The organism is Psychrobacillus sp. NEAU-3TGS (assembly GCF_029955155.1).
In the GTDB taxonomy this organism is placed as follows: domain Bacteria; phylum Bacillota; class Bacilli; order Bacillales_A; family Planococcaceae; genus Psychrobacillus.
Window position 1 is genome coordinate 63,270 of the sequence record NZ_JAPNOZ010000004.1, and the last position, 57,671, is coordinate 120,940.

Below are 57,671 nucleotides of genomic sequence, written 5' to 3' on the forward strand. Positions count from 1 at the left end.
GACTGCACTTAAACTAAAATAGCTGATTCCTTCCCCACTTCTGCTGGGCGGGATAACTTGTGACACAATTGTACCAGTTGCGGTAGTAGCAAGACCCACACCAATACCATGCAGCAGGCGAATAAGTATTAATACATAAAGATTAGTCGGGACAAAATAAAATACCGTTACAATACTGAATATAATAATCCCGGTTATAAGCATTTTCTTGCTACCAACTTTTGCAATCTGTTTACCACCAAATAATCGCCCTATTAATGAACCGATGATAAAAATACTTGCAACCAAACCTGCCGTACTTGCCGAAGCATTATATGTTTCCGTTGTATATGTCGCCATCGTTACTAATAACAAGTACATCGATAGCATTAAGACAAAATTGACTACCGTTATAGAAATGAAATCCTTCGTCCATAATCTTTCCTTTTCCATTTATCTTTCCCCTTCTTATTTATAATTTGCTAGAAATCTCTTTTAAAACTCGGGCTACGACCAGTCTTTCTTCTTCAGATATACCCTCTGATAAGCCCTTTTGAAAATGGTCAATTTTTTCGCGCACTTGACCATATACTTTTGCTCCTTCTTCCGACAATTGAACAATTTTGACTCTTTTATCATTTCCAACATGAATTTCTACGTATCCGAGATCTATGAGTTTTTGAACCAGTTTTGTCGTCGTTGGCTTCTCTACATTTTGATAAAGCGATATGTCGCCAATTGTTTTTGCGCCTTCTCGAAAAATCAAAAACATAATAGACCATTGGGCAGTCGTTAGATTATATGACGCCAGTAATGCATTCAACTTGTTTATATATGGTCGATACATAGCTATATATTCATTAAAAAGCTGTTTATATGATTCCATGAAATCACCTTCCTCATTAGTTAGTTAGGGAAACTAATTATTATTATACAATATATAAGTTAAATTTGTCTACCCTATACAGAAGGTGAACAAGCTTTTACTTCTTTCGATAAAATTATTTCCCACGGAATAATTTACTCCTTAATATGACAAAAAGTTAATTAATTCGTGAGTGTATAAGCACCATAAAGTGACCCATTCTTTTTTTTAAAGAATACAAAAAGCCCGACAAGATAATCGTTCATCTTGCCGGGCTAACATATTAGTTTTCTTCTATTTCTTTACGATTTTTCTTAAATAGTTTGGATAGCATCTCATACACAATCGGTACAACGATTAATGTTAATAAAGTAGAACTTACTAATCCACCAATTACAGTAATACCTAACCCTTTCGAGATGAGACCGCCGCCTCCGCCACCAGATCCAAGTGCTAACGGGATTAATGCACCGATTGTTGCAATTGCCGTCATTAAGATTGGACGTAGACGAGTGCCACCTGCTTCTAAAATCGCTTCACGCATTGTCATTCCATCACGTTCCATATGCACAATACGATCCACTAGAACAATCGCATTCGTTACAACGATACCTATCAACATTAATAGACCCATCATAACAGATACAGAAATAGTTTCGCCTGCGATTAATAAACCTACAAATGAACCAATTACCGCAAATGGTAACGAGAATAGAATCGCAAACGGTGCGACACCTTCACGGAATGTCACAACAAGGATAAAGTAAACAATCGCAATTGCCGCAAGCATTGCAACAATTAATTGTGTAAATGTCTCCTCCATATCAGCAGCTGCTCCTGCAGTACCAATTGTAACTCCTTTAGGTAAATCTAATTTATCAATTGCCTTATCAACCTCTGATGTAGCTTTAGAGATATCCGCACCTAGAATCGTACCTGAAACTGTTGCGTAATACTCCCCTTTACTACGTGCAAGTGTATTTAAGGTTGTGCCTTCCTGGACAGTTACAAGCTCGGAAAGTTTCATCGTTGTACCAAGTGCTGTCGGTACTTCCGTTGCTAAAATATCATCGACAGATTTAGGTTGCGCAGCTTGTTCTTGCTGAACAATTACTTGTAATGTATCTCCGTCTTTTTCAACAGTCGTTAAAACATCCTGTGTTTTGTTTGGGTTTAACATCATGACAATTTGACCCGTCGTTAAGCCATATTGCAGAAGTTCATCTTGCTCTACATTGAATGTATACTCTACATATGCATCCTCTGCACTTGATGAAACATCTTCTAAGCCGTCGTTTTCATTCATAACTCCTTCAACCATTTCTACCGCTTCATTTAGTTTATCTAAATCTTCACTGTAGAATGTATAGCTAAGTTCGTTTGTAGACATCGACATAGAAGTGAAGTTTTGGCTCTTCCATTCGCCAGTTTGACCAATGTTAAACACATAATCTTCAATTTCTGAACTAACTTCTGGGAAGTCTTTCATGTCAGGGTCAAAGATTAGGTACATTAATGCACCGCCTGCTCCTCCACCCATCATCGCTGTCATCTCATCTGCACTTTCTGTTACAGATAATTGGACGATATCAATATCATCGCGTTTCAGCAGTTCTTCCTCTACCACACTAACATTTTCTAATGTATCTTCTTTCAACTCGCCTGCTTCTGGCGTATATGTTAAGTACATTACTTTTTCTTCTTCACTACCCATGAAACTAAATCCGATTAATGGTGTTAGTGCAACACTTCCAGCTAATAGAACAATGGCTATGAGTGAAGTAATAACTTTGTGATTTAAGCTCCAGTTAAGAATACCTTTGTAGCCATTCGCCATTTTACCTGCTTCTTTATGGCTGCTTTCTGTTTTTTCTCCATATAACTTTTTCTTAAATAAGAAATGAGATAAAGCAGGAACGATCGTAATCGCAACAACTAATGATGCCGCAAGCGCGAACGTCATCGTTAACGCGAAAGGCATGAACAACTCACCGACCATACCACCAACAAAAATAAGTGGTGCGAAAACCGCCACTGTTACTAATGTAGAGGACATGATTGGTTTGAACATTTCAATCGTTGCTTCTCGTACAAGCGCACGACCCGTTAACTTCTCTGACTTCAAATGCAGACGACGATAAATGTTCTCTACTACTACGATAGAGTCATCGATTACACGTCCGATTGCAACTGTAATTGCACCTAATGTCATCATATTTAATGTAATATCCATCCAGTTTAATAGCAGTAATGCCATGAAAATAGAAACTGGAATGGAAACAATCGAAATAATAGTAGATTTGAAATCACGTAGGAATAAAAGAATGATCAATACTGCGATTAATCCACCAAATAATGCTTTTTCAATCATCGTTTTAATCGAAGCTTCAATTGGCGCACCCTGGTCTAGTGATATATCAATGATGATTCCATCGATAGCCGCCTTTTCTTCTTTTACTAAATCTTTCACAGCGTTTACAACATCTACTGTATTAGCTTGTTGTCCTTTGACTATTTGAATAGCAATCGCATTTTCACCATTTGTACGTGAAACAGATTGTACTTTACCTACTACTTCAATCGTCGCAATGTCACTAAGTTTTACAAATGGAGATGGACTTTCAGCTGTTGGTGTAACAGGGATAAGCATTTCTTTCAGCTCATCGGCTGTCATAAACTTACCATCTACAGCGACTGCTTGTTCACCTTCTTCAAACTCATATAAACCTAATGAAACAGCTAGATCGCTCGCTTGAATCATTTGTTTTACATCATCTTCTGTTATTGCGAGTTCAGCCATTTTTTCTTTATCATAAGTAAGCTGGACTTCTTCGATATGCTGACCTGTAATCGTAGCAGATGCTACCCCGTCAATTTTTTCGATTTTCGGAAGTAATAGTTCTTCTACTGTGGATGTCAATTCTACGATATCCTCTGTCGAACTACTTACACTTAATGCAACAACCGGCATCATGTTCATGCTGATAGCAGTAATTGTTGGTGCTTGGGCCCCTTCTGGTAAATCCAATGTATCTAATGCAGATTGCAAAGCACGCTTCGCTTCGTCCATATCTATCCCATACTCGTACTCTACTTGAACATTTGCCATATTCGAGTAGGAATTAGAATAAACAGATTTTACATCTTCTAAATTCTCCACCGCTTTTTCGAGCGGCATCGATATATCTTCCATTACTTGCTCAGGAGTTGCTCCTGGATATACTCCCATAACCATTAAGTATGGAATCGAAATATCTGGAATCGTCTCCGTTTTCATTTGTGTACCCGAATAAATACCGGATACTGTAATAATAATCGTAAGTAACCAAACTGCTAACTTATTTTTTAATACAAAGTTAACTAAACCTTTCACCTTTACACCTACCCTAAATTGACTTATCTTGCTCCGTTAATTATAATAATGACTAATCGGTCAATTGTCAACGAAATCACCTAGGAGCGATACAAAAAATATGAGTAAAAAACAATTAATAATGGAAAAAGCATTAGAGCTTTTTGCGAAACAAGGTTTTGAAGCAACTTCCGTTCAACAAATAACTGATCATTGCGGTATTTCAAAAGGGGCATTTTACTTGTCCTTCAAGTCAAAAGATGAACTGATCTTTTCATTAATCGACTATTTTATGACACAACTTATTTCAGACATTGACTACAAGGTCAAAAATACACAAAATAATGAACTTTTGTTCACATATTTCTATACTACTTTTCAAACCTTTTCTCAACACTCGGACTTTGCCAAAGTTCTTATGAAAGAACAAGCCCAAACATTTCATAATCAAGAACTAATTGAAAAGATGTATATGTACGATAGATTAGTGGATAAAGCTACTTTATCTATGGTTGAGCGTTTATATGGAGAAGAAATAATCAACACAAAATATGATTTAGTTTATTGTATTAAAGGATTAATGGGCAATTATTCAAAGCTTATGTTATTCTCTAATGTTCCTCTTGATTTGAAATTGCTATCTGAATCACTTGTCGAAAAAATAAACTTACTTGCCGAGCATGCTACTATTGCATTCATATCAGAAGATTTTATTCGATCGATGGAACAACCCGCTCTGAAAGAAGTAACAAACGAACAGTTATTAGAGATGCTTACACAAAAAATTGAGGAGATGGAGGAGTCCATCGAAAAAGAATCATTGATCCTACTAAAACAGCATTTGCTTGATCCATCATTAAATCTTGCAATCGTAAAGGGATTAATCGAAAATATTCGCAATCATCCTCATTGCAAATGGATTTCTTATTTACTTCTTAGTTACTTTAATTTTTAAATAGTGAAAGGCAGAATGCGTATTGCATTCTGCCTTTTTTGTAAGTATATTACGCTTCAGTTTCTGGAAAAAACGCCTGCTCTGTATAAATATCAACTAAGACCGGACCTGTAGTATGGATAGCTTCTTCTAGAATAGATTCCAATTCACTATCCGTTTCAGCACGGAACCCTGTCCATCCACAAGCTTTGGCCACCTGAACAAAATCCGGGTTAGTCAATTGAGTTCCTAGTTCCCTATCACCTGCTGCTTGGATTTTATCACTTTCCATTTGTAGCGCTCCATTATTAAAAACTAGGACTGTAATATCTAGGTTATAGCGAGTTGCAGTTAATAAATCGGCAAGTGTCATCTGAAGGCCTCCATCTCCCACTATGGCGATGACTTGTTTTTCAGGTTGCACAAGTTTTGCCGTGATAGCCGCGGGAAGACCGAAACCCATCGAACGCCAATAACCAGAAAAGAGTACGGACTGCTGACTTTGGCGAAAATTACGATTCATCCATACGGTAATATCTCCTGTATCCAGTGTAATTACCGCATCTTCTGCGACTGTTCGTTCAATTGCTCGCACAATACGAGATGGATGGATAGGAGATCCGGTAATCTGACCTTCCTCTTCATTTTGGTCAGCCCATTTAGCTTTTGCTTCCTCCACTTGCGTCTTCCATGCAGAATTTTTTTGATAGCCTGCTAAGTCTTGAAGTAACAGTGGGACTACTTGCTCTGCTTTACCATTGACCCCAAGCTCCGTCGGAACCCCTTTATGGGCGGTTGCAAAGTTGGTATCAATCTGAATAATACGCGCATTTTGAGGCACATATCCCTCCGGCCACCAAGTTACCCCTACAAGAAGGACAACATCAGCTTCTTTAAAAACCTCGGCTGCATGAGGATTTCCACCTTCTCCAATTCCTTGAAGAAGACATGGCGTAGATTCTTTAAACAATCCTTTACCACCTAAACTAGTGAGGATACCCGCTCCCCAAGTTTCGGCTAGTTCTTCAATAGCAGAAGTTGCTTTTTTCGCTCCTGCTCCAGCAAGTATAATTGGCTTACTTGCTGTCTTCATCAATGTCGTCACTTCTGTTAAATCTTCTATTTGAAAAGATGCTGTCCCTTCCAATACCGTTGGCAGTCCACGAGCTTCCACAGCTGTTTTTACTTGAAACAAGTCTTTAGGTATAGACAGATGTGTAACAGCTCGCTGCTGAAGCGATGTTTGAGCAGCTTTTTGAAGTAAATCCACTATAGCATCTTCACTTGCGAGATTCGCTGAGTAGGCCACAAATGGCTTAAACAGTTCCTGTTGATCCACATATTGTTGAAAGTCTGTACCGATTTTGTTGCGGGGTGCCTGGCCAGTTATCACAAGGACAGGAGCTTTATCCGAATAGGCATCGCCAAGACCGTTTAGCAAATTGGTTGCTCCTGGTCCCATCGTAGCTGTACACACTGCAAGCTTTCCCGTCAACTTTGCCTCAGCCGAAGCCATGAATGCAGCAACAGATTCATGCTTTACCGGAATAAATTCAATCTTATCCTGCGTTGCCATTGCATCTAATAATCCAATAATGGCATCTCCTACGACACCATAAATACGCTTGACTCCTAATAATGACAGTTGATCCAGCGTTACTTCAGCAACCGTTTTATTCATAAACATTAACCTCTCCTTTTGTGCATTTACTTATCAAGTAATTTCCCTTAAATGATTGAGCTAAACATCACGCTACAGTTATACCTAAATTGGGGATATGTTGTGTATAAGTTATATGAAATTTTTGACAACTGAGTGGATAACTAGTCCACAATCATAAATTGTGAATATGTTGGGGAAAAGTTTTAAGAAAGGAAGAGAATAATGGAAACTTCTATGCCATTAAAATTATCTGTACAAAACCATTATATGACCTGTTTCTATCTTTTTCGAAGGATTTTGGACAATCTTGATACTGTATCATTACCTAGTAAATATGAAGAAAGGCTAGTCATGACCAGCCTCTCTTTTTCGGTAATCTTACGGTATCTGTCTGTCCTTTATCCACTTTCAACTGTAAGAATTAGGTTAAGATTTTCATGTTGGTTCCATTTTTGTTTTTGTCTTACCACTCCCATCACATAGACGGATGTATCGTTATTAGCTTGCTGTCGAGACCTGCGACGCCTCATAAACTTCACTATACAACTCCTCTTGCTTCTATTGCTATAGCATATTCTACAGACAAAAAAGCTGCTAAACCCATCTAGGTTTAACAACTTTCATTTTCGCAGGAAGTGCTTATTTCAAAACGTATGCAGCTAGTACACTTTGTACTTTATATATATTCAAAGATTTATTGAATTTCTTTTGAATTGGCATAGCACTTCCCGATATCCAAATTTTCAATTCAGCATCCAAATCTAGTGTTCCTGCTGTTTCCACAGAAAAATGAACAACACTTTTATACGGAATGGAATGGTATTCCACCTTTTTCCCAGTCATTCCTTGCTTGTCGATAAGCAATAGTCGTTTATCTGTGAAAACAAATAGATCTCGAATTAGCTTGTATGCATGTTCTACTTTTTCAGAAGGTATTAGTAAATCCTTTAGCTCTTTTTCCACTTTATCCAGTTCTACTTCGGAGGCATTTCCCATCAAACCATCTAATAAGCCCATTTTTATCCATCCTTTTCGTTAATTTTCTTAAAGACAATCTTTTTCTTGGCATGGTGATTATTTTTCATCAATATTCGTTTTTACTTGTTTAATATATCATACAGAAAATTCTATACAATCACAATTAAGCATTATCATGTATGATCGTTGCTCATTATAGCTAACTTCCAAGTCTGCCTTTTAATCATTCGACATACTTAAAAGGCATACTATCCGTCATCGGTTAATATGCCTTTTGTTTAGTACTATCTACTTTGAATTGCCACTTTCAAACCAAGTCCAATATAAATTACTCCTACGATTTTGCCACTCCAGTTCCCGATCCATGATATTCGCTTGAGCATGTCCAAGACTAATCGTACGCTCATTGCAATAATGGTAGTATAGATTACAGTTAGCAATACTAAAATTATCCCCAAAACTAAAAATTGAAAAAGGATGATCCATTCGCTGGATAAACGAATTGTGGTAAAAACGCTAAAAAGAAAAGAGCAGTTTTGGGATTTAGAACTTCTACCATGATTGCCTGACTATAGGAACGGAAAGTTGTCGCCTGCGATACTTTTGGCAACTCAGGATCCGCTGGTTTTTCCAAAATTGCACGAATTCCTAAGTAGAGTAAGTATGCTGCGCCTACAAACTTCACAATATTGAAAGCAAGTGCCGAAGTCATTAAAATAGCAGACAGTCCCAAAGCCGCAAATAACGTGTGTATCAAGTCACCGGTGGCAATCCCAAAACCAGCCATAATGCCGGCTTTGCGACCTCCTTGAACTGTACGTGTAACGACTAAAAGAACAGCTGGTCCTGGTATTAAAAATAAACCAATTACAATCAGCACAAACGCGCTTAATGTTGAAAAAGAGATCATTATAATTTCTTCTTCATTTCTTCAGCCATTTGTCTAGAATTTAATTCTTCTTCCTCCTGTAACTTGTTAACAATATTAAGATAGTCTTTTTCATTACGATTCTGACTCATTTTATAGGCAGCTTGAACTTCGTGTAATTTTATTTTAAATCCTACAATTCCTTTTAGTTCTCTTTCTAAAACCTGTGGAGAAAGCTTTTCCCACAAAACTGGATTTTCTCGATGTTTTTCATATTTTAACAGCATTTCGGAGAGTTCCTGTTTTAACTCTTCTTCATTCAAAATATCCGCTTTTCCGTATATATGCACAGCCTGATAATTCCATGTCGGAACATTTTCATGTTCATACCAGGAAGAAGAAATATATGCATGTGGCCCTTGGAACATAACGAGTATATCCTCACTCCCCTCGAATGTTCTCCATTGTGGATTACCATAAGCCATATGCCCGGTTACATAGTAGTCGCCATCTTTTTCACTGAACCTTAAAGGTAAATGAGTGGCAATCGGCTTCCCCTTTTTAGTTGTAACAATTGTCCCAAATGAGTTTTTTTGAATAAATTCTCTAATTTCCTCAAAGTCTGTTACCTTATAGTATTTAGGTATATACATAAATGACTCCCCTCTCCTTTAATTATTTATATATTCTGAGTTAATAATATTATACAAACTGACATTTAAAAAGGTACAATTACAAACAATCGAACATGTCAAAGGAGATCTTTATGAGGAATATCATTTTCGCTTTGAACGATGACTCTCCCAAATACAAGCAAATCTACGAACAGTTTAAACTGCTTATTGAACGGGGCGACATACAACCGGACAAGCAGCTCCCTTCTATCAGACAGCTTGCTGAATCCCTTCATGTAAGTCGTAATACAACATTAACAGCTTATGATCTTCTTGTAGCGGAAGGCTATGTCCGTGGAGAAGGAAGAAGAGGTTATTTTGTCAATGAAATAGATCCGATTTCATTTACAGAAGCATTAATCGCTCCCAATAAAAAGCAGACAAAGCCAGTGACGCCTGTTCACATAGACTTTCGAGCAGGTGCTGTAGACCAAGCGCACTTCCCCTTAAAAATTTGGAGAAGAATCTCTAATCAAATACTAACCTTTCAGGAAAGCTTCCTATACGGGGACCCCTTTGGCGAATTGTGCTTACGTGAGCAAATTGCTATATACTTGCTTCACTCTCGTGGGGTGAAAACAGATGCTAACGCCATCATTATTGGTAGCAGTACTCAACAAATGCTCATCCAGCTTGGACATATACTAAAGGATGATTACTCAAGTGTTATCGTAGAGGACCCTGGCTACGATGGTGCTAGAGAAGCTTTTCATTTTCACCGTCTTACGCTGGAAACTTTATCCGTGTATGAAACAGGAGCTGATTTTTCACAATTAGAACAGATGAAATCTCAAGTTATTTATGTAACTCCTTCGCATCACAGTCCAATAGGTGTGAGCATGTCCATTCAACAACGGCAAATGCTTATCCAATGGGCGAACAAAAGGGATGGATATATTATTGAAGATGATTATGACAGTGAGTTTCGCTATACACAGCAACCATTTCCTGCTCTTGCTTCTATTGATTCCTCAAGAGTCATTTATTTAGGAAACTTCTCCAAATCCTTTCTTCCAGGAATCCGCTTAAGTTACATGGTGTTGCCCCAAACACTTTTAAGCAGATATAAACAGCAGTTTCTTCATTTTGAGAGTACCTCTTCCCTGCTGAGCCAACTCACCATGGCAAAATTTATAGAAGAAGGAGAATGGAATCGCCACATTAAGCGAATGCGTCTTGTGTATAAACGAAAAATGCAGCATATAGTATCAGCATTGAATGAACATTTCGAGCAGCATATATCTATTATTGGTGAGCAATCAGGTTTGTACGTGTTAGTAAAGGTTCATCTGAAGTATTCAGAAGAAGAGCTAATTGAGCGTGCTTCTTTGGCCGGAGTGAAAGTGTATCCTACTTCACTTTACTTCATTAATAACAATACTTCCGAACCAATGATCAAACTTGGTCTTAGTAATCTTTCTAATGATGAAATAGGTCGCGGTGTAGAACTTTTAAAGAAGGCCTGGTTATAAAGTGAAACTTCAATCAGTGGGGGTTTTCGACGCACAGGACGTGCTAGTGGGGACGTTGCGACATGGACGTCGCGCTTTAAGTCCCCGTCATCCCCCACTGATTGTTAGTTGAGGCCCACACGATGTGGATCACACAGACGTTGCAAACGCTCTTTTATTTTGCGACGAGCTTTGCGCAGGAGCAACACGATGGTGCGTACTTAGTCTGCGATCATTCAATCGGGCGCATGCCAGCAGTTGATCTCCCACTTATCTTTTCGCTTTTCTTACATCATGAAGTAGGAGTCTTACTGCCCGTTAATGCGGGATAAAATAGTGCCAGTCACCCACACTATTTTTGAATAGCTTGAACGACTGGCAACTACATTTTTTTCACTTTGTGAAGAGCATGCGCAGCTCCCCATTCATGCATGGCTACTAAAATGGGTTCTAACCCTCTTCCGTAATCTGTAATAGAATATTCAACTTTCGGAGGTACTTGTGGATATACTTTACGCTCAATAATGTCCTCTTCTTCTAATTCGCGCAGTTGTTTTGTTAACATTTTCTGGGTGATTCCTGGTACTCTTCGTTTCAGTTCGCTAAATCTTTGAGTACCAGCTTGTAATAAAATTAATAATATAATTGGTTTCCATTTTCCTACAATTATTCCTAGCGCGTCTTCCACACGGCATAATTCTGGCTGCATATCCATCTACTTTCACTCCTATAGTATCTTTTTGTATACTATACCACTTATAAGTGCGTACTTAAGTAATAAACACTTTAGAATTATACTAGCATTAATGAAAGGTAGGGATAGAAATATGGAAAAATATCATATAGATGAAAGTAAAGGTCTGGAATTTGGGCTTTATACACTTGGAGATCATATTCCTAGCCCACTTACCGGAGAGCGGATTTCTGCTGGGCAGAGGATTCACGAAATTATTGAGTTGGCCAAGCTTGCAGAGCAAGCAGGCCTAGACTTTTTTAGTGTAGGAGAAAGTCATCAGGAATATTTCACAACGCAAGCTCATTCTGTCGTGTTAGCTGCAATAGCACAGGCAACTAGCAAGATTAAAATTGCAAGTTCTTCTACGATTATTAGTACATCAGATCCTGTCCGTGTCTATGAAGATTTTGCGACGATAGATTTAATATCTAAAGGGCGTGCAGAAATTATCGCTGGTCGTGCTTCACGCATTGGTCTCTTTGAATTACTCGGCTATGATGTTCGAAATTACGAAGCGCTATTTGAAGAGAAGTTTGCGTTATTATGTAAGATTAATGAGGAAGAAGTAGTCAATTGGAGTGGGGAATTCCGCGCTCCTTTAAATAATGCACAAGTTATCCCCCGTCCCCAAAAAGGCTCATTGCCTATTTGGCGTGCGGTTGGTGGGCCACCAGCAAGTGCCATTAAGGCTAGCAATGCGGGGGTTCCAATGATGCTTGCCACATTGGGCGGACCTGCTACTAGTTTTAAAATATCCATTAATGCATACCGAGAAGCTGCAAAGCAGAGTGGCTTTGACCCAAAGAAACTTCCAGTAGCAACAGCCGGATTTTTCTATGTAGCTGAAACAACACAACAATCTCAAAGAGAGACATATCCTTATGTAAACCAAGGTATGCAACTAATTAATGGTCGGGGTTATCCGGAGCAGCACTTTGTACAAGGGGCAAATCCACATGACGTCATGAATATAGGAAGTCCACAGCAGATCATTGAAAAAATACTCTATCAGCATGAGCTATTTGGCCATCAACGTTATATTGCACAACTTGATTTTGGCGGTATTCCATTTGATAAATTAATGAAAAATATAGAACTAATCGGGACAGAGATTTTACCTGCGATAAAAAAATACACAGCAAAAAAATAAATACATTTATAAAGACCGCTTAATGCTAGCGCATCAAACGGTCTTTATAATGTATATTCTACTCAGAAACTTCTTGCGCTACCGGTTTTCCCGCCTCCAGTAAAACTTTACTTCGGCCTAAGAAAACACCGACTATTAAGATTAGTATCCCCGTTCCTACAAGTAACCATTCGATTTTTACGACATCCGAGATTGGACCAAAAATAAGCATTCCAATTGGCATCATAGAAGTCGAAATCATTCCAAACACACCAAATACCCTGCCAAGATAATTGCTTTCCACTTTCTCTTGGACTAACACCATTGTCGGTGTATTGAAAATCGGCATCGCTACTCCGAATATCCCCATAAAGGCTAAGTAAATCCAAAACATAGGAATGATTCCAAGTGCAAACGTACAAATACCCATTAATATACTCGCGAATGTCATCGTGTGTACCCTGTTATTAAAGCCTCCCCAAGAAGCTATAATACCTCCTCCGACCATCATTCCAACCGAAAAAGCTAATTCAATTGCTGTTAAGCGCCATACATCATCCCCAAAGCTACGCGCCACTTGGAGTGGAGTTAAAAACGCTGCTGGTGCCATCAAAACAAAGAAAAAAGCGAAAAATAGAAAGAACTTCTTCAAAAAAGCATGCTGATTAATATATACTAGCCCTTCCTTAAAATCACTGAAATAGCTCGTTGTTTGTTTTTCAGATGCCTTTTCATGCACCGCAATTTTTAAGAATGCCAATAGCGTAAAAATCGCTATTGCTGCTGTAATGACATCGACGAAGAAAATCATTTCAAGAGAAGCCATCGTAAGCAATGCCGCACTGATCATGGGTGATACGAACATAATGATCGCTTGAATACTTCCATTCACACCATTTACTTTTGTCAGTTTGTCTTCCGGAACAATTTGGGGCAAAATAGCTCCAACCGCCGGGGTTTGAATACCCGTTCCAACTGCCCGAATCGCAGCCATAGCAAACAGTAACCAAATGGCATCATACCCCATTAAAAATACAATTGCGAGTACGAGGGTTGCTGTCGCGATCAAACCATCCGATACTATGATAAGTAGCTTGCGATTGTAGCGGTCAGCCCATACCCCTGCTACTGGCGATAGTATAAAAGTGGGGATAAAGCCACAAAGGATAAACAACGTCATCATCATACCAGACTGTGTAGTAAGCGTAATATGCCACATAATCGCATATTGCACTAAAGAAGAGCCAAAGAGTGAGATAGTTTGGCTACTTAAAAAGATAATAATATCCCTTTTCCAATTTTCATATACGGAATTCATCTTATTCACGACCTTTTCTATTTTCTATTTAAATAGTTTTTACTTAAAAGTAAATGGTATAGGTCTCTTTTTTCGTGGAAAGTAGCTACTACATTTTTATGTCTAAAGACAGCAAAAAAGAGGGCAGACTCGTCCCCCTCTTTTTTAATCATAAAATAAAGGTTTCCTAAAATAGACAGACCAATCCCATTTACTCTGCATTTAAGCAGAGCATCTGAACGTATTCAATTAACGGTTCAAAAATTGGATTCTTAGTCTCATTGATGCTGTCAAAAGGAAAACCTCCATTTCCATATAGTGAACTCGATTTTACCATACAGTTTTCGATTATTTCAACTATCAAAGGAAATAATCATTATTATTGCATTTCTTTTGTTGGCCCCATAACACCAGGAACTGTTAAACCTGCTTGACGTAGTAATACAGTCATTTGACCACGGTGATGAGTTTGATGGTCTATTAAGCCGCGTAAAAGTTTTCCGCGCGCTGTCGGTCCAACGAAACCATTCACTTCCTCTGATAACATTTCATCCGTTAGTTTAGCTGCTTCCGTTTTAAATGCTTCAGTTGCTCTCTCATAAGCTTGCACAATTTCTGAAACATCTGTTGGTACTGGCTCGTTTTGTCCCGGTCCCGGAACCTGTAGACCTGCAAAATGACCAAATGCCCCTGCTGCACCTACTAAGTGCCAAGCAAGCCAACCAAGTGTGCTATGTCCTTCTACAATTGCTTGATCTAGTGTGTCGTTTGTAATTGCTTGAAATACCTTTAACGTTCCTGCTGCTGAAGCTGTCCAATCTTCTATAAAATCTTCTACTTTACGATACATATATAGCCCTCCAATTTCATAATAACTTTCTCTTCCCATCATAGCTTATCGATGAATTTCTTTGCAACACAGAGGAAAATAAAGGAGCATTTATATTGGGTAGTTTGTGTTTAAGCATGCTAAAATTATATATGAAGACAAAAAATTGGAGGAAAAAAGATGTTAGCTAATTTCGAAGAGAATTTACAAAAGTATGCAAAACTATTAGTGGCAAAAGGTATTAATGTTCAATCCGGTGATTGGGTAAAAATGACCATTACGGTTGATCAAGCACCATTAGCACGATTAATCACAAAAGAGGCATACGATTTAGGTGCGGAAAAAGTTATTATTAAATGGTCTGATGATGAAATTAGCAAACTACATTATTTGCACCAACCTACAGAAGTATTAACTGACATCCCAGATTATGAAATCCAAGAATCGGAAGATCATGTTTTAAATCGTCGTGTGAGTCGTCTTTCTATTGTATCTAGTGATCCAGGTCTACTAAACGAAGTAGATCCTGCAAAAATTGCTGCCTACCAAAACATAGCGGGAAAAGCATTCCAAGCACAACGCATAGCAACTCAAAATGATGATTTGAAATGGACAGTTGCAGCTGCAGCTGGAGCAGGTTGGGCCGCACAAGTATTCCCTGACTTAACAACTTCGGAAGAACAAGTTGATGCTTTGTGGGACCAAATTTTCAAAACTTGCCGTGTTTATGCAGAGGATCCAATTGCAGCATGGGATGAACATAAGAAAACATTAAATGAAAAAGCGGCTATATTAAATGAGAGTCAGTTCGATGCATTACACTATACTGCACCAGGCACGGACTTAACGCTAGGTTTACCAAAAAACCATATTTGGGCATGTGCAGAAAGCTATAATCCTAAAGGGGAAGAATTTATCGCTAATATGCCTACAGAGGAAGTCTTTACTGCTCCAGATACACACCGAATGGAAGGTGTCGTACGTAGCACTAAACCACTGAGCTATGCTGGTACCCTAATTGAAGGTATTGAAGTGCATTTCAAAGACGGCAAAATTGTAGATATCTCTGCTGAAAAAGGTGATGAAACAATTAAAAAATTAGTTTTTGACAATGAAGGTGGGACAGGACTAGGGGAAGTTGCACTAGTTCCAGATCCTTCTCCAATTTCTCAATCAGGTGTGACTTTCTTTAATACACTATTTGATGAAAATGCATCTAATCACTTAGCTATCGGGTCAGCTTACCCGACAACGATACAAGGTGGGACAAAAATGAGCCAGGAAGAATTATTAAAAAATGGCATGAACACTTCCATTGTTCACGTTGACTTTATGATTGGTTCTGACAAGATGGACATAGATGGTATAAAGCAAGATGGCACGGTCGTTCCTATTTTCCGTAAGGGTGATTGGGCATTTTAACTATCGCCTTGTAAAAGAAATTCCCCAATTATTGGGGTGGTTCTTATGTGTAAGAAATGTTATACTAGTTTCATAACTGAATGATAAACGTGATACATGGAGGAGCCTGTCACAAAGGCCCCTTCATGTATTTTTTATGTTCAGAAAACTGTTTTATAGGAGGAAACTAGTGTTTATCGTACAAATAATTATCATTTTACTCGCAACAAAAGTAGCTGGTCAGTTAAGTATTCGACTAGGGCAACCATCTGTGTTAGGTAAGATTATAGTAGGGATTATTTTAGGTCCGGCACTCTTAGGCTGGGTACATGATACAGAGATCGTTTCTATCTTCAGTCAAATCGGTGTTCTTCTTTTAATGTTTTTGGCAGGGTTAGAAACGAACTTGAAGGATTTAAATCGTAATTTAAAAGCTGCCTCACTCGTTGCCATCGGAGGTATTATTGCTCCAATCATAGGTGGGTATATCGGATCTCAATATTACGGTTTATCTGTTTCAGAATCTATTTTTATCGGTTTGTTATTATCCGCGACTTCGGTCAGTATTTCTGTTCAAACTTTAAAGGAGCTCGGTTGGTTAAATAGTAAAGAAGGATCAACCCTACTCGGGGCAGCTGTTTTAGATGATATCATTGTTGTTATTTTAATGGCTGTTGCTATGAGCTTCTTCGTTGGAACAGATGTAAGTATCGGGTTATTAATAGGGAAAAAAATCTTATTCTTCATCCTAATTATTTTAGCTTCTAAATGGTTAGTTCCGAAGTTTATTCAAATATTTTCTAAGTTTAAAGTTACAGAAGGGGCATTAAGTGCTGGACTAATCATATGTTTTAGTTTTGCCTACTTTGCTGAGTATCTTGGAATTGCAGGAATCATTGGGACGTTTTTTGCTGGTATCGCTATTGCACAAACGAGATTTAAGGAAGAAATTGAGCATAAAGTGGAGCCGATCGCATATGGAATTTTCGTTCCGTTCTTCTTTGTCAGTATTGGTCTTGCTGTATCGTTTGAAGGCATTGGAAACCAAGTTGGATTAATAGTTGTATTCTCCATAATTGCTATCCTTTCCAAATTCTTAGGTTCAGGTATCGGGGCTCGTTTATCTGGCTTCCAGACGAGATCATCTATGGGCATCGGGGCAGGAATGATTTCAAGAGGAGAAGTCGCTTTAATATTAGCCGCTATGGGACTAGAGAGCGGTCTATTACCAACAGAATACTATACAGCGATGATTATTGTAGTTATTGTTACAACACTTGTTACCCCTCCATTATTAAAAATATTTTTTGGGAATCGGGATTAAATATTTGTGCCAGGAACCTAAGATGGGTCCTGGCACTCTTTTACTTTTGGACTCTAATATTAGAGGGATGACAAAAACACTCTAACGTATGATCATTCACCATTCCTACCGCCTGCATATACGAATAACAAATCGTTCCTCCTACAAATTTAAATCCATCTTTTTTCAATCGCTTGCTCATATAATCGCTTATTTCACTTGAAACCGGTACTTCTTTTGCTGTCCTCCAATGATTCACAATTGGTTTGTTATCGACAAAGCTCCATATATAATTTGAAAATGAACCATATTCCTTCTGAATTCTCAAAAATGCTTTGGCATTAGTTACGACGCTTTGAATTTTTAGCTTATTCCGCACAATCCCCGTGTCTTCTCTTAATGATTGCATTTTTTCATCTGCGTAACGCGCAATTTTTTCTGCATCAAATGATCAAATGCTTGTCGATAATTTTCTCGCTTTTGCAAAATCGTCCACCAACTAAGCCCCGCCTGTGCCCCTTCTAGACATAGCATTTCAAATAACTCCCTATCGTCAAATACAGGTACTCCCCATTCATTATCGTGATACTCGACATATAGAGGCTCTTTTGTAACTACCCACGCACATCGTCCAGTCATTTGTCCTTCCCCCTTGTGCTATCTATTATAGTGAGAGTATACCACACATACGTTCTATACAAATACTTTGATATTGTTTCTTTCTTGACATATAAATTCAATTGCATTGTGGTTATACACGTAAGTATATAACCATATAAGTATAATAGCTAAATAGAAAAGTGGTGAATCCATTGAGCAAACTTCTTGATCATGACAAACCAATATATATGCAAATTCGAGAGAAAATTGAAGATCAAATTGTAAACGATCAGCTGAAAGAAGGAGAACAGGCTCCATCTACAAATCAGCTAGTGACCTTTTACAAAATCAACCATGCCACTGTATCAAAAGGAGTCAATCAGTTAGTAGATGAAGGTATTCTTTTTAAAAAGCGAGGGATTGGAATGTTTGTAGCAGAAGGGGCAAAAAGGAAGCTCATTCAAAAGCGAAAAGATGCATTTGTAGATGATTATATTGTGGGATTAGTGCAGGAAGCTGAAAAATTAGGAATATCTGAGCGGGAAATCATTGAATACATCCAAAAAATTAAAGGAAGTGAAAAAGCATGACATTAACAATAGAAGCAACCGATTTAAGTCTAACTTACGGAAATCAGCATGCATTAAGAAAAGTAGCATTCCGTTTAAGTGATAAGAAAATTTACGGTTTTTTAGGGAGAAACGGTGCAGGAAAAACCTCTCTTCTATCTATATTAGCTTCTTTTCGAGAGCAAACTTCCGGTTCTTTAACTATTAATGGAGAAGCACCATTTGAAAATCCAAATGTAATGCAACAAGTGGCATTTATATACAGTAAAGATTATAAAGAAGAATCGGATAACATAAAAGAAATCCTCGAAGGTGTGGAAAGATACCGACCACATTTTGATAAGGAATACGCACAGCATCTTACCCAAAAGTTTCATTTACCACTAAATAAAAAAGTAAAAGAATTTTCAAAAGGAATGCAATCCGCACTCAATGTCACTATGGGATTAGCTTGTCGAGCACCGATTACGATATTCGACGAGGCATATTTAGGAATGGATGCACCAACAAGGGAAATTTTTTATCAAGAATTACTGGAAGATCAAGCAAAGCATCCAAGAATAATAATTATTTCTACACATCTTGTGTCTGAAATGGATTATCTTTTTGAAGAAGTGCTTATTTTGCATAAAGGAAGTTTAGTTTTACAGGAAGAATATGAATCGCTCATATCAAAAGGAGTATCTATTACTGGAGCTGCTAACGAAGTCGATGAGTTTGTACAATCCATGAAACTACTAAATGTGCAGCAGTTAGGTAATACAAAATCTGTAATGGTTTACGGGGAACTAACTGATCTAGAAAGAAAAAATGCACAAAAAAGAGGGCTCGAAGTAGGTCCAATTTCATTACAGGATTTGTTTATCCACTTAACTGAGGAGGGAAACTAAGATGAATCAAAAAACAATTTATCCCAAGGTAGCCACGGATTTGTTTTGGGTTCAATTCTTTTGGGCACTCGGTTTTTTAGGTGTTCTCCTCATTGTTCAGATCATTAAAGCGATACTCTCTATTACTAAGGGGATTGAAATGAACGATTATTTCGATGCAGTTTTTATAGCAGCTAATATTTTTATGCTTGTTATTGGCATTATCTCATCTTACGGGTTCCTTCCCTATTACGTGAGAAACGGGGTCACACGAAAAGATTATTTTAAAGGTTCTACTATAGCATCTGTTGGTCTTTCCATCACTATTCCAATCATTGCTAGCATTATATCTGTCATTCAAGTTTTTATAGTAAACGTAATCAATCTTTCGATATTAAAGGATAGCTCATTTGGCAATGCTACGGGAGATGAAGGTAATATTGTTGCGGAGATAATTCTCTCGATTATTTTCACACCTTTTGTAGACCTTCAAAGTAATTGGCTATTAGCTATTTTCGTCTTTGCTTTAAATATTTTTATCTATTATCTCGTCGGTTGGTTGATCGGCTCTGGGTTTTATCGATTTGGCGTTCTATTTGGTTTATTCTGTATAATTCTAGCATTTTTGGTTATCTATGTGGAGGATTTACTGCTAAGCATTGCATTAGACTTACCTGTCCATGATATGTTCGCTTCCGTGCAACTTCCTATATATGTGGCTGTAATAGGTATATTCGTTCTAGCAAGCCTTACTTTATGGATGATTCGTCAACTGACTAAACGTGTAGCTATTAAAATGTAAATACTAAAAAGCGTGCCCTTTATGAAAAATGGGAACGCTTTTTTATATTACTCAAGATACTTGTTACTTCCTATAAATTATAATAGGGTCTGTTCAGAAACAATAACCCCGTCCTCATCCGCATATACATACTCTCCAGACTTCCATTCGATACCACCAAAGTAAAGTGTACCATTACGCTCGCCCTTGCCAGCTTTTTTACTTTTTAGTGGATATGTTCCTAACGCCAGAATACCCACATTCATTTTAGCAAGTTCTGCGGAGTCTCTCACATAACCATTAATAATTATTCCTGCTAACTTTCTTGACTCTGCGATGCCCGCTAGACGATCGCCTAGGAGTGCACATCGTTTAGAACCATGTCCGTCTACTACAACGACAGAGCCTTCTTCTACATTTTCTAGTGCTTCGACTACGAGCACATTATCCTCGAATACATTTACTGTTTCGATTTTTCCTGAAAAACGTGTTTCTCTTCCGAAAGAACGGAATTCGATATCACAAATTTGTAAGGAATTTGAATGATCGTCGCATAAATCGGTAGTCTTAAAATCTAGCAAAGCTGTTTCCTCCTCGTCTTTTCTTTTTTATATTATTTAATATTCATTCCTAGTATACATCATAAACTTTCCTGGATTGTATGTAACACGACCCTATTTATAACAGGGATTATATTCTATTTGCATTTGCTTTTAGTTTTTCTAGTTCTAGTTCAATTTGTTTCACATCAATGCGTTCATATAATGGCTTGATAGATGTGATTTGCAACGGTAGTTTTTCAATAACATTCCACTTGTTTATTGTTACACTTAACATACGCCCGATGTCTTGACAAGCAAAAGGTAGAAAAGGTTGTAAAAGTTGAGCTAAATTTTGAATGATATATACACAAGTGGCTAGTGTCTCTTCGCAATGTATTTTGTTATCATTCACTGCAATCCATGGTTGTCTTTCATCAAAATAACGATTTGCAGCACGGACTGCTTCAAAAATAGTTTCTATTGCTTTTTTTAAATGTCCCTCTTCTATTAACCGTCCCACTGATGGATATAAAGAAGATACGTCTTGTTGTATAGTCGCATCTACCTCTACTTTAGGTACTTTTGAATCAAATGTTTTTTCAATAAACTTTAGGTTACGGTTCACAAAATTAGCGAAAGCACCTAGCAACTCACTATTATGGCTGTAAATAAATTCACGCCAGGAGAAATCCGTATCACGATTTTCTGGAGCGTTGACCGTTAAAAAATAACGTAGGGAATCGGGATGGTAATCTCGCAAAATATCCGGCACCCAAACCGCCCAATTTTGACTGGTAGATAGTTTTCGTTTTTCAAGCGTTAAATACTCATTCGATATAATATTCGTGGGAGTTCCTAAATTTCCAAGACCCATTAAGATGGCTGGCCAGATTACCGTATGAAATGGAATATTATCTTTTCCGTGAATATAATAGGAAGTCGTATCAGCATTCCACCATTTTGACACGTCTATATTATACTGTTTTCCCCATTCAAGACTTGCCGTATAATATCCTGCTACCGCTTCAATCCAAACGTAAATCTTTTTCCCTTCAAATCCTGGTACTGGTACATCAATGCCATTTGGTAAGTCTCTTGTCACTGCCCGGTCAGGAAGTCCTTCTGCTAAATAACGTTTCGTAAGAGCAATAGCATTATCTCTCCACTGTTTCTCAGACTCTGCTTTTGCAACGTATCCCTCTAATTCCTTTTGAAACTTACTGAACGAAAAATAGAAATGCTCTGTTTCCCGAATTTCTGGTTCATTCCCACAAATTTTACACCTTTTTTCAAGCAGGTCGAGTGGATCTAAAATGGTGGAGCAGTTGTCACATTGATCGCCACGTGCTTTAGCACTGCAATTCGGACAGATTCCTTCGACAAAACGATCGGGTAAAAATTGCCCGTCTACTGTGCAATATGCTTGTTCAATTTTCTTTTTGTATAAAAATCCATTTTTAAGCAAGGTTAAAAATATTTTTTGTACGGACTTGTGGTGATGGTCATCATCTGTTCGTGTGTATAAATCAAAGCTAAAACCAAGTTTTTGAAAAGAATCCACAAATTCATGATGATAATGATCTGCAATTGCTTTTACGGTTGTACGTTCTTGATTGGCACGAATCGAAATTGGTGTGCCGTTACAATCACTCCCTGAAACGTATAATACATCCTCTCCTTTTTGGCGAAAGTATCTCGCTAAAATATCCCCTGGTAAAAGTGCTGCAATATGTCCTAAATGCAGCGATCCATTTGCATACGGCCAAGCGCCACCGATTAAAATTGACAATTATAAAACCTCCTTTAAAATAAAAAAAACGCCCTAATCGTAAAAACGATTAGGACGAGTAGACTCGTGTTACCACCTAAATTTGCAAATAGCTCACACTATCTGCCTTACTCAGTACGTGTTCATACTGCTGCTGTTATAACGAGTGCCGTTCTCGTCGTAGCCTACTGTTCTTTCGGTACGAAGCTCAAAGGTCATATTCGGTAAGGTTCATTTGCCTCTTTCCCACCATCAGAGGCTCTCTTTGTAAAATCCACTTACTTACTCTTCCTTTTCAACGCAAAGGTATTCATTTGAAATAATTCTATCAATTCGGAAATAAAATTGCAATATTCAAATTATAAATTTCTTTCATAGCTGTATTTTCCTTAGTCCATGTTTCTCCAAATACAGTCTTACCGTAAAAAATTCGAATTTACGTTTTGTATAAAGAACACTAAAATAAATAGAGAAAACATTTCGTAGGAGGAAGAAAAATATGATAAGGGAAGCAACTCCAAAAGATTTAATGGACATTTTAGAAATCTATAATGACGCTATTGTCCATACTACAGCAGTTTACTCATATGAACCCCAAACAATTGAAAATAGAAAAGCATGGTATGAACAAAAGATGAATGAAGGCTATCCAATATTAGTGTTCGAGCTAGATAATAAAGTGGCTGGATTTGCAACATTCGGTCCCTTTAGACCATGGCCAGCCTATAAATACTCCATTGAACATTCCATTTATGTAAATAAGGAATACAGAAAAAAGGGTATCGGATCTTCTTTATTAAAAGAGATAATCTCCATTGCCAAAGAAAGAGAGTACAAGACCTTAATTGCTGGAATTGATGCGACAAATGAAAAAAGTATTGCCCTTCACAAAAACTTAGGCTTTGTTCACTCAGGTACCATCGAAAAGGCAGGGTTTAAATTCGATAGATGGCTTGACTTAGCTTTTTTTCAATTAGAGCTTAACGGACCGGAAAATCCCATAGAAGAATAAAAATACTCAGCACAAACCATTGTACGGAAATTAAACAGAAGAGGAAAAATCAGTCAAATAAAAAATGGATCCAAACCAATTTCTATTTCTATTAGTTTGGATCTATTAAGCTTATAACTAGTTAGGATTGACAATTCCATTGTTAAAGAAAAAGGACCTGATGTATGTTCTTTTTGTAATTTATTCTTCGTCACTTTTGTACTCTAAAATATCCCCTGGCTGACAATCCAAAGCTTTACATATCGCTTCTAAAGTAGAAAGACGTACTGCTTTTGCTTTTCCGTTTTTTAAAATGGAAAGGTTAGCCATCGTAATTCCAACCCGCTCCGAAAGCTCCGTAACGCTCATTTTTCGTTTTGCTAACATCACATCAATATTTATAATAATCGCCATATCCTCACCTCAGACCGTTAAATCATTTTCAGATTTTATATCTATGGCATTTTTTAATAGCTTTTGCAGAACTGCCGCAAAGACTGCAATCACGAGTGTAGCAAAGATTAGTACCATTCCAATTAGTATTATACCTGGAGCATCATCCATCTCTGCGATCATATAGAAAATTGGCATTCCTATTACAAACAAAATACTAATTGTATTTGCACTGTATTTTATCTTCTTTAAAGCAGTTACAGATAATTCCGAGAAGGCTTCATTTTGGTCAATATAACTTAAAAGTTTATAAGCTTGATACAGAGCAAAGTAAAAAGGTATTGCAGCTGCATACAAATCGAGATAAACGAGAGATTTCAAATACGCGTGATCTGGATACAATTCAGTTACAAAATTTGCTATATCCGGCACTACAAAGATACATAAAGCAAGCACGGGGATTCCCATCACAATTAGCGCTAACTTTAAAAATAATGTTGTTCCTCGTTTCAAAAAAGACACCTCACTTATTTATTGTCCATTTGAATTTAACATTTTTTTATCGATTTACAATAAATTTTTATTCATTTATGGAGTTGTTTTATTGTTAATTAAAATAAAATTATTTCATACTTAAGATGCAGCCAATATCAGCCTGGAGGCTTACATAAAATCTATATCCAAATGCTATATTTACTTATGAAGGAATAATTCTAGTGAAAGGAGGGAGAAACCATATGAAAATGACCAAAAAAGTGTTGAAATATTTCGGATTAATAATGATAATATCGGTAGTAATAGCACTTTTTTCTCCCACATGGACGCAGCAGATTAAAGGAGAGAATAGCATTAGTGTATTAGACAAAGTAGAGATAAATGGAAGTAAACACGAAATTATGATACGTGGTAATGATAAGGATAATCCCGTCATTCTTGTTGTGCACGGTGGACCTGGAACCCCTGAAATACCATATGTTGATACATATCAAGACTTATTGGAAACAAATTTTACGGTCGTTCATTACGACCAAAGAGCAAGCGGAAAATCGTATCATTTCGGGGAAGACTATTCGAATCTATCGACCGATCTATTAGTAGAGGACTTGTTGGCTATGACCGACTACATATCAAATCGTCTTGGAAAAGAAAAGGTCATCTTGATGGCCCATTCTGCAGGTACATATATTGGAATGCAGGCTGCCGATATAGCCCCCGAAAAATATGAAGCATATATTGGGATCGGGCAGATGAGCGATACCATTGAAAGTGAGATGGATGGTTTGAACTATGTGATGGATCAGGCTCAGCAGGATGGTAATACGGAGGATGCTTTCTATTTACAAGGATTGACCGAGCAAGTCCAAAACGGTGAAATAGTTACCCCACGAAATTATGTGATGAAATATGGTGGAGCTACAAGACTTATTGAAAACCCTGGGGATAACATTAGTGTTTTACTGAGCAGTGAGTATAATTTATTAGATGTCATTCGTTATAATTATGGAATGTCCTATACTCAACAAAAGTTGCTCAAGGATATATTGGAAAATCCACTTCCTACTATCGTAACAAAGCTTGAAATCCCTTTCTATTTCGTCATGGGGAAGTATGATTATATGACTTCATCTCATGCAGCGAAAAACTATTTTGATAAGATTGAAGCGGATCGAAAGGAATTTATTTCTTTTGACCAGTCAGCTCATTATCCACAATTTGAAGAGAAGGAAAAGTTTCACGAATGGATGGTTGACACATTTCTCAAATAAATATAAACAAGCACCGAAGTTATCTAATATCGTGAAGTTGTTGATAACTTCGTGCCCCGTCTGTTCTTATACTTCTTGATAATACATAGAATACAAGTCATTCAATGTTACTTTCCCAACACTAAACTCTATTAGTTGGTTTTCTTTCAGAAATTCTACAATATCCCCTAATTCCCTGGAATTATAGCCACCTACATCTATTAAAGTAATGCCGTTTGGCAATACTTTAACATTTGTTTCCGGAAACACTTTTTTAAAATTTTCTTTTATGTTCTCTAGCATCCCTATTACTCGAACCGTAGTGATTTCTCTCTTTTCAAATCCTGGGGAAAGATCGGTGATAAGTATTAACTCTCCATTTTTCATAAAGAAGATACGATCCGCATACTTTTCTAGGTTTTCTAATAAATGAGAAGCCACAATAATCGTCTTTCCTTCAGACTTCTTTTTAACTAATATTTGTGAAATAAGTTCCACATGAGTGGGGTCCAGTCCATTCATGACCTCGTCCATTAACATAACTTGGGTATCAGACACAATTTGCATCGCAAAACACAGTCTTTGGCGCATCCCTAAAGAATAGGTTCCTGTCGGCTTATTAATATAGGACGACATTCCTAACTCTGTTATTGTATAGTCTATCAATTTTGTATTACTACTCCACATGGAGGAATAGATTTTTAAATGCTCTTTTCCAGAAATCTGATTGTATAAATCACTTTGATCGGGCATCATGGATACTAGTTGGTGGATTTTTACTTCATTCTTTTTATTCGTATATTCCAATGTATTTTTAAGAATGACTTTTCCGTTATTTGGGTTAATATAATTCATGATGACATTCATAAGCGTTGACTTCCCTGTCCCGTTAGGAGCTACTAACCCAATTATTTCTCCAGGATGAAACATTACCGACACATCTTTTAAAATATCTCTACCTGAAAACTGAACCCCAATATTTTTTAACTCAATCATATCTTCCCTCCACTCCTATAATACTAAAATAACTTAAATTTTCTTCGACGACTGATCAAGAACATGATGAACAAAAAAACGCATGCACATAGCCCAATGACAAACAGTCCAGTTCCAAATGTAAGTGCCTCGGTACCATAGAGAAAGTTCCGATATCCAGCAATAATTTGTCCCGTTTGTATATAACTTGTAGGATACCAATGAACATCTCGAATAGCACCTATTCCCCGAGCATAGTACATAAACTCAGCAATAACAAACGCACTTCCTACCAATAGATTAGCAAACTCGTTCTTGATCACTATACTTACTAGGAGGATTAAGGAAATAAAAAATAAAAACCAGAAAACAATGAATAGCATGTTTTGCATAACGTATTGGCCCATTGTTATATTTGAAAATATCTTTTCGCCAGCCAAATAAACCGGAACAGGTAATTCAACATCACCGAGTCCATTTGAATACATATTATGAATAAGCCTACAGTAAGCGGAATGATTGCTAGGAGACTTCCTAGCAAGGAAACTCCTCCTTTAACTAATAACTTTCGCCAATCAGAAAGTGGTAAACCTTGTAATAATGTTGTATTTCGCCGATCCTTTAAAACCACATCCACAGTGAAGAGCATACAACTAACAATAAGAATTAAAGGGAGGTACGAATGTAATAAACGTTGCAATGTTTGCAAAGCAGTCCTTTCCTCGAAAACATTTACAGATAAATCTGACTCTCCTTCTGTGTAACCTGTGTAACGACTGGCAGAATATAAATACGCATAGTGACCGTCCATTCTTGCGTAATCATTTCCATACGTGTAATACCCAGGATTGTAGAATAATATTTCTCCTCCCCAGTTAAAAATTATATTATCGGAGTACGTATACCATTTAAATGTGGCCTCCGCGTAATTTTTTAGATTATCCTGTTTAATAGCATCTAATCTTTCTTTTTCATATTCATTCCATTCGGGGTATATGGAAGCAGCAAATTTCGTTAAAGGATGCGTCCAATCATTAATCACGACATTATTTAGAAACTCTTCGTTTGTTAAATACCTTGCCTCTATTTCACTTACATCTACTTTTTCGATCGGATCATATGCCGGAGCTAATACTAGTCCATAATAACAAGAGAAGAAAAGTAGAATAACATAAATTGCGATATTCTTTTTATTGCTCATAAATTGGATAAACTCCATCTTAAAATATGCCCACATTACCTCACCCTCCTACACCCTTTTTAGTTTTCCAGTAGTCAAAAATAACTTTACAGTAGCAATCATCAGGATAATACTTAATCCAATATACATAAGTCCATGTATGCTATTTAAGAAGACTGGGTTGGCAAGGTCGAGCGTCTGTCCATTTAATACGCTAGAAAAGTTCATATAGTTAAACGGGTTAAATGGAAGAAAATTCATCATACTTGGAAATAACATAGGGAAAACAAATAATAGCAATTCCAAAAATAACGTCAAATACATATTCTTCAATAAAACATTTAAAATGACTGATAATAAGATGGTAAAAATAGAAATACAAATCATATAAAGTAAAGCTAAACCTATGTATTTGTAAATCGGATAAATGTCAAAAGTACCATTAAATATAGCAATAGGATAAGTAGGATCCCCTAACCCCTTAAAATAAATTAACGGTAGGCTGCAAACAAATAATTCTAATAGAAATACAACTACTAGAAGCATAGAGGAAATACATTTAGCTATCACGTACTTATCAAACGTTATTGGATAGCCCTTAATCAAAGACGTATGTCGGAAATCTTCTACCATGATCCCACATGAATAAATGCTCATAAAAATGAACCAAAGGAAACCTAACACCCCAAACAAATAAGCGAGAAACGGAAAAAAGGACAAAGAATCCAAAGATAAAGGAACTTCCGTCTTCTTTATATGTTCATAGAATACACTTTCCAATTGGTTTTCTGTTTTGGTAGGTAGGTTACTAGCAACTTTATCAAATCCATCCATAGCAAAAGCGCTAGCCCTTAGATTCACCACCTCTAATGCGGTATCCAAAAACCATTCGGGTCGATCCACTTTTACGGCCATTCTTTGCTTAGCTATTAATTGTTGCTGCACTACCAAATTCTTATATAGATCACTGCCGTTTCCATTGTCTGTAGCATCTACATTTTGAAATTTATTCAGTGCTACAGAAAGTGATTGATATTCCCCGGATTTTTCTTTTAGTGAGTTTCCTAAGTCCTCCGTTTTCACAAAAAAAATCAATCCAAAAACAAATGCTGCCACAATCATACAAGCAAACATATTCTTTTTATTCGATTTCTCTAGAATAAAAAAGGTCTTTAAAACTTTCCACATAGACATCCCTCCCCCAAGTTATGAATTTCTCCCAAAAAACTAACTCTTGTATTCCGAGAGTTTTTCCATCCTATTATCAAAATTTCTCTTATTCTAAAACTCAACCAACAATACTTTCTCTTCATATACAATTGGCTCTTTCGGCGGAAGCTAAGTAAACCCTCATATAAACGGAACATTCAGTCATTTTAATGTGATTTTTCGCTATTTCTTATAATAACTTATGCTATTCCCCAACTAGATCTTCTATAAAATATACATTATACCTATATACAATATTATCCAAACAGTGACAGATAAGCAACCTTATTTCAATTGTTATAAACAACGCGGAAAAATGAATAGATAAAAAGAGCATGCTTTGTAAAATTGATCAAAACATACTCTTTCTTCTTTTAAAAAGACTTAATGCCCCGTCTTCTCTTAAGCTATATTCTGAACCTACATTCCTGATAGACCAGTGAACGACTCCATACAGTACAAATTCACAACCCTTCATTACTGTTGCAGCATATTCCACCCAAATTTAAACAGCCAAATGCAGTTCAATACTGGCAATTGGCTGTTTAAGTAGTCAGTTCCTTAACTAAAGATTATAATATTAGATTTCATTCTATCAATTTTTAACTAATTCAATAGCATTATCAGCTTTTATGAGGTCATGTTCGATCTGCTCTTCTACATCGTAAGCATGATACATTTCATTTTTAATCATATATTGAGCAATTTTATCGTGCGTGTCAATGGCATTGTCTGATTCGCTTCGTAATAACTTTTTAACGGATGGAGTAGCTGTTTCCGTTATAGCAACTGCTAAATTTCGTACTGCCGCTTTCGCAGTTACAAGAAAATCCGTAGCAATTGCCAGATCATCAATTACAGGGAATTCTTTTTGTTCGTCTTTTGTTGTTTTTTCTTCGCTTTTTTTAGGCATACTATCCTTCCTTTCTCTTTCAATTATTTATTAGATTCAGCAAGTACCTTTTTTAAATCTTTTATTGCCTTAGTTGATAATTCAAAATCCTCTTTTAAAATGTCCTTCAACTTTTTATCCTAAACTAAATCAATAAACATCTTACTTTTGGCTATACAAGCAGTTTTGAATATTAATACTTCGTGTACTTCTAATTTTTCGTGCATTGCAAGTTCTTAGGCCATATAATTACCTCCCTTTTTTTTATATACCCCACCAATTTTTTTAAACCTTTACTTTTTAAAGGATATCAGCCGTGAAGATACTGATTATTATTCAACATGAATAACAATAATAAAATAACCGAAAATGATAATTATATATTGTAAAACGATAAATAATTTGTTAGAATCAATTCATAATAATTATGTGAGGTGTTTTTTTAATGAAATGAGGATCCACACTCTTTATAAAGTTGGCAGTTATTTTGATGGGAATCCCTGTACTTGCTTTGTGTTTATTTGTGTTACCTCAGATAGAAAATGAAGCATATGAGGCAGTGGAAAGAGGTTCCGATTTAGCTTTTGTGGTTTATGGTATTTTAATGGTTATGTATGTTTCGGCAGTCCCATTTTACTTCGCTTTGTATCAAACATTTAACCTTTTAACCTATATAGATAAGAACCATGCTTTCTCGGAATTATCTGTGAGAGCACTAAAGAAAATAAAAAACTGTGCAATCAGTATAAGTTGTTTGTATCTGGTTGCTCTGCCATTGTCTTTATTATGGCAGAGGCAGACGATGCCCCAGGTCTTGTAATAATAGGGATGATTCCTATTTTTGCTTCCATGGTGATTGCCGTCTTTGCTGCTGTTCTCCAGAGGCTTTTAAAAGAAGCTATCGATTTGAAAGAGGAAAACGATTTAATAGTCTGAGCTGAGGTGAATAATATGGCCATTATAATAAATATTGACGTAATGCTTGCTAAACGAAAAATAAGCGTGACCGAACTTTCAGAGAAGGTTGGAATTGCGATGGCAAACCTTTCTAATTTTAAAAATGGAAAGGCAAAGGCGATTAGGCTAACCACTTTAGAAGCGATTTGCAAAACTTTAGAATGCCAACCTGGAGATCTTTTAGAATACAAAGGTGAGGATCATGTTCAGTGAAAAAACAATTTACATCCTTTTAACTGATACAGGAACAATTTTAACAAAAATGATTAAGTCTTATACGAAAAAACCCTATAATCACGCCTCAATCGCATTCGATGCTGAATTATTTGAAATATATAGTTTCGGGAGAAAAACGGCAAGAAATCCTTTTATGGGTGGATTCGTTAGAGAAGATACCCATTCTATCTTATTTAAACAAGCAGATTGTGCCATCTATTCTTTAACCATAACTACCGATGAATTTCAAAAGATGCACCAATATATTCAAGAAATAGCTGCACAAAAGGAACATTATCGCTATAATTTTATAGGATTATTTGGTGTGCCATTTAATATGCCGATAAAAAGAAAGAATGCTTTCTTCTGTTCTCAATTCGTGGCATCTGTTTTAAAGAAAAGTAAGATCATTGGCTTTGAAAAAGATGTTTCGCTTGTGGAACCAAGTGACTTACCATATTCTGCAGATTTTCAACTTATTTTTGAAGGTAGATTAAGGGATTATCATAGAAATAGTAACAAAAGGAATCGGGTCTTAGTACTACCATAATAGAGCTCCTGAGCAAAAAATAAAGGGCGATACATAACTAAATATGTATCACCCTTTATTTTTTTATGACAAGTTTTAGTTATTGGGCAAGTAACGCTAATTTTCTCTTAGATGGTGTTTCGTATTTTACCTTTGCGGACTTTTGTACGTAGCTTCCGCCACCCACACCATATAAACCGCCACTATTACCCTTATAGCTATAAACTCGGTATTCTTCCCCTTTTTTCAACTGACGAACCGTAGTCAAAGAACCGTTGCTCTCTATTTTGACTAAGTTGGTATTAGAGAGAATTGTTACTTTACCTATTTGCCCAATTTTTAGTTCTGTTTTCCCCCACATAACTTTTACAGGAGTTGTAGATACATCTAACTTTTTCGTAATGTAAGCAGAAGAAATATAACCTGCTATCTTTTGATCCGCCGTTTTAACTGGGTACCAAACAAATTGGTTTTTACTAGTCGAAGATTGGTCATATAAGAAATTTCCATCAATCATCAATGTAGTATTTTTAGTTACAGCTTTTGCAGTAGATGAAGTACTAGGTTGTGACCTTAAATTTACTTTGTCCACTGTTATCTGCACCTTGTCTCCTTTTTGTAATCGATATGCAGAGGTATGCATCTTATCCGTCACTATATATTCCTTTTGTTTAAATACAATATTCTCAATACTGTTAGGATCATATTGAAAGTCAGCAGTAAGGAAAGGAATTTGAACTAATTTTGTACCATTTAAGTAACTATCTTTTTCAATAAATGAAAAAACCTTTTCTTGGTAAGCATCTATATTCTTTACACCACTGGACTGATATAGAGGACTGTTAACAGGCTTTATACCGTTATAGGCCATGACTGGAAAGTACCAATTTTCGATTACTTCTGGTCCTGCTCCCTTTATTTTAGGCAAATCTTTTCGATCATACATACTGCGAAGGATTTCGATACCCGCTTGAATATTATAGTTAATATCGTATTTCAATCTCTCTTGATCATAGTTTGATTGATTGGTAACTTGCATCAGACCGATTCCATTATCTATTGAGATTACAGGCTGACCATTCTCATCAAATTGTTTCCATGTCCCATTTTCTCTTGAAGCCACCGCTTTTACCACTTCGGGAGGGATATTCGCCTCTAAAGCAGCATTCGTCAGTAAGCAGTTCATATGCTGAAAAGTTGGATTTTGGTTTGGCTTTATTACCCCAATGATGAGCACTTGGAAGTCCCGCTTGACTCTGCGGAAGCTTCTTCATATGAAAAAGCTAGGAGCATTAAACAAATTAAGAATCCTGCGATCATTTTGATTGATTTCATTCCTTCATTCTCCGTTCATAGAATTATTTAGCTTAATATAGTATATTTTACCATAATAGATTAATAGTTTGTCTAGTATTAGGGGTTACCAGTCGAATAATTCTCGCAATATTACATACTTACATACATTCCCAACCATCAGCCAATCACCACTTATACTTTCGAAACTTGTGCAACGCCTGTATTAGAAGATTTCACACGAAAATTTCCCGACAAATATAGACCGAACAAAACAAAACAAGTTCCAATTACCGCATATATCGTAATACGTTCTCCTAAGAGCACTGCTGCTAGTAGATAACCCGCTATAGGATTCAAAAGTAACCAATTGTTTGCTGCAATGGCATCTTTTTTAAGCAAGTAAAACCAAAGACTTAAATTGAAAATAGATAGAGCAAATATAGACCAAAGTAAATAACCGATAAATTTAACATCCATTGTGATTGGTTCACCAGTCTCTAGCAGAAGGGTCGGGATAATTAAAATAACACCTCCAAAAACTACCTGCCATGTGTTAACTACAATCGATGGTAATTGTAAATTCGTTTTCTTATAAACAAGGCTACCGACAGCCATTGATATAATCGCGCAAGCTAATAATAAAATACCTCCAATAGTAGCATGACTACCTATTAACGATGGGTAAGAAGCGATGAATAATCCGATAAATGATATAACCATCCCACCCCATTCCTTTCGACCAATGGATTGCCCTAAAAACAAGAAGGCTAGTAGAGCATATAACAAAGAATTTGCTGGTACGAAAAGATTAAAAATACCAGAGGAAACCGTTTGAAGAGCGATTAACCCTAATCCTAAAAACAAGGAAGTATTTAACAATCCTAACCAAAATAAAATAACAAATTCCCTCTTATTCGGTACTGCATATTTTCCCTTTTGTAGTACATAGATATAGATTAATAGCAACAAACCAGCAATAATAAAGCGCAGTGTAGCGAGTGTTAATGGAGGAGCAGACTGAAGTCCAAATTTCATAGCGATTGCTCCAGAAGCATATAAAACAGTAAATAATAGACCCAGCATCAGACCTTTAAACCCCATGAAATTATACTCCCCTTTGTCTTTATATACCCCTATTATTGCAGTACTTGTTCTATTAATCTACAATTTAGCATAATATTCCGAATTGCCATTAGTTAAAGTATTTAGGATAATTACTCGTGGAAAGGTACTACTTTCTTGAATTCCTATTGAATTAATAAATGTTGCCGTTTCATCAGAACTTTAAAGTAACCGATAACATATATTCTCCAACCATGTCATTTCCCTAGCTTTTTGTTCTGATATTCCAACAAGATAAAAACGGGTAGCAATGATAGCCACCCGCTTGAATTTATTTTAATATACGATCAAGAAAATCAAATACTTCTTGAAGGTTTTCCTTAGAATTAAAAGGTTCCCCTCCATGTACAGCGCCTTCCAAAAGTGTGAGCTCTACTTTTTCATCCCCTAAAACCTCTGTAAGCTTTTCGGAGAAATCAATAGACTGTTGCGTTGGCACGTTCGGATCAGCTGTTCCATGTTGGATAAGAAAGGCTGGATCATTTTTTGTAATATAAGTTGCCGGATTCGCTTTTTCTACTTGTTCTTTATTCTCTGTGATGTTTCCACCGATGTACTTGCTTTCCGGAGAATCAGCTGAGCCTCGTTCTCCCATTTTCGGTGTAATACCGGATTCCTTAAACTGCTCATCCAGTTTCAAAAAGTCAATTTGTCCATACCAGTCAACAACAGCTTGTACTTCAGACGTATATTCCATATTTTCGGTATTTTCACCGTTTAAAGAATCAGCATCTCCACTGGTCCCTACTAATGCAGCTAAGTTCCCACCAGCACTGCCTCCCCATGCCACGACTTTCTCAGAATCCAAGTTGAATTCTTTTGCATTGGCTTTAACATAACGAATTGCCGCTTTTACATCACTAATTGCTGCAGGAAATATGGCTTCTCCTGAAAGTCTATAGTTTACCGCTACAACTGCATAACCATGATTTACACCTTCCATCATGGCAGTTAGATCCGTACCTGTTTTATCTCCCTGCATGAATCCGCCTCCGTGGATTGCAATGATAACCGGAAATGGTCCTTCGCCTTCATTCGGCCAATAAATGTCCAACTTTTGGGCTTCCGATTGGCTTCCGTATTTTACATCCAATAGTTTGTTCTTAATGAAAGAAGTATCTACTTCTTCTGCTTGAGCAACCCCTGGCTTTGTTTCCGCTTGTTGAGTTGTTTCTGTTTCAACTTTAGTTTTTGGAGCTGTTTCTTTTGAATCGTTTGTTGAACAACCAGCTAATAATCCCGCTGCAATAGACATTGATAAAATTGTTGATATAGATTTTTTCATTGTACACCACTCCTAATTATTTTGTTTGTTCTTTCGATAAATTGATCATAACAAAACATTGTGGCACAAAAATGGCAGAAAAACGGGGTAAAACGAACGTTTTTCTGCCAAAATATTATGCTTTTTTTAAGGTGATAGTAAATGTGGTTCCTGCATTAGCTTGGCTTTTCACACTAATTCTCTCTCCAAGTTGCTCCATTATTTCAAGCGCAATCGAAAGCCCTAGGCCACTTCCAGTACTTGTATGCGAGACATCTTCTTTGTTAAACCGCCCAAAAATATGCGGAAGAACTTCTTTAGAAATCCCGGGTCCATTATCCATTATCATGATCTCCGCTTTACGTGCAGTTGTTTTGGCATCAATCGTCACTTTGCCATGTTCCGGTGTGAACTTAAACGCGTTATCTAGCAAGATAGTAAGCACTTGTGTGATACGATCTTCATTGGAATAAGTCGCTGGCAAGTTTTTGGCACGCTCTGTGATTTGAAACTGAAGATCCATGTCATCCGCCAAAATAGTAAAAGGCTCTGAAACCTTGGCAATAATCTCTTTGGTGTTCATTACTGATTTCGTATAGGTCGTTTTTTTGTATTGCAGTCTCGATAATTCCAGTAAATCAGAAATGAGTTTTTCCAAACGAACGCTTTCTCTCAAGATGATGCTGTAGTACTGATCAATTTTTTTCTGGTCGGTGACAATATGATCCGCTAACGTCTCTGTCAATGCTTTGATGGATGCTAGTGGTGTTTTCAATTCATGGCTAATATTGGCGACATAGTCTTTGCGCATTTGCTCCAGGTGATTTTTCTCCTTGATGAACATCGCAAGAAAAATTAGGATAATGACAGTTCCAATGGCCAACGTCACGAAGAATACAAGGTAGAAACCATTAAGCGCCGCTTGATAAGCGCGTGCCTCTTTTAACAAGTAGATAGCACCTGTCACTTTATTGCCTTTGATCAATGGTTGTCCGATCATTATTGCTTTTGTTGAATACCCCGGTACTTCCTTGATTTCCACCACGGTTTTGCCACTGATGATTTTCGGCAAGTAGGAGGTTAACTTCTCATTTACTTTTATATCAGAGGATAATTTTGAGGTAGAATCCTCTTTGTAAACATCGATTTCCTTTCCATGGACATCGTATGCTTTTATTAAATAATCATCTGTTATGCTAATAATTTCACCATCCGCAACCTCTTCCCCAATCAATGTAAGTGACGGCTGAAGCTCTTCGATTTTTGATTGGATAAAGTAATGTTTGATTGCAAAAGCTCCCAACAGCTGACCTAAAATAAAGATTGCTAAGATGATAAATGCAATCCACAGCTTACTTGAAAATAACCGTTTCATACATTTACCTCAAATTTATACCCGACACCGTAGACTGACTTGATAGAGAAATCTGTAGAGGATTTAGGAAGTTTTTGTCGGATTCGTTTGATCAATGTATCAACGGCGCGTGTGTCTCCGATATAATCATATCCCCAAACTTTGTACAGTAGTTCCTCGCGACTGACCACTTTTCCTTTGTTTTTGACTAGAAACGCCAATAACTCCACCTCTTTTGCAGTAAATTCAATTTCTTGATTATTAATCAGAACTTCATATCCGTCAATATCAATGAACAAATTTCCTGCTTTCAAATAATGGAGATTTTCTTTTTTCGGTTGCACCCTTTTTAGTATCGTTTTAATCCTTACTACTATCTCGCGAGGAGAAAAGGGCTTGGTGATATAATCATCCGCACCGATTTCAAGCCCGACAATCCGGTCTATTTCTTCGCTTTTTGCACTTAGCATTAGGATAGGAATATCGCTTGTTTTGCGTATTTCCTTACACACTTCCGTCCCAAAAAGACCAGGCATCATAATATCTAGCACCACTAAATCGAAGCTGTTTTCTTTAAGGAGCTTGAGTGCCTTCTCCCCATTGTAAACAGAAACACTATTCATACCTTCAGCTTGTAAATAAGCATTGATACTTTCATGTACGGCGATATTATCATCACAGATTAATACGGTTATGTTATGTTCCATTGTGGACTCCCTCCAATCTTTAAAGTTCTTTTCTTTTAAGAGCCGGTGGCATTAGTTATGATCGTGCCAATCGGAATCCAACCATTGTTTATATACTGTTTCTTAATCTACAATTTAGGTACAGAAAGAGTCTTGCTTTGCTGCGGTTTCGCATCCTTTTCAATTACATATCTGCATTTAATAACTTGTAATCATTATCGAAGTAGGCATGTATTCTGTGCCCACCAAATAAATCTCCATCATTATATTCACAGTATATATCATCTGCTCTAAATTCAATGTTATAGAGAATAATTGCTTCAGTAAACATCTCTTTAGTTACATTATATTCCCCTGCATCTACAGCATCCCAATTTAGATTTTCATTATTCTCATCGTATTCAGGCCAAAAATCGTTTTTATAGTCAATTAACTTTTCTGCTATGGCTATTTTTGCCTTTCGATCAAATTTTTCTAAGACTAAAAAAAGTGCTTCCGCTCTTTTAAGGATCTCATTATGATTAACCAATTCATCTATTATGTTTAATTGCCAATGTATTATCCCTTTACTTGCTTCAAATGTTTTATGATCCTCATTGTATGTAAATACTCCGATTAATTCACTTCGTATTGTTTTTTCCATTACTCAAATCCTCTTCTTCTACGCATAGTCTTCTATTTTATCGAAGATGCATCCTTAGTTAAATGGAAACATCAAGAGTCGTTGTAGCAATCTTCATTTGTTCTATTAGACGTTGGCGCAATGCCTTCTCAATGGGAGCATTACGGCTCTTCAAGAATCGGACCATAAAGAACCCATCCTGAGCGATTATGCTCAAAATCAGTTCATGCTGTAAACCAGAGCTGCCCTTGAATTTGGACTCAAAAATAGAGTAATTTTGCTCCTGCATCAAGATATTACTATATTCTAGAATGTTTCCCTCAATATACGCATTCGTATGCTCTTCTATCGAGTCAGCCTCCATCTTTTGAAAGTAATCGAAGGTAAGCTTTTCCGATGTCCGATAACTATATCGCTCCTCCTCCGGATAATAGCCGATGAACTCACTATCGGTGTATGTAAGATAAGTCGCTGGTTTGAAATGCTCCAGTTGAATAATCTCAATAAAGCGCTTCATATTGTCGAAGTACACAGCGCCCGGTGGCACAACTGCCTGTTCAGCCGGTAGAATCTTTCCTTTCAGATCCAAAAACAGCTCACTATATCTTGCATACTTTATGATCCAAATCTTTTTATCTTCTACCTTAAGCTGTACATAATAGCTTGATATATTGTTCGGGTTTGTCCCATTTTCATCCTCTTCATTTATACATGTATACATATGTTTCCGCGTATATGTAAAACTTGCCTCCCCCTCATGCATATCCAATACTTCTAGGTTGAGAATTTCCGATATAACATCGTAAATCTGAAAGTTCATTATGAGGGAAAAATGATTTAAAAAGGAGATATCGCGATGATCGGGATGAAACATTTTCGACAATTGTTCCACTTCTTTATCCGTATACATTGTTTCCAGTTTCCAAATGAGTTCCTTGATTTTCTTCTCATTTATTTTAGGCTTTCTTTTGAAAAGCATTTTATGCTACCTCCTGTGAACAACCAAATTATTTTAAATGCTATTCTCATTTTAAGTGAATGAATGCAAACTAAACAAATATATAAATGACTTTATTATCTGCTAACTTCTATTGTTGTTTTGGTATAAAGTTTAATAATAAATACCTCGAAAACCTATATTTTAAATTAAACAAAAAAACCCTGTTTTGAAAAAAGAGTAATCAAAACGGGGTCATTCTATTTTTTTCGTTTAAATGGACAATTCAATTGATAAAAACTCAGCCAGCTTATGTTCATGTTTATCGAGCATAATCTGTTCTGGCTTAATGCCTTGCTCACGAAGTACTTCAATGTTCTGCACAAGGAATTCGTCGCTACCGACAACATAGAAAAGTCCATCCTTGTCTGCAGCAAGTTTTTTCACTTCTTCATAATAATCTTTACGGTTATCGACGAACTGTGATGTGAACTTCTTATCAGTTGCAGATTTAAAAACATTAGTGAATAAGAAATCCTTCGATGAATCAATGTTCAAAGAATGAATTTGATTGACGTTATCATCACGTTCGAAATAATCGAGTACAAGCGGTCTAAAAGTTGCCAGACCAACACCTGATGACAGCAGGTAAACATTTTTGTCTTCTCTTTTAAGTGGTACATTCGAGTGGGTTTTAAATATTGCAACTTCATCGCCGATTTTATGATTTCTTAAAAACGTTTTGAACTCAGAGCACTGCTCTTTGATACGTGTTGTGATGCCAATTGAATTTTCGTGCGGTAAAGTAGAAATCGACATGTGACGAATCAGGCTGCGGTTTGGTTTATCTCCGGCATTAAAACCTTTCAGTGCGAAGTGTGTGTGGGAGCCTTCTTCCCATGTAAAGTCTTCCGGACGATCAAGCAAGTATGTTTTAACCTCAGGTGTTTCTTCAATAATCTTATTTATTTTAGTCCAGTATATTTGCATTATCTATTCTCCTCATCCATTTATATATGTCGTTACTATCAAGCATACAATAGATGATAACTATTCTCAATTAAAAAGATTAGAAATATAGTATTTATATTTTATTAGATTCTATAAACTCAATTTTGGCCTTAATTTATAGAAGTATCGCGATTATACAGGATAATATTTATATTGGATGTTTCAAACAATTTTTCAATTCGACTGCCCAGAATACTTTGTTGCAATTCAAAACGTTTCAGCTCATTGAAAATGGGAAAACATAGGGTAAAAAAGGAGGCTACCTTATGCCATGGAATCACAACGATTACCCAGATTCAATGAAAAATTTAAATCCAGATGTACGAGAGAAAGCCATCGAAATCGCTAATGCCTTATTACGGGACAATCATGATGAAGGACGAGCTATTGCCATTGCAACCTCTCAGGCAAGAAAGGCTGTAAATGGGGAAGAAGATAAACGCATCACATATGAAGTGATTTCTCGTGATACAGACTGGATCCTAACCAAAGAGGATGGGAAAAGGGCTATCTTTGCTGAGGAAACAAAATCGGATTTGCTTAGTAAGGCCAAGCCTTATGTAAATGAACATAATGGAATTCTTAGAATTTACGAGGAAGACGGTTCTGTTGAGGATACTTTGTATGAGTAAAATCGGTGCCAGGTACCTAAACTATTCAAAATAGTTTAGGTACCTGGCACCGAACACTACCTCATACAACAGGCTATCTCGCAAAAATACAATAGTATGAAGAGTGATATGAATGAATCCTACCCTACAATAACTTCCCAGAAAACAAGGCACGTAAAGACAACGTGATTAATCACTTTTATTGTATTCTTATGCTTTATTGACCCCTTCCTTTGCTTTCAATCTTTGTGGTTGAGTAACCTTCTATAAAAAATTAATAAAAGTCACAATACACTATCCAATCCTGTTTTTCTGGATTATAGAAAAAATAGAAACTACCACTATCTACTATATTAAATCGAGCCTTTAAGTCAGAACTTATCTGAAATACAAATGGGTAATCTTCTCCAAAAGAAACTCCACTTTGAGTAAAAGAAGGATATCCTCCAACTTTATGAGTCGGATATATTTCTTCTACAATATCATCGTAATACTCTATACCATGCTCTGATTCAAGTCGTAATATTGCATCTTCAATTACGGGATCTATGCTATCAGAATCTTCCCAAGAAGGCGTGTCATTATCCACAAATAAAGGAGATAATGGAAAAGGTTTTATCTTCGTTGATTGTTCATTTATCTTTTGTAACTCCTCTAAATTTGAATAACAATTTATCTTAAAAAATGAAACTAAATTATCCATATTTAGATTTTCAAATACAACGAAGTCCATATAAATTGTTACTAATTGATAGCTCATTATTTCCTTCGGTACATAGGGCAATTTACTTAAAAATATTGTACATATGGGGTCAAAATTGGACGATATTGTTTCTCCTTCTTTTCCCCATAAAACCTTCCCAATCCAACTTTCACCTAATTCCTCTGTTGGTCGGATTCCACCTGTTTGAAAGATTGTTGCTGGTTTAAATAATACATCTTTAATTTGAGAAATATCCAATAAAACCCTCTCCTTAATAAATGCTTGTTTCTTATTTCAGATAAATAGCACACCGCCCAATCAAAGTGTAACATTTCAAATGGACCGCCGAAATTTAATGATGTTTTGACGAAAAAACAGACCATCGGACTGATGGTCTTGTTTAACTAAAACACCTTTAGTTTAAGAGTATACTTTCGCATTAAGAAAAAAGAGCTACCAGCTCAGTGATCTTAATTTTAATTTATTTTTTCAAAACTGGAATCCAAATTTCGCTCTTCACAGATGGTGAAGTTAAATCTTCGGTTTTAATCGACAAAATTTCGGGTCCTTCAGTTACTTGATAATTGGAAGATGGAAACCACTCAGAATAAATCCTTCCCCAAGTTTCCTGTAGCGTACTAGGAAAAGGTCCCGTTGATTCAAATATCGCCCATGTTAAGGCAGGAACTTCAAGTTTTGAAAATTTTTCGGGGAATTCTTGTGTTGTTGCCACTCCTATATACTGATCAAGCTCTCCTTTTCCCTTCATCCGTCCTTCAGAAAAGTTTGTAGAGGCTTGAATCATTCCTTTAGGTTCGATATTAGAGAGTTTTTTTAATTGAACTATATCTTCCATAGTAAAAGATTTCCACATTGCCGTAATTTCTGGGTTTTCTCCTTCAAAAATAATTGGAATTCTTTTCATGATCCCAATTATGTTAAATGCTTCTTTTTGTTTGACTTGGTAATTCATTTCATTTCCTCCTCTTATTGATAAGTGAAAGGTCATTAGTGGATAGGATTTTAATTGATGCCCATTGTTTCTTGCATCAGATGGTGTTACACCATGTAAATTTTGAAAAGCTCTTGTAAAAGAGTCGGGTGAGTTGTATCCATATTTAATAGCAACATCGATTACTCTTATTTTACTATTATTAAGCTCTAATGCTGCCAAGCTAAGTCGTCTACGGCGGATGTATTCCGATAATGTAATACCTGCAAGGAAAGAAAACATCCTTTTAAATGGTATTCAGAACAATGTGCTATACTTGCCACTATCTTAAAATCTATTTCGTTAGTAAGGTTTTCCTCGATATACTTCATTGCATCGTTCATGTTCTTAAGCAAATCCATTCCATGACCTCCTTCCTTAATAGAATAGCAGGAGTTGAATCTATCCACCCTACATTTAGTGCACAGATATGCAGGATTAGACTAAACTGCCGCTTTAAGTTCTATTAGATAAATGCTTTACTCCTTCTTGAAGTAAAGCACCCGTTAGTTGAAGAAGGATTAAATGCAGATGAGGGTGAATATAGATAATAGTCAATATGTAAAGGGGATTACGCTTATGAAAAATATTTTTAATCATTTGCATACAGAGGAAATTTTAACCCGTATAGACAAGTTAAATCGGAATTCACAACCACAATGGGGAAGAATGGATGTTGCTCAAATGCTAGCTCATTGCTCAGCGTTTCAAGATATAGCAATGGGGAAATCTTTTCCCCCGAGAGGTTGGTTAGGGAGGTTAATAGGAAGATTTGTTAAACCAATTTTGTACAATGACAAGCCGATACCTCACGATATGTCCACTATTCCGACCATTTTGATAACAGAGAAAAAAGAATTTGATACAGAAAGAGAAAAACTGAAACAAAAAATTATTGCATTTCAAAATAATGGACCAGAGAAATGTACAACTCATTCACACCCTTTTTTCGGCAAACTTAGCTCCGAGGAATGGGGTAAAGGAATTTATAAGCACCTTGATCATCATTTAAAACAGTTTGGAGTTTAGTCATCTATATCCCAATTTTGTAGATCAGAATTTAATTAGTACTGCTCCCCTGTTAAATAGTGTACGACGAAAAAAAGGGAGAAAACAACTTTGCTACTGCATATTTTACTAATGTTAGTTTCTTTTAATATGTACATTATTTTTTCACCCCTAAATTGCTCTTTAGGGATCTTTTTTTATTTTCTTTTTAAACTAACCTGCACAATAAAGGCTACATAATGACAGTCCTATTCTCCTAAAGCACCAGTTAGTTGAACAACGGATGTATTATCCACTATGAATTTCAAAGCAGAAATATCCAAAAGGTAAGTGTTCTTCTTTTAATCCCATTTCTGATTTTGCAATTTCCATCATTTTAGGTATAAGTTCTCCTAAAATTTCCTTGTACTTCTCAAGTGCCTTTTTATAAGAAGTTACATCGGCATTTTGACATAAAGGAAATAGAACTGTCCCTATTCTCAAATCATTAAGCGGCCTTGGGGTATCTGGAACATTAAGACATTCTATAATGTGTTTCTTCTGAATCTTCTCGTCTAACCAATCTCTACATTCTATAAAGAACATATATTCTTCGAACTCGATTTGACTTTTAAATTTTTCATTGAAATAAAACGGTGTAATTCTAATGTAGTCGGTAGTTGAATTGGAACTAATAATTTCATTTAATACGCCCATTAAACCTGTAATAGTCGGATAATATCTATATTTTCCATTATAGTAAACAGTGTTATTGTAAACTATTTCGTTAATTTCCCCTTTATCTTTCCCTATCATTATCATCGCCTCCTTTATTACATATTTAAACCAACTTCTTCTTGAAGTAAAGCACCAGTTAGTTGAATAAGAACTCTCTATTTTTTAAATGTTATTTATCTACCGTCATAAATATTCTTAAGCAGTAATTGTTTTAAAGAGGAAGAAAAGAAGCTATATCTATCACTTCTTTCCTTCCGATAATCTATTGATATGTAAACTGATAACAGAGAGGCGTGAGAAAAAGATAAGAAGCCCTTTCAACAGGATTACTCCCTTTTCAACAGCGTCAAGAAAGCTCTAAATCTCAGAGAATGCAATAAACATCATGTTCTATGAATTAATATGGTATTCTCTAATTAAATGAAAAGAAATCTTTGTTTCTTCTATAGGATGGGACTAACATACATCTAGAGAGAAGGAGGAGAAAAATGAACTCGTTAGAACATGTATTGTGTGAAAAAAGATCCTATTCGAGAGAGTTTGCCTCTCACCATCATGAGTTCGGGCAATTCCTTTTCCCTCTACAGGGTTCTTTGGATATTAAAACGAAGGGTCAAGAGGTCAACCTGAACGAGGACCATTGTTTCTATCTGCCGCCCCAGTTGGAACATGAATACCGGTCTAAAGACCGGAATGAATTTTTAATCCTGGATGTTCCCACACATTACTTGCCGGAACAGACATATAACATGCATTTCCAGTTGGATACGCAGTGGTCGGCGATCCGGTATTTGTTGCTGGAAGAGGCTAAGAGGCCGGACAGTGCATCTTCCTTGGTAAATTTAGCCCGCTATGTCGTCAGTAAACTCCAGACCTCGAATCCAGCGTCGATTGACTACATCCATAACCATTTCAAAGAACCGATCACTTTGGAGACCTTAGCGAAAATCGAACATTACCACCCCGTTTACTACTCGTCCTGGTTCAAGAAAAGAACCGGAAAAAGCTTAAAGATGTATCTAACTGAACTGCGCTTGCAAGAGGCCAAAAACCTTTTGGTATCCACCAGTTGGTCGATGTCGAAAATTAGTGAAGAATTAGGTTTTGAAAATTCTTCATCGTTTACCCGATGGTTTGGAAACAGCGAAGGAATAGCCCCACAAAAATATCGATTTCTTAATAATGGTTAAAGAGGATATTAAACTCGGCAAAGAAAATTTCCAGGGAATTTTCTAAAATGAGTTTAATATCCTTTTTCTCTTTTTATCGCGTGGAGCAAAATGAAAGGAAACTCTCTGTTCTTACAGCACAAAAACTAGACGTGAGGTGAAACAACATGCTTCGGACTCCTTTGTTTGAAAATGATGTACCTGTGGCACTCTTCAACAATTAATAGAGAGAGTGCTGCATCTCTCTGTCGAGGCAGCTAAAGCCTATCAATTAAAACGGAGGGTATAAAAATGAAAAATACATTAATTGGTTCATTCTATTTAATAGTGGCTTCAAGCATCTGGGGCGGCATGTACGTGGTCGTAAAAGTAGTAGTGGACGTCATCCCGCCACTGGAACTTGTGTGGATGCGCTATTTGATCGCACTGGTGGCCCTTGGCATCATCGGATTGGTGACACGGCAGAATTGGCGAATCAAGAGACACCACTTCGGCATAATCCTTGCCATCGCCATCATCGGCTACGTCATTTCCATTGTGGCCCAGGAAACCGGCACGATGCTGTCCACTGCCCAAATGGGTGCAATCATAACGGCGACAACACCTGCATTTATGGTGGTGTTCGCCAGTTTGATCCTAAAAGAACGCTTAACGAAGAAAAAGGCGATTTCCGTCACTTTGGCCACAATCGGTGTGATTGCCATTGTTGGAATTGATAATCTCAACATGTCCAGCATGCTTGGCGGAATTTCCTTAGTGATTGCCGCCTCAACCTGGGCGTTGATGTCTGTACTAGTCAAAATGATACCGAGTGAATACTCTCAGATTGTGGTGACGACCTATGCGACGGCAATTGCCGTGGTGGTTCTGACGCCTTTTGTGATTCCCCGATTGCCGCAAATTGAGCTGCACAATCTGGCCGACCCCACCATATGGGGTGGATTGCTTTATTTAGGAGTCATTTCGACTTCCCTGGCTTTTCTATTATGGAGCCGGGGGCTGCAGATGCTGAATGCCTCCAGCGGCGGGGTTTTCTTTTTTTTTCCAGCCTGTTGTCGGAACTTTGCTGGGCTGGCTGTTACTCGGAGAAACGATCAGCATCATGTTTTGGATCGGTTCTGTTTTGATTCTCCTAGGGGTATTGATTGTCATTACCGATAAGCAAGAAGAAGAGCAGCTGCCGAGCCATTCATTAGCTCAAAAAACAACGTAAAAAGAAGAACTTTCAGGAGGAATTAAGATGGCAACGTTCGATGATTTTCAACAGATTGATATGCGGGTAGGCGAAATAATCCGAGCAGAAGAATTCCCGAAAGCCAGAAAACCTACCTATAAACTGTGGGTGGACTTTGGCGAAGAAATCGGGCTTAAACAAAGCAGTGCCCAAATTACCGACTGTTACAAGCTGGATGAACTAGTGGGCAGACAGGTACTAGGCGTCGTGAATTTCCCCCCGATGAAAGTGGCAGGTTTCAGTTCAGAGGCGCTAGTAATGGGTGTGTATTCCGAACAAGGGGTTGTCCTGATCGAACCCCAGCAAAAAGTGAAAAAAGGGGATAGGTTGGGTTAAAGATCCACGTTGAATAACATATAAAAAACAAGAAGGAGATAATCTTCCGCTTGTTTTTTTTACGAAAAAATCATAAAAAGAGTTCGTAAAAGCACACTTTTACGAACTAACTCTTGTCGGGTAATAAGAAAAAGCTATTCTCAAAGGGATAGCTTTTCTTTAACCTCATCAATTGTTTTTCTTGCTCCTTCTTCAACTAAAACGCCAGATTGTTGAATGAAATGACTGTCGTTTTAAAGATAACTTTACTATCACAGGACACGTTTTTTGTGCAAAATTTTAGAAAAATACGAGATTTAATTGTTTATTTGCCACTAATTTCGGAAAGCTAATCTTCAACTAAACTGCTGCTTTAGTTGAAGTGAAACCCTTCACAATCATTAGCTATTTTAACATAAGTATCCAAAAAAAAAATCACCTCTCAGTAAACTAGAGAGATGATTTTAAAATTTCTTGATAATTATCAGTAACCGACTTTAATGTAAAGTTACCAACTATAATGTAACTGTACAACAAAGCATACTGTCTTCATACAACTCAATTGTACCCTAATAACTTCAATAATCCGCGTTTTTATTAACTAGAAAAAATTACCTAATACAACTCAGTTATACCCTAAGAAATATTAATTCATATATATTGTGACAACTAAGTTATACCCCAGCTAACTTCTAAGTAATATATATAACCCATTAAAAATTTTAAAAGATCTTCTATCTTTGTTTATTTCATTAATAAATAAAATCCTTATATAAGTCAGATTGAATAACCTTTTCAGGTGACAATCCATTTTCAAGAGCCATTAACTTTATTTTTTCTACTACAGTCGGAGTACTTTTTGGGGATACATAAACGGCTTGAATTAACTCGTCTATTTTGCATGAAACTATAGTGCCTTTTTCATTAAAAAATTCATATGATTGTTCTTCTAATATATCCATTCTAACTTGCCATTCTTCAATAGGAACCTCTTCCTTTTCAAATAATGATTCAAGTAACCCCTCATCAATTCTACTTGCTACAACCATCAATCTTAATTCGTTTTCATGAGAGAATGATTTTCTTTTGTAAAATAATGTATCAAAGATGTTTACACTAGTCATTTCTTCAAGAAAATTTATGTATTGTAATCTCCCAGAGAAAATTTTATATCTTAAATCATTTATGGAATTTATCAAGCTCTTATAATTTGTTTTGATAGCAATACCATCATCTGAATGTATATACAGATCCCACATACCTGCAGACTCATAGTCATTCATGTGCCAACAAGAGATGGCGGAAAATTCCTGAATTTTTTTCATTTCAACTCTCGGGGTAACTTTGGTTATTTTGTCATCATCAAATCTTTTAATGTCCCAATTAGAATAGCTTCCTTCAAGTGGATCTATAAAAGCACTCGGCTTAGCAAAAAATAGTGCTTTATTTTTAAGTAAAAAGTCAAATTTATCTATACTCATAAATTTCCATATAGTTGGGTTATTTTCTACTTTATATTGAGAACTGTAATTATAAATAGACTCAAAGTCCATAGCATATCTATATGCTTTATTTTTATATGTTAAATCCATATAATTTCCACCCTCTATAATGTTGTCAAATATTCAAATAAAATGCTGTAACGAAAAAACTACAAAAGCAACTAAAGGGGTATTAGCTGAATAAGAGCTAAAGAAGGACCCTCTAATAGGTCCATTTAATTACTATATTTCAACAACGTTGTATCAAAAATATTTTAATTCTTCTAGTATTATCTTATTAGTTTATAACAAAACTTAATTAAATATACTTTGAATTTTTCCTTTTGTGATCTTTTAATCTATTGTAGAACGTTCTATGTTTTTCCACATACTGTTCAGTTCTTGTTAAGAATGATAACTCACTTTCCAAATTAATTTTATAAATCGAATGGCAAATCCAATGATATACCTCTACTTTTCCTTGACCAATAGCTTTACTAACCAAATTCTTAAAATAGAGCAGAACTTGCTTGTCCCTTTTAGCCCATTCTATTGAATTCTTATAATCTCTTAAGAGCTTATTAGAGTAATCCAATTTATTCATAAAAATCATTTCTTCAATTTCAAGAATGTTTATATTTAATTTTTTTGAAACAGACTCTATATTTAAGTGGTTATTATTAATTAAACTCAAAACATTACTTATCCATTCTTCTGATTTATCTCTTCTAATTTCAAGCAAGCACCAATCACTAATCCTAAAAACTTTTTCATATACAAAATTACATTTGTTGCATTTAAAATTAATCGACAATCTCTTTGTAGTTTCTTCCTTTAGATATATACTAGTGAAGGTTATAGTATTAACGTTAAATAGATCACAAAAGTAATTCAGACAAGGAAAAGGTCCATTTTCGCCAGTTGGAATTTTATAACTATACATAATAAAACTCGACAAAGAATTAAAAAAGAAGTTTATTAAAATTAGAAATTCTACTGGAGCCATATTATATCTCCAACTTAAAGGATCTTGTTCCATTGCTTTATATATTTCTTTATTAAATTTAGCAATTTCCAAGAATTCAATTCCATAGAATTTTTCAATTTCGCTTTGAAGCTTTGTTACATCTATTTTCCCTGAAGGTTTCACAAATCCTCTTTCAATAAATAGAAGGTAAAATTTGTTTGATTTTACCTTCTCATAAAGCTTAAGATTAATTTTATTTAAATAAAAACTTTGTCTAGTAAATGTTTTAGCATGAAATAATGTTTTTTTAGATAACGGCATCCTCGGAATATTGTGTACATCAATATTAATTTTAGTGTTAAGTTCTAGCTCATAATAAGGAGTATTAATCTCTTCAAGAGGGATCTGGTGTATTGGGCAAATAAAAATAGAAGGTATTTGATGTGAAATTCTCCAATAAGCTTCCCCAAAACTTTTGAAATCCGTTATATAACATTTTGGACAATAACTAAATCGTGGTTTAAACGAAAAAATTTTACTCCTTATCTGAGACTCAATTTTATTAGTACCATAAACCATATACTCATAAATTTCATTATGGTTGGCAGCATAAACGAAATTCAAAAATAGTAATACATGGTATGAGAGGATAAGAAGAAGTCCTTATCTGGAACATCGAAATATCTTAGTTTTTCAAGAAGGCTATTGATATTTTTGGGGATTAAAGGCTCTATTTTTGTTAGACCATGTTCTTCAAGTGTTTTATTAACATTTTTATTTAAACTTCTTTTATGATATCTTGCATATATACTATATAACAACTCATCACTATGAATAACTGGAAAGAATGTATGCATATAATCACCTCTAATGATTAGAATTAGATTGCTTTTTCCATTCTTTAAGTCTCTCTTGATAATCGGATTTAGTTTCAAAAATTGTTTTGATAAACTCTTTTGTTAGAGGTAGTTTGTCTAACTTTTTTTCAATTAATGACAACTTATCTATTGCAACGGCGACATGCCTTTTAGTTAAACGTACAGGTCTCTCATTTACATCTATAGTTAACAGATAGTTTTTTATTAGTTTTAATATTTTAAGGTCTCTTTCATTCCAATTAACCCTTTGATTTAAGTTTGTTTTTTTTAATTGAACCGGGGAGTTATTATTTAACCATGCTTTGTCATTTCTATATAGCCACATATAAACTTTTTTGTTTAAATTTCTGAGTTCTGTCTTCGAACATGCAGGATTTGCTTCTTTAATCGTCAACCAATGAGAACGATAAACATTAACGGTTTTAGATTTTTCAACAGGTTTGCTCTTATTTTTTTTATCGTTCTGCAGCTTGTAATATTTAATAACTGTCCCCACATCAACATTTAGATACTGAGCTGCTTTCCTATAGCTGAGTCTCTCCTGCTCTATATACTCAATTAATTTTTTCTTCCAAATCTCACCAAAATTTCTAATGTACCGGTATCTAAACTTATCTTCTTGGATGATGTCAGGACCAAGACGAGTATACTGAAATTCACATGAACAAGTAAATATTCCAATTGGTCTTCCGGTGTCTGTGCATCTCTTTATCTTAAGATCTGTTACTACCATTTTCTTATAATTTTCATCAGCAGGATTAAGGCAAGGGAAGGGCCCTTTCCCAAAGGGACCTTCATCATTTACCGTTCTAACTGTTTCAAGTTCTATACCTAAAAAATTCAATAAAAGCAAATGTCTTAAAGGATGAAATGAGATTCTGTGTTTACGGGTAATCGTTTTCAACCAACATGATTCATGCTCTAGTGACGGAACCGATTGAAAGTAACGTAAAAATTCAACTCCATAGAAAGATACAAATTCTCTGTATAAATCTCTTTGTCTTACTCTTCCTTGAACTGTTATTAAGCCTTTCTTTCTTAGTGAAGCTTTGTATATCGATAGTAAATTAGTAAGATTAAAGTTTAAATCATTACTTAATAGCTTTTTACTTTCAGTTGCAATCTTACTCATTTGATTAATATTTTCGTCAGTAATATTCCCTGTAATACATCTATTGAGAGCGGAGGTCATGCAATTACTCTCATTCGGTGAAACTAATTTTGAATTTTTATTTCTATACAAAACGGAACTAAAATGTAGTAATAATTTATGATCTGTACAAACAAATACACTTGGAAGCTGGTGTGAAATCCGCCAATATGATTCGCCACGTATTATTAAGTCAGATTCTAAACAATAAGAACAATACTTAAAGTACTTAGATTCTTTTACTGTACTAGCAACTTGTCCAATCGACATGTGTAGATTCTTTGTTTTTGTTTTTCTGATTTCTTCCATAACTACTTCTTTCTGAGTAGTAATGAGAAAATTAGTAAAGTAATAAAAAGGCGTATGATTGTAAATTAAGGACTCTAAATTTTTATATTCAAAGATATGAAGCTGTTCTACCAATGCCTCCAGGTTTGAAGGGAAATCCGGCGTTAATTTGGACCTTTGACCCTTAAAACATTTTCCAAGTGTACTTTTAGTACCTAAACTTGTACTTTTAGTAAAATATCTAGCACATAAACTATATATTAATTCATCATCGTATGGATTTGGAAACCAACCAAGCAATATAATCCCATCCTAAAATAGTTTATTATCAGAGAGGGGAGCTACCACTAATCCTTTTCCGACTAAGGATTCGTGAGCTGATTTTTTCTCTTTCCTTCCATTATCAACTATTTTAAAAATTATATTCGTAGTTCTTTTATTTTTGGAATTATTAACAGCTGCTTTATTAGTTTCCATACGTTCATTAATAATCGTTAAAGCTAATTGAACTGCTTCTTGAGGTGTAATCTCCTTGTTTTCCTGGATTACTTTTTTTGCTGTCATTTCCGCTAACTTTTCATTTATATCTAAATTCATTAATGTAATTGTAACTTTTTGAAGGATTGATATTTCCTTCTGTTCTCTTTTTTCTGCTATTTTCTCTTTCTCTCGGGTAATCTTATCTCTCATATTTATTGGAGTTTTTCTTTGTAAAAGGAAATCTTCAATATCAAAAGGTGTTATATCATCATACCTTGCAATATCCTCTAACCTACCTTCCCTTAGAGCTTTAAGCATGGGTTGTAGCATTTTTAAATATTTTTCGCTAACTTTTCTTATCATATTAGGAGAAATTTTTTCATATCCTTTCTCCATTGCATAAGACTGCGCAAACATAAATAATTTAACTGCAATGTCCACGATTCCTTGGCTCTCAAAATACATTACTTCCAGCCATTCTTTCGTTAGATCAACTTTCTCCTTTGTCCATTGATACTTCCACATTCTAGTCATTAAGACTTCCCAATTGTCATCCATCTTCATTTGTTCCCAGATTAACTCACCGTGACCACCAGCTCTTCTTGCTTGTCGAAAATTAACTTGAAGTAATTGCCTTGCTTTTGTCGTTCCAATAAACACCATTGGAATTCCAATTTCATTTACTAATGTGACAAAAAATTCATCATACTATTAGAAACTTCAGCTTTTGCCGTTAACATGTGCTGAATCTCATCAATAACTAAAACACCCAAACAATGCGCTCTGGCCAATTGTCCGATATAGATAATTAAGAAACTTAAAGACTCTCGTTTGAGACCTTGTTTAAAATAGTCGGTACCTAAAGTCTCATCAATTTTTGTAATAAAATCTAAACATAGCGTCTTCGGAGACCCGTCATTTGGGCAGTTTAATTTTATCCATGGAATCTGAATAATATTTAAAGGAAATTTATGGATTATTACTTTTGGGTATAGCGAAAGTATCCTTTCAATCGCTGACGATTTCCCCATCCCAGAATATCCTATAATAGTTAAGCTAGATGCTGTTTTTCTTATATCAGGTGGAAGGCCTAGAGGTTCTTTTTTCTCTAATCTTCGATGCATTTCTAATAATGTTTCTGCATGAGTTTTGTTTTTAGGATTTCTATAAATATAACCATTTCTTAATAATCTTGAAAAACTAACTTCTAACTCCAGCGTTTGTTCCAACGGTTGATAAAACCTTGTTAATCTAGTCAGTGCATGGTAACGATGTAAGACCGAAAGACTTCTTTCTTTTTCGCTATATTCTGGTAAATACCTTAGTTGCTCATATGACTCGTCTATAGAAAGCATAGGTGGAAGAGCTTCTATTAATGGGTTGCCTCGATATTCTTCAATATCCTGTTCAATGTATTCCGCACTAAATGCAAATTCTCCATTATCTAATTTAATTAGCTTCTTCATTTTTTATTTCGTCCTTCGTTTGCAAATAATTGTTTGATCGAAATTCTCAAAGGATTAATCTCTTCAATGTCTTCATTTTGCTGTGAGATACTCGATAACTTCTCTTGATTATCAATTTCCAAGTTAAATGCTTCTTCCTCTCTTCGTTGAATGCGTTCTTCTCGTTTATGTTCCTTTATATTTTTTGTTCTTTTAGACTTGCTTATCGTTTTATCCAGCTTTTCCTCTTTATTCTTATTAGCAACTTTCACTATATTCTCAATGTCCTTGAATAAGTTAACCTCTTTTTCTAGCTGAGTATGTTCAAAGCCTTTAAAATCTTCTTTTTCATTTTCTAGAAGTTGTTCAATTTCTTCTATAGTCTTATCTTTATATCTATCTTGATGATTTAACAGTGTACACGGAATATAACGTTCTTCATCATTGGTATGTAAATAAATTACATCCATATTTCTTGGATCATAAGAAAAGTCTACTTTCCAACTTCCATCTTTTCTTGCCTTAGAAAACCACTGTTCATTAATTGCTCTAGCTGTTGTATAAAACATCTTTTTGTATCTTATTCCATTTTCAGTAATAGTAGCCTTATCTCTAGGCAACAAGTAAAACTTTATATCTTTGATGTTAGGTTTTTTCAATTTACCTGCAGCATTTTTTACTCCCCATTCCCATAACTTTATTGGTATAGGTTGAACATTATCTTTTATCTGTTGTTCACTTCTGACGTAATCTCCCATATAAAAGTTGTTATTATAAAAAAGAATGAACTTTATTAAAATTCTGGTGTATTCCTCAATATTAAGACTAGCTTCTAATCGGTAATCTTTTGCTCCTCTTTCTCCATGATCTTCGTGTACATATCCAGGTAGAAATGGTTTTATTTTCTCTTGTGAAGTATCAAATAATTTTTCAACTATCCCCTTCCAGTCTGGACGGTAGGGAGGAGTGTTGCTAATGTTAGTGCCTAATCCTTCAATCAAATGGTTTACTCCCTGACTAGCTAATTCACCTCTGTCACCAATAAAATTGTTTGGTAAATGCATAGATGGCCACTCATCCATTGATATATTAATTCCATATCTTTTGCAGTATTCTGTTTTGTCCATACACGCATTTGCAATTGCACTCATCATCGCTTTCCAAGAGGCATTCTCTAAACCTACATAAAGGCCAGTTATAAGATGTGTATATACATCTACGATGAAATAAGTAGTAGGTCGACCAACTATCCAGTTTGGGTTAAGACGATTTACTAAATATACGTTACCTGGTGTTGCATCAATTTGATAAGTATCACCAGGTCCTTCCGTTTCTGCTGTTGACGAACCTAGTACTGCTCTGTAGTTTTGTTCAAATTTCTTTGGACCTTCTCGAGCTATGGTGACTTTATCATTTTTGTATTCATTATTAAACCAGTAATAAAATTGCCTTTTAGTAGGTCTTTCCTCTTCAGGTTTAAGTACCAACTTTTCATCATTTGACTCATCAAAATATTTAAATTTTATAAAATAATCACGAATCATCATTTTATAGGTAAAGCTAAGAGATGGTTTTTTTGTACTTAAATAATACTTTTTTATGGATTTTTCAAATTGATTTTTTATCTCTGGAGTAATAACAATTCCTTTTTTCCCGTTAACTTTTGGTCTTCCTGTCTTCTTCTTATAGGATATTTCAACTTTATTTAAAGCATAGTCTGGAAATACAGAGTCTTTCACTTTTCCCCTTTGCCAATATTTCCTTAAATTTTTATAAAATGTTTTGTGAGACTTAATACCATACTGATTCATGGCTTCATCTATAACTTTTTTTCGTTTATCAAAATGATAAATTTCAGGCTCTAGATTTACTAAATCTTTAATAGTAATCCAAGCTTTATCTCTAAATTCAATATCCTTTTCAGTTGGTTTTCTTTTTAAGAAAACTCCACTATCCACCTGAATAGAGTATTCCGCACTCTCTATTTTTTCTTCAACATCTTTAATTAACATTTGAAAAGGAAGTGCAAGACGTTCATTTACATCAATAACGTAAATAACCTTATAACTTTTGTTAATCCACAAGATTCTGTAAACTATTTCAGTATCAACATTTACAATAAGCTCATTAACCGATAGAACTACCATAGTTTCTGTTGGAACTCCTCTCATTAATAATCATCTCACTCAAGCTTATCTTATGGGGTTGTATAGCTTTTTCCATATCATATGGTTCAATATACCGGCGAGCATATAAATGTCTCATATAATAAATACTGGAACCGTCCTCAAGATTGTAAAAAGAATCAAATTCATTACAACATGTAATTGACTGCTTTTGTGGATTCGCCTTCAGCTCTTTAGCCAAATAATCTAAGAAGTGCAGGCTCATTTCTTCTTCCCGACTATTATCAAGGTTGTAATACTCATGTATATATTTCATATTCTTCATAAATTGATTGGACATTACTTTTTCGTCAATAAGAGCCCATTCTATATCTCTATCTTCCCAATATTGTCTTTCTATCTCCAGTTTTTCAATGACGCGAGGGTTTTCTAACTCACTACTAGGTTTTATAGAACGAGCAATCTGTATAATCTTGTTATCCACACGGCTTGTTATTAAAAAATCAGTGGTCATTACGATAGGTATTTGAGTGCTATTATCCATTGGATGGGTGTGATTCTTCTCAGAGGCTATTTTTAGCGTGGTTTCACGCTCAATCGGATATTGTTCTCTTATGTCTATTACTTTCTTGCTCCATTCTAAGTAATAGAAATAAGAGAGCTCTAAATCAGAGAGGAATTGGTGTATTCTATTGGTTTTCCAACCTTTTGGACGATGAGATCTTCCTTTACTAGGTACGTCCTGAATTGTTATCCATGGTTTATAATGATTAAGTTCACCAGAACCTCTACCTTCCGCATAAAATCTTGCTATCTTCTCCTCTGTCCAATTATATTTATTAACCGACACATCATCACCACCAGTCGACTTCTTTTTACTATTAATAACAAATATTCTGATAATTTTCAAGCAAAAGGCAATATTATGGCTTTTTTATGTAAATTTGTATTACCATCATTTAATTATAATTTTTCATACTAGATAAACTAAAATAGTTGCAAATAGCATATAAGCAGAATATTATATAAGTAAATCATTATATGCTAATAATGAAATGAGAGGAGGTAAAACTCATGGAAACATCATCGATTGAAATTGAAAGGGCTGCCACTATATTAAAACTGTTGGGTGATAAAACAAGACTAACAATGCTTAAAATGCTTGATTCGCATGATTATTGTGTATGTGAATTTGTTGAAATATTTAAGGTTAGTCAGCCTGCCATTAGTCAACACGTACGGAAGTTAAAAGATGCTGGACTAGTGGGGGAAACAAGACGAGGTCAATGGATTATCTATTCATTGAACAAGGAAAGTGATGTTTTTCCATTGGTTCAGAACTTGATGAATCATCTTCCAAACCAAGATTTTAAACTACAAGAACTAGAAGAACAGGGATTGCGTATCTCATGTGAATAATGGAGGTTAGTATTTTGTCACCAGTCATTTTAGCAGCATTGATTTTTATCGTAACGCTTATCTTCGTAATTTGGCAGCCAAAAGGATTAAATATCGGCTGGTCTGCTTGTGGAGGAGCCGTTATTGCGTTATTAGTAGGAGTTGTTGAGTTTAGTGATGTCATAGAAGTAGTTGATATTACTTGGAATGCAACACTATCCTTTATTGCGATTATCCTCATCTCTTTAATTTTAGATGAGATCGGATTATTTGAATGGGCTGCTTTACATATGGCGAAAGCTGCAAAAAGTAATGGTATTAAAATGTTTGTTTATGTCAGTCTTTTAGGAGCAATTGTTGCTGCCTTTTTCGCTAATGACGGGGCTGCATTAATTTTGACACCAATTGTCTTAGCGATGGTTCGTAATTTGAATTTCAAAGAAAAATGATCTTTCCTTTTATTATGGCAAGTGGGTTTATTGCGGATACAACTTCGTTACCATTTGTCGTAAGTAACCTAGTTAACATTGTATCAGCTGATTTCTTTGATATTGGTTTCGTGGAATATGCTTCTAGAATGATTATTCCTAACATATTTTCTTTGATTGCAACTATTAGCGTTTTGTTATTTTATTTTAAAAAAAGCATTCCACGAACGTACGATTTATCTAAGTTAAGAGAACCAAAAGAAGCAATTAACGATATAAAAATGTTCCATCTTTCATGGTATGTTCTTGCTATAT

53 protein-coding genes, 6 pseudogenes and 1 other annotated feature (2 of these 60 cut by a window edge) are annotated in these 57,671 nt (G+C 35.8%); of the genes and pseudogenes, 21 read left to right on the forward strand and 38 right to left on the reverse strand.

What is annotated here, in order from left to right; genetic code table 11:
• From OR571_RS01215 to OR571_RS01225, 3 genes are all read right to left on the reverse strand, one after another.
• Positions 1 to 432 carry the 5' portion of an MFS transporter gene (locus OR571_RS01215; protein ID WP_282241049.1) on the reverse strand. It extends 747 nt beyond the left edge of the window, so the window shows 432 of its 1,179 coding nt (coding positions 1-432); the start codon lies at positions 430 to 432; its stop codon lies beyond the left edge, outside the window.
• Between the two features lie 19 nt (positions 433 to 451).
• Positions 452 to 865, reverse strand: coding sequence for a MarR family winged helix-turn-helix transcriptional regulator (locus OR571_RS01220; RefSeq protein ID WP_282241050.1), 414 nt, complete (start codon positions 863 to 865; stop codon positions 452 to 454).
• 262 nt (positions 866 to 1,127) lie between these two features.
• Positions 1,128 to 4,217, reverse strand: a complete 3,090-nt coding sequence (locus tag OR571_RS01225; RefSeq protein ID WP_282241051.1) for an efflux RND transporter permease subunit — start codon at positions 4,215 to 4,217, stop codon at positions 1,128 to 1,130.
• A 100-nt stretch (positions 4,218 to 4,317) separates the two neighbouring features.
• Here OR571_RS01225 and OR571_RS01230 point away from each other — a divergent pair, with 100 nt between their 5' ends.
• Positions 4,318 to 5,151: a TetR/AcrR family transcriptional regulator gene (locus OR571_RS01230; protein ID WP_282241052.1), complete on the forward strand. Its 834-nt coding sequence runs from the start codon at positions 4,318 to 4,320 to the stop codon at positions 5,149 to 5,151.
• Between the two features lie 49 nt (positions 5,152 to 5,200).
• Here the strand turns inward: OR571_RS01230 and OR571_RS01235 are convergent, their stop codons facing one another.
• The 4 genes and pseudogenes from OR571_RS01235 to OR571_RS01250 form a co-directional block, all read right to left on the reverse strand.
• A complete protein-coding gene (locus OR571_RS01235) occupies positions 5,201 to 6,811 on the reverse strand; it encodes a thiamine pyrophosphate-binding protein (RefSeq protein WP_282241054.1) in 1,611 nt (536 codons plus the stop codon).
• A 621-nt stretch (positions 6,812 to 7,432) separates the two neighbouring features.
• Positions 7,433 to 7,810, reverse strand: a complete 378-nt coding sequence (locus OR571_RS01240; RefSeq protein WP_282241055.1) for a PH domain-containing protein — start codon at positions 7,808 to 7,810, stop codon at positions 7,433 to 7,435.
• Between the two features lie 245 nt (positions 7,811 to 8,055).
• A pseudogene (locus OR571_RS01245) lies at positions 8,056 to 8,681 on the reverse strand (LysE family translocator).
• Positions 8,681 to 9,292: an FMN-binding negative transcriptional regulator gene (locus OR571_RS01250; RefSeq protein ID WP_282241056.1), complete on the reverse strand. Its 612-nt coding sequence runs from the start codon at positions 9,290 to 9,292 to the stop codon at positions 8,681 to 8,683. The pseudogene OR571_RS01245 and the gene OR571_RS01250 overlap by 1 nt, the downstream one beginning before the upstream one ends.
• A gap of 113 nt (positions 9,293 to 9,405) precedes the next feature.
• Here OR571_RS01250 and pdxR point away from each other — a divergent pair, with 113 nt between their 5' ends.
• Positions 9,406 to 10,785 carry a MocR-like pyridoxine biosynthesis transcription factor PdxR gene (gene pdxR / locus OR571_RS01255; protein ID WP_282241057.1) on the forward strand — a complete coding sequence of 460 codons (1,380 nt, stop codon included), beginning with the start codon at positions 9,406 to 9,408 and terminating at the stop codon, positions 10,783 to 10,785.
• A 122-nt stretch (positions 10,786 to 10,907) separates the two neighbouring features.
• Positions 10,908 to 11,096, forward strand: coding sequence for a hypothetical protein (locus OR571_RS01260; RefSeq protein WP_282241058.1), 189 nt, complete (start codon positions 10,908 to 10,910; stop codon positions 11,094 to 11,096).
• A 50-nt stretch (positions 11,097 to 11,146) separates the two neighbouring features.
• On the opposite strand, the gene OR571_RS01265 is transcribed toward OR571_RS01260, so the two are convergent.
• Positions 11,147 to 11,479, reverse strand: a complete 333-nt coding sequence (locus OR571_RS01265) for a winged helix-turn-helix transcriptional regulator (protein WP_282241059.1) — start codon at positions 11,477 to 11,479, stop codon at positions 11,147 to 11,149.
• Positions 11,480 to 11,591: 112 nt separating this feature from the next.
• On the opposite strand from OR571_RS01265, the gene OR571_RS01270 reads away from it, so the two are divergent.
• On the forward strand, positions 11,592 to 12,650 hold the full coding sequence (locus OR571_RS01270) for an LLM class flavin-dependent oxidoreductase (RefSeq protein WP_282241060.1): 1,059 nt from the start codon (positions 11,592 to 11,594) through the stop codon (positions 12,648 to 12,650).
• Between the two features lie 58 nt (positions 12,651 to 12,708).
• Here the strand turns inward: OR571_RS01270 and OR571_RS01275 are convergent, their stop codons facing one another.
• Both OR571_RS01275 and OR571_RS01280 read right to left on the reverse strand, forming a co-directional pair.
• Entirely contained in the window at positions 12,709 to 13,947 is a 1,239-nt protein-coding gene (locus OR571_RS01275; RefSeq protein WP_282241061.1) for an MFS transporter, read from the reverse strand.
• A gap of 358 nt (positions 13,948 to 14,305) precedes the next feature.
• Entirely contained in the window at positions 14,306 to 14,776 is a 471-nt protein-coding gene (locus OR571_RS01280) for a DinB family protein (RefSeq protein ID WP_282241062.1), read from the reverse strand.
• Between the two features lie 159 nt (positions 14,777 to 14,935).
• On the opposite strand from OR571_RS01280, the gene OR571_RS01285 reads away from it, so the two are divergent.
• Entirely contained in the window at positions 14,936 to 16,177 is a 1,242-nt protein-coding gene (locus OR571_RS01285) for an aminopeptidase (protein ID WP_282241063.1), read from the forward strand.
• Positions 16,178 to 16,346: 169 nt separating this feature from the next.
• A complete protein-coding gene (locus tag OR571_RS01290) occupies positions 16,347 to 17,480 on the forward strand; it encodes a cation:proton antiporter (protein WP_282241064.1) in 1,134 nt (377 codons plus the stop codon).
• A gap of 40 nt (positions 17,481 to 17,520) precedes the next feature.
• Here OR571_RS01290 and OR571_RS01295 read toward each other — a convergent pair.
• Positions 17,521 to 18,098, reverse strand: a pseudogene (locus OR571_RS01295) (DNA-3-methyladenine glycosylase I).
• Positions 18,099 to 18,307: 209 nt separating this feature from the next.
• Between OR571_RS01295 and OR571_RS01300 the strand changes: the two are divergent.
• The 3 genes from OR571_RS01300 to OR571_RS01310 are packed head-to-tail and all read left to right on the forward strand — an operon-like array spanning position 18,308 to position 20,299.
• Positions 18,308 to 18,649 carry a GntR family transcriptional regulator gene (locus tag OR571_RS01300; protein ID WP_400789956.1) on the forward strand — a complete coding sequence of 114 codons (342 nt, stop codon included), beginning with the start codon at positions 18,308 to 18,310 and terminating at the stop codon, positions 18,647 to 18,649.
• The gene (locus OR571_RS01305; protein ID WP_282241066.1) at positions 18,646 to 19,518 is read left to right on the forward strand and encodes an ATP-binding cassette domain-containing protein; all 873 of its coding nucleotides are present in this window, start codon (positions 18,646 to 18,648) and stop codon (positions 19,516 to 19,518) included. Before OR571_RS01300 ends, OR571_RS01305 begins: the two co-directional genes overlap by 4 nt.
• Position 19,519: 1 nt before the next feature.
• A complete protein-coding gene (locus tag OR571_RS01310; RefSeq protein WP_282241067.1) occupies positions 19,520 to 20,299 on the forward strand; it encodes a hypothetical protein in 780 nt (259 codons plus the stop codon).
• A 77-nt stretch (positions 20,300 to 20,376) separates the two neighbouring features.
• Here the strand turns inward: OR571_RS01310 and rraA are convergent, their stop codons facing one another.
• Positions 20,377 to 20,859, reverse strand: a complete 483-nt coding sequence (rraA, locus tag OR571_RS01315) for a ribonuclease E activity regulator RraA (RefSeq protein WP_282241068.1) — start codon at positions 20,857 to 20,859, stop codon at positions 20,377 to 20,379.
• Between the two features lie 109 nt (positions 20,860 to 20,968).
• Positions 20,969 to 22,609 (reverse strand): methionine--tRNA ligase, encoded by a 1,641-nt coding sequence (gene metG, locus OR571_RS01320; RefSeq protein WP_282241069.1) that lies wholly within the window; start codon positions 22,607 to 22,609, stop codon positions 20,969 to 20,971.
• A 47-nt stretch (positions 22,610 to 22,656) separates the two neighbouring features.
• Positions 22,657 to 22,896 (reverse strand) — a binding site (T-box leader).
• 191 nt (positions 22,897 to 23,087) lie between these two features.
• On the opposite strand from metG, the gene OR571_RS01325 reads away from it, so the two are divergent.
• Positions 23,088 to 23,600: a GNAT family N-acetyltransferase gene (locus tag OR571_RS01325; RefSeq protein ID WP_282241070.1), complete on the forward strand. Its 513-nt coding sequence runs from the start codon at positions 23,088 to 23,090 to the stop codon at positions 23,598 to 23,600.
• A 180-nt stretch (positions 23,601 to 23,780) separates the two neighbouring features.
• Here OR571_RS01325 and OR571_RS01330 read toward each other — a convergent pair whose 3' ends face one another.
• Both OR571_RS01330 and OR571_RS01335 read right to left on the reverse strand, forming a co-directional pair.
• A complete protein-coding gene (locus OR571_RS01330) occupies positions 23,781 to 23,993 on the reverse strand; it encodes a helix-turn-helix domain-containing protein (RefSeq protein ID WP_142539199.1) in 213 nt (70 codons plus the stop codon).
• Positions 23,994 to 24,002: 9 nt separating this feature from the next.
• Positions 24,003 to 24,485 carry a DUF2975 domain-containing protein gene (locus tag OR571_RS01335; protein WP_282241071.1) on the reverse strand — a complete coding sequence of 161 codons (483 nt, stop codon included), beginning with the start codon at positions 24,483 to 24,485 and terminating at the stop codon, positions 24,003 to 24,005.
• Between the two features lie 224 nt (positions 24,486 to 24,709).
• Here OR571_RS01335 and OR571_RS01340 point away from each other — a divergent pair, with 224 nt between their 5' ends.
• Positions 24,710 to 25,738, forward strand: a complete 1,029-nt coding sequence (locus OR571_RS01340; RefSeq protein ID WP_282241072.1) for an alpha/beta fold hydrolase — start codon at positions 24,710 to 24,712, stop codon at positions 25,736 to 25,738.
• A gap of 66 nt (positions 25,739 to 25,804) precedes the next feature.
• On the opposite strand, the gene OR571_RS01345 is transcribed toward OR571_RS01340, so the two are convergent.
• The 5 genes from OR571_RS01345 to OR571_RS01365 form a co-directional block, all read right to left on the reverse strand.
• Positions 25,805 to 26,713 (reverse strand): ABC transporter ATP-binding protein, encoded by a 909-nt coding sequence (locus OR571_RS01345; RefSeq protein WP_282241073.1) that lies wholly within the window; start codon positions 26,711 to 26,713, stop codon positions 25,805 to 25,807.
• Between the two features lie 23 nt (positions 26,714 to 26,736).
• Positions 26,737 to 27,084: a hypothetical protein gene (locus tag OR571_RS01350; RefSeq protein ID WP_282241074.1), complete on the reverse strand. Its 348-nt coding sequence runs from the start codon at positions 27,082 to 27,084 to the stop codon at positions 26,737 to 26,739.
• A gap of 17 nt (positions 27,085 to 27,101) precedes the next feature.
• Entirely contained in the window at positions 27,102 to 27,929 is an 828-nt protein-coding gene (locus OR571_RS01355; protein WP_282241075.1) for a hypothetical protein, read from the reverse strand.
• Positions 27,930 to 27,941: 12 nt separating this feature from the next.
• The gene (locus OR571_RS01360; RefSeq protein WP_282241076.1) at positions 27,942 to 29,060 is read right to left on the reverse strand and encodes an ABC transporter; all 1,119 of its coding nucleotides are present in this window, start codon (positions 29,058 to 29,060) and stop codon (positions 27,942 to 27,944) included.
• 616 nt (positions 29,061 to 29,676) lie between these two features.
• Positions 29,677 to 29,994: a spore coat protein gene (locus OR571_RS01365; RefSeq protein WP_282241077.1), complete on the reverse strand. Its 318-nt coding sequence runs from the start codon at positions 29,992 to 29,994 to the stop codon at positions 29,677 to 29,679.
• A 469-nt stretch (positions 29,995 to 30,463) separates the two neighbouring features.
• Here OR571_RS01365 and OR571_RS01370 point away from each other — a divergent pair.
• The 3 genes and pseudogenes from OR571_RS01370 (at position 30,464) to OR571_RS01380 (ending at position 31,696) form a co-directional block, all read left to right on the forward strand.
• Positions 30,464 to 30,909 (forward strand): annotated as a pseudogene (locus OR571_RS01370) (DUF2975 domain-containing protein).
• 15 nt (positions 30,910 to 30,924) lie between these two features.
• Positions 30,925 to 31,143 carry a helix-turn-helix domain-containing protein gene (locus OR571_RS01375; protein WP_282241078.1) on the forward strand — a complete coding sequence of 73 codons (219 nt, stop codon included), beginning with the start codon at positions 30,925 to 30,927 and terminating at the stop codon, positions 31,141 to 31,143.
• A complete protein-coding gene (locus tag OR571_RS01380; protein ID WP_282241079.1) occupies positions 31,133 to 31,696 on the forward strand; it encodes a hypothetical protein in 564 nt (187 codons plus the stop codon). The genes OR571_RS01375 and OR571_RS01380 overlap by 11 nt, the downstream gene beginning before the upstream one ends.
• 79 nt (positions 31,697 to 31,775) lie before the next feature.
• Here OR571_RS01380 and OR571_RS01385 read toward each other — a convergent pair whose 3' ends face one another.
• From OR571_RS01385 to OR571_RS01420, 8 genes are all read right to left on the reverse strand, one after another.
• Positions 31,776 to 32,912 (reverse strand): transglycosylase SLT domain-containing protein, encoded by a 1,137-nt coding sequence (locus tag OR571_RS01385; RefSeq protein WP_282241080.1) that lies wholly within the window; start codon positions 32,910 to 32,912, stop codon positions 31,776 to 31,778.
• A gap of 251 nt (positions 32,913 to 33,163) precedes the next feature.
• Complete coding sequence (locus OR571_RS01390) at positions 33,164 to 34,072, reverse strand: DMT family transporter (RefSeq protein ID WP_282241081.1); 909 nt, start codon at positions 34,070 to 34,072, stop codon at positions 33,164 to 33,166.
• Positions 34,073 to 34,364: 292 nt separating this feature from the next.
• Positions 34,365 to 35,378 carry an alpha/beta hydrolase gene (locus OR571_RS01395; RefSeq protein ID WP_282241082.1) on the reverse strand — a complete coding sequence of 338 codons (1,014 nt, stop codon included), beginning with the start codon at positions 35,376 to 35,378 and terminating at the stop codon, positions 34,365 to 34,367.
• 115 nt (positions 35,379 to 35,493) lie between these two features.
• Positions 35,494 to 36,732 carry a sensor histidine kinase gene (locus tag OR571_RS01400; RefSeq protein WP_282241083.1) on the reverse strand — a complete coding sequence of 413 codons (1,239 nt, stop codon included), beginning with the start codon at positions 36,730 to 36,732 and terminating at the stop codon, positions 35,494 to 35,496.
• Positions 36,729 to 37,418: a response regulator transcription factor gene (locus tag OR571_RS01405; protein ID WP_282241084.1), complete on the reverse strand. Its 690-nt coding sequence runs from the start codon at positions 37,416 to 37,418 to the stop codon at positions 36,729 to 36,731. Before OR571_RS01405 ends, OR571_RS01400 begins: the two co-directional genes overlap by 4 nt.
• 163 nt (positions 37,419 to 37,581) lie before the next feature.
• Complete coding sequence (locus tag OR571_RS01410; RefSeq protein ID WP_282241085.1) at positions 37,582 to 38,040, reverse strand: DUF2262 domain-containing protein; 459 nt, start codon at positions 38,038 to 38,040, stop codon at positions 37,582 to 37,584.
• A gap of 58 nt (positions 38,041 to 38,098) precedes the next feature.
• Positions 38,099 to 38,998 carry a hypothetical protein gene (locus tag OR571_RS01415; RefSeq protein WP_282241086.1) on the reverse strand — a complete coding sequence of 300 codons (900 nt, stop codon included), beginning with the start codon at positions 38,996 to 38,998 and terminating at the stop codon, positions 38,099 to 38,101.
• Between the two features lie 231 nt (positions 38,999 to 39,229).
• On the reverse strand, positions 39,230 to 39,946 hold the full coding sequence (locus tag OR571_RS01420; protein WP_282241087.1) for a dihydropteridine reductase: 717 nt from the start codon (positions 39,944 to 39,946) through the stop codon (positions 39,230 to 39,232).
• Positions 39,947 to 40,233: 287 nt separating this feature from the next.
• Between OR571_RS01420 and OR571_RS01425 the strand changes: the two genes are divergently transcribed.
• Complete coding sequence (locus tag OR571_RS01425; protein WP_282241088.1) at positions 40,234 to 40,599, forward strand: DUF2188 domain-containing protein; 366 nt, start codon at positions 40,234 to 40,236, stop codon at positions 40,597 to 40,599.
• A gap of 253 nt (positions 40,600 to 40,852) precedes the next feature.
• On the opposite strand, the gene OR571_RS01430 is transcribed toward OR571_RS01425, so the two are convergent.
• Together OR571_RS01430 and OR571_RS01435 are read right to left on the reverse strand one after the other, a co-directional pair.
• Positions 40,853 to 41,539 carry a DUF1963 domain-containing protein gene (locus OR571_RS01430; protein ID WP_282241089.1) on the reverse strand — a complete coding sequence of 229 codons (687 nt, stop codon included), beginning with the start codon at positions 41,537 to 41,539 and terminating at the stop codon, positions 40,853 to 40,855.
• A 223-nt stretch (positions 41,540 to 41,762) separates the two neighbouring features.
• Positions 41,763 to 42,634 (reverse strand): annotated as a pseudogene (locus OR571_RS01435) (AraC family transcriptional regulator).
• Positions 42,635 to 42,851: 217 nt separating this feature from the next.
• On the opposite strand from OR571_RS01435, the gene OR571_RS01440 reads away from it, so the two are divergent.
• The gene (locus tag OR571_RS01440) at positions 42,852 to 43,301 is read left to right on the forward strand and encodes a DUF1569 domain-containing protein (RefSeq protein WP_282241090.1); all 450 of its coding nucleotides are present in this window, start codon (positions 42,852 to 42,854) and stop codon (positions 43,299 to 43,301) included.
• Between the two features lie 267 nt (positions 43,302 to 43,568).
• Here the strand turns inward: OR571_RS01440 and OR571_RS01445 are convergent, their stop codons facing one another.
• Positions 43,569 to 44,075: a hypothetical protein gene (locus tag OR571_RS01445; protein ID WP_282241091.1), complete on the reverse strand. Its 507-nt coding sequence runs from the start codon at positions 44,073 to 44,075 to the stop codon at positions 43,569 to 43,571.
• Positions 44,076 to 44,485: 410 nt separating this feature from the next.
• Here OR571_RS01445 and OR571_RS01450 point away from each other — a divergent pair, with 410 nt between their 5' ends.
• The 3 genes and pseudogenes from OR571_RS01450 (at position 44,486) to OR571_RS01460 (ending at position 46,736) form a co-directional block, all read left to right on the forward strand.
• Positions 44,486 to 45,187, forward strand: a complete 702-nt coding sequence (locus OR571_RS01450; RefSeq protein WP_282241092.1) for a helix-turn-helix transcriptional regulator — start codon at positions 44,486 to 44,488, stop codon at positions 45,185 to 45,187.
• Positions 45,188 to 45,457: 270 nt separating this feature from the next.
• Positions 45,458 to 46,379 (forward strand): annotated as a pseudogene (locus tag OR571_RS01455) (DMT family transporter).
• Between the two features lie 27 nt (positions 46,380 to 46,406).
• Positions 46,407 to 46,736, forward strand: a complete 330-nt coding sequence (locus OR571_RS01460; RefSeq protein WP_282241093.1) for a tRNA-binding protein — start codon at positions 46,407 to 46,409, stop codon at positions 46,734 to 46,736.
• A gap of 731 nt (positions 46,737 to 47,467) precedes the next feature.
• On the opposite strand, the gene OR571_RS01465 is transcribed toward OR571_RS01460, so the two are convergent.
• The 7 genes from OR571_RS01465 to OR571_RS01490 form a co-directional block, all read right to left on the reverse strand.
• Complete coding sequence (locus OR571_RS01465; protein ID WP_282241094.1) at positions 47,468 to 48,307, reverse strand: DUF2971 domain-containing protein; 840 nt, start codon at positions 48,305 to 48,307, stop codon at positions 47,468 to 47,470.
• Between the two features lie 208 nt (positions 48,308 to 48,515).
• Positions 48,516 to 49,742 (reverse strand): TnsD family Tn7-like transposition protein, encoded by a 1,227-nt coding sequence (locus tag OR571_RS01470; protein ID WP_282241095.1) that lies wholly within the window; start codon positions 49,740 to 49,742, stop codon positions 48,516 to 48,518.
• Positions 49,743 to 50,030: 288 nt separating this feature from the next.
• Positions 50,031 to 51,779: a TnsD family Tn7-like transposition protein gene (locus tag OR571_RS01475; protein WP_282241097.1), complete on the reverse strand. Its 1,749-nt coding sequence runs from the start codon at positions 51,777 to 51,779 to the stop codon at positions 50,031 to 50,033.
• Positions 51,780 to 51,791: 12 nt separating this feature from the next.
• The gene (locus OR571_RS22710; protein ID WP_348775002.1) at positions 51,792 to 52,622 is read right to left on the reverse strand and encodes a hypothetical protein; all 831 of its coding nucleotides are present in this window, start codon (positions 52,620 to 52,622) and stop codon (positions 51,792 to 51,794) included.
• Positions 52,623 to 52,642: 20 nt separating this feature from the next.
• Entirely contained in the window at positions 52,643 to 53,425 is a 783-nt protein-coding gene (locus OR571_RS22715) for an ATP-binding protein (protein WP_348775003.1), read from the reverse strand.
• Positions 53,422 to 55,551 (reverse strand): Mu transposase C-terminal domain-containing protein, encoded by a 2,130-nt coding sequence (locus tag OR571_RS01485; RefSeq protein WP_282241098.1) that lies wholly within the window; start codon positions 55,549 to 55,551, stop codon positions 53,422 to 53,424. Before OR571_RS01485 ends, OR571_RS22715 begins: the two co-directional genes overlap by 4 nt.
• Positions 55,532 to 56,440, reverse strand: a complete 909-nt coding sequence (locus tag OR571_RS01490) for a TnsA endonuclease N-terminal domain-containing protein (protein ID WP_282241099.1) — start codon at positions 56,438 to 56,440, stop codon at positions 55,532 to 55,534. Before OR571_RS01490 ends, OR571_RS01485 begins: the two co-directional genes overlap by 20 nt.
• 164 nt (positions 56,441 to 56,604) lie before the next feature.
• On the opposite strand from OR571_RS01490, the gene OR571_RS01495 reads away from it, so the two are divergent.
• Together OR571_RS01495 and OR571_RS01500 are read left to right on the forward strand one after the other, a co-directional pair.
• Positions 56,605 to 56,949 (forward strand): ArsR/SmtB family transcription factor, encoded by a 345-nt coding sequence (locus OR571_RS01495; RefSeq protein WP_282241100.1) that lies wholly within the window; start codon positions 56,605 to 56,607, stop codon positions 56,947 to 56,949.
• A pseudogene (locus OR571_RS01500) lies at positions 56,949 to 57,671 on the forward strand (arsenic transporter) (it continues 587 nt past the right edge of the window). The gene OR571_RS01495 and the pseudogene OR571_RS01500 overlap by 1 nt, the downstream one beginning before the upstream one ends.

What these genes read in the sequence shown, in the direction of transcription:
- OR571_RS01220 (WP_282241050.1), bottom strand. Translation starts at nt 865, where the DNA reads ATGGAATCATATAAACAGCTTTTTAATGAATATATAGCTATGTATCGA.
- OR571_RS01230 (WP_282241052.1), top strand. Translation starts at nt 4,318, where the DNA reads ATGAGTAAAAAACAATTAATAATGGAAAAAGCATTAGAGCTTTTTGCG.
- OR571_RS01235 (WP_282241054.1), bottom strand. Translation starts at nt 6,811, where the DNA reads ATGAATAAAACGGTTGCTGAAGTAACGCTGGATCAACTGTCATTATTA.
- OR571_RS01240 (WP_282241055.1), bottom strand. Translation starts at nt 7,810, where the DNA reads ATGGGCTTATTAGATGGTTTGATGGGAAATGCCTCCGAAGTAGAACTG.
- OR571_RS01250 (WP_282241056.1), bottom strand. Translation starts at nt 9,292, where the DNA reads ATGTATATACCTAAATACTATAAGGTAACAGACTTTGAGGAAATTAGA.
- pdxR (WP_282241057.1), top strand. Translation starts at nt 9,406, where the DNA reads ATGAGGAATATCATTTTCGCTTTGAACGATGACTCTCCCAAATACAAG.
- OR571_RS01260 (WP_282241058.1), top strand. Translation starts at nt 10,908, where the DNA reads ATGTGGATCACACAGACGTTGCAAACGCTCTTTTATTTTGCGACGAGC.
- OR571_RS01265 (WP_282241059.1), bottom strand. Translation starts at nt 11,479, where the DNA reads ATGGATATGCAGCCAGAATTATGCCGTGTGGAAGACGCGCTAGGAATA.
- OR571_RS01270 (WP_282241060.1), top strand. Translation starts at nt 11,592, where the DNA reads ATGGAAAAATATCATATAGATGAAAGTAAAGGTCTGGAATTTGGGCTT.
- OR571_RS01275 (WP_282241061.1), bottom strand. Translation starts at nt 13,947, where the DNA reads ATGAATTCCGTATATGAAAATTGGAAAAGGGATATTATTATCTTTTTA.
- OR571_RS01280 (WP_282241062.1), bottom strand. Translation starts at nt 14,776, where the DNA reads ATGTATCGTAAAGTAGAAGATTTTATAGAAGATTGGACAGCTTCAGCA.
- OR571_RS01285 (WP_282241063.1), top strand. Translation starts at nt 14,936, where the DNA reads ATGTTAGCTAATTTCGAAGAGAATTTACAAAAGTATGCAAAACTATTA.
- OR571_RS01300 (WP_400789956.1), top strand. Translation starts at nt 18,308, where the DNA reads ATGCAAATTCGAGAGAAAATTGAAGATCAAATTGTAAACGATCAGCTG.
- OR571_RS01305 (WP_282241066.1), top strand. Translation starts at nt 18,646, where the DNA reads ATGACATTAACAATAGAAGCAACCGATTTAAGTCTAACTTACGGAAAT.
- OR571_RS01310 (WP_282241067.1), top strand. Translation starts at nt 19,520, where the DNA reads ATGAATCAAAAAACAATTTATCCCAAGGTAGCCACGGATTTGTTTTGG.
- OR571_RS01325 (WP_282241070.1), top strand. Translation starts at nt 23,088, where the DNA reads ATGATAAGGGAAGCAACTCCAAAAGATTTAATGGACATTTTAGAAATC.
- OR571_RS01330 (WP_142539199.1), bottom strand. Translation starts at nt 23,993, where the DNA reads ATGGCGATTATTATAAATATTGATGTGATGTTAGCAAAACGAAAAATG.
- OR571_RS01340 (WP_282241072.1), top strand. Translation starts at nt 24,710, where the DNA reads ATGAAAATGACCAAAAAAGTGTTGAAATATTTCGGATTAATAATGATA.
- OR571_RS01345 (WP_282241073.1), bottom strand. Translation starts at nt 26,713, where the DNA reads ATGATTGAGTTAAAAAATATTGGGGTTCAGTTTTCAGGTAGAGATATT.
- OR571_RS01350 (WP_282241074.1), bottom strand. Translation starts at nt 27,084, where the DNA reads ATGCAAAACATGCTATTCATTGTTTTCTGGTTTTTATTTTTTATTTCC.
- OR571_RS01355 (WP_282241075.1), bottom strand. Translation starts at nt 27,929, where the DNA reads ATGTGGGCATATTTTAAGATGGAGTTTATCCAATTTATGAGCAATAAA.
- OR571_RS01360 (WP_282241076.1), bottom strand. Translation starts at nt 29,060, where the DNA reads ATGTGGAAAGTTTTAAAGACCTTTTTTATTCTAGAGAAATCGAATAAA.
- OR571_RS01365 (WP_282241077.1), bottom strand. Translation starts at nt 29,994, where the DNA reads ATGCCTAAAAAAAGCGAAGAAAAAACAACAAAAGACGAACAAAAAGAA.
- OR571_RS01375 (WP_282241078.1), top strand. Translation starts at nt 30,925, where the DNA reads ATGGCCATTATAATAAATATTGACGTAATGCTTGCTAAACGAAAAATA.
- OR571_RS01380 (WP_282241079.1), top strand. Translation starts at nt 31,133, where the DNA reads ATGTTCAGTGAAAAAACAATTTACATCCTTTTAACTGATACAGGAACA.
- OR571_RS01390 (WP_282241081.1), bottom strand. Translation starts at nt 34,072, where the DNA reads ATGGGGTTTAAAGGTCTGATGCTGGGTCTATTATTTACTGTTTTATAT.
- OR571_RS01395 (WP_282241082.1), bottom strand. Translation starts at nt 35,378, where the DNA reads ATGAAAAAATCTATATCAACAATTTTATCAATGTCTATTGCAGCGGGA.
- OR571_RS01400 (WP_282241083.1), bottom strand. Translation starts at nt 36,732, where the DNA reads ATGAAACGGTTATTTTCAAGTAAGCTGTGGATTGCATTTATCATCTTA.
- OR571_RS01405 (WP_282241084.1), bottom strand. Translation starts at nt 37,418, where the DNA reads ATGGAACATAACATAACCGTATTAATCTGTGATGATAATATCGCCGTA.
- OR571_RS01410 (WP_282241085.1), bottom strand. Translation starts at nt 38,040, where the DNA reads ATGGAAAAAACAATACGAAGTGAATTAATCGGAGTATTTACATACAAT.
- OR571_RS01415 (WP_282241086.1), bottom strand. Translation starts at nt 38,998, where the DNA reads ATGCTTTTCAAAAGAAAGCCTAAAATAAATGAGAAGAAAATCAAGGAA.
- OR571_RS01420 (WP_282241087.1), bottom strand. Translation starts at nt 39,946, where the DNA reads ATGCAAATATACTGGACTAAAATAAATAAGATTATTGAAGAAACACCT.
- OR571_RS01425 (WP_282241088.1), top strand. Translation starts at nt 40,234, where the DNA reads ATGCCATGGAATCACAACGATTACCCAGATTCAATGAAAAATTTAAAT.
- OR571_RS01440 (WP_282241090.1), top strand. Translation starts at nt 42,852, where the DNA reads ATGAAAAATATTTTTAATCATTTGCATACAGAGGAAATTTTAACCCGT.
- OR571_RS01445 (WP_282241091.1), bottom strand. Translation starts at nt 44,075, where the DNA reads ATGATAGGGAAAGATAAAGGGGAAATTAACGAAATAGTTTACAATAAC.
- OR571_RS01450 (WP_282241092.1), top strand. Translation starts at nt 44,486, where the DNA reads ATGAACTCGTTAGAACATGTATTGTGTGAAAAAAGATCCTATTCGAGA.
- OR571_RS01460 (WP_282241093.1), top strand. Translation starts at nt 46,407, where the DNA reads ATGGCAACGTTCGATGATTTTCAACAGATTGATATGCGGGTAGGCGAA.
- OR571_RS01465 (WP_282241094.1), bottom strand. Translation starts at nt 48,307, where the DNA reads ATGGATTTAACATATAAAAATAAAGCATATAGATATGCTATGGACTTT.
- OR571_RS01470 (WP_282241095.1), bottom strand. Translation starts at nt 49,742, where the DNA reads ATGGTTTATGGTACTAATAAAATTGAGTCTCAGATAAGGAGTAAAATT.
- OR571_RS22710 (WP_348775002.1), bottom strand. Translation starts at nt 52,622, where the DNA reads ATGGTGTTTATTGGAACGACAAAAGCAAGGCAATTACTTCAAGTTAAT.
- OR571_RS22715 (WP_348775003.1), bottom strand. Translation starts at nt 53,425, where the DNA reads ATGAAGAAGCTAATTAAATTAGATAATGGAGAATTTGCATTTAGTGCG.
- OR571_RS01485 (WP_282241098.1), bottom strand. Translation starts at nt 55,551, where the DNA reads ATGGTAGTTCTATCGGTTAATGAGCTTATTGTAAATGTTGATACTGAA.
- OR571_RS01495 (WP_282241100.1), top strand. Translation starts at nt 56,605, where the DNA reads ATGGAAACATCATCGATTGAAATTGAAAGGGCTGCCACTATATTAAAA.